The organism is Sphingopyxis sp. Soil_C_28 (assembly GCF_057657055.1).
The window spans coordinates 456,336-513,242 of the sequence record NZ_JBDGJE010000001.1; the positions used below are offsets into that span (position 1 = coordinate 456,336).

The window sequence follows — 56,907 nt, forward strand, 5'->3', positions numbered from 1 at the left end:
GTGAAGCCAGTTGCGCCATAGACGATGATGTCGAATTCGCGGGTCCCCGCCATGGCCATACTCCCTTTACGTAAACGTTAAGTGGAGGCTAGCGCAGGCGAGGAAGCTTGCCAAGCTCGAAGGTCTAGCGGCGCCAGAAGGGGCGCTTTTCGACGACGACGGGTGTGCCGGCTGCTTCGGCGCGACCCTCGGCGCGCGCCGCGCGTAGCTCGGCCTCGGTGGCGCGTTGTTCCGTTTGGTGCGCCGTCAGCTCGTCGCGGCGGCGCTGACGCAGCGCGTCATAGCTCCAGCGGGTATGGCCATAGCCGAACAGGCAGAGCAGGCCGCCGGCGATCGCCAGATTCTTCATCGCTGCCATGGCCTGAACCGGATCGGTGACCTCGCGGTGGAAGAAGAGGATGGTGGCGAGGACAAAGCCCGCGAGCAGGATCGACCACAGCCGCGCTGCGATGCCGAGCGCGATGCAGACCCCGGCGACGAGTTCGAAGATCCCAACCGGAATCGCGAGGCCGCCGGGCAAACCCGCGCTCGCAATCATGGAACTGGTGTCGGACACATGGATCAGCTTGTTGATCCCCGACACGATGAAAATCACGGCGATGAACAGGCGACCGATAAAGACGGCAAGCATGGACATAAACTATTCTCCACAGCAGGCCCCCGTCCGCTTGTGCAGACAGGACGCGCGGGCGGGCGGAGTGGTTCCGCTCTAGCGCGGGGTGAAGATCAGTTCGGCTACCTCGCAATCGCTGCAATCGATCGCGCGCAGCGTTGCAGTGCCGGGCCCGGCGGGCAAGTCGACGTCGGCAAGTTTGATCATCTGCCACGCGGTACCGGACGGAATCGCGACCCCGCGCTCGTCGATGCCGATACGCCCGCCTTTTGCCGATCGCACCCGGGCGGTTACCGTCCAGCGGCCGGATTTTGCGACATCGGCGCTGTAGCGCATCCACTCACCGGTGACGAAATCGTCGACATAGGGGGCGGCGTCGGCGTCGCGTGCGATATCGACCCCGTCGTTGCGATAGGTCGTGCCATTGTTCCATGGCGTCCGCTCGCCGCCCGTCGCGACATGATAATTGGCATCGACCCTGTCGTGATAGGCTTCTTCGGGCGGCCCCAGGTCATAATCGGCGGCGCGGATCGTCAACGGCGTCTTGTCGAGCAGACGGGCGGTGAAGGGGCGGGTGGCGGGGTCGTGCGGCTGACGCAGCATCGCATCGATGACATCGGGCTTCGGAATGTTCCTGTCGAAGCGGCTGTTTTCGGCAAGTTGCATCATTGCGGCAAAGGCCGCATCGGCCTCTGGCTTCGGCCCCTTGCCGGTCATCCATGCGACGATCTGCATCCAGCCGTCGCCGGCGATGATCTCGAGCGGCTGGTTGAAGCCGATTTTCTTGAGCGGCCAGAAATTCCACCCGATGCCGTCGCCCTCGACGCGCGCGATCGCATCGCGATACCAGCCATTGCTGTTCTCGCCCGACTCGCCGAGCCAGATCGGGCGGCCGTAACGGGTGCGCAGCGCCTTGATCTCGGCGATGCTCGCTTCGTCGTTACGGTTCCAATATTTGTGGAAGCTCAGTACCATATTGGCATCCCACGCGGGCGGCAGGCCTTTGTAATTATTGCCCCAGCAATTCCCTTCGATGATCACGATATGCTTTTTGTCGACCGCCCGGATCGCGGCGGTGATCCGCCGTTGCAGGCTCCAGACCGATCTGTTCTCGGTCTCGTCGCAGCCATTGCCCTTGCCGGGGGTCGCAAAGCTCCAATTGGGCTCGTTGATCAGGTCGTAGCCGCCGACCCATGGCTCGCTCTTGTAACGCGCGGCGAGCTTGCTCCACAGTGCGACGGTCTTGCGCTGGTTCTCTTCGCTTTGCCAGAGCGATGGTTCGGCGGGGTCGCGGTCGGAGATGGCAAGGTCGTTGCCCTGACCGCCGGGCGCGGCGTGGAGGTCGAGGATCAGGTAAATGCGGTTCGCCTTGCTCCATTCGAGAAGGCGGTCGATGCGCGTGAAGCCGTCCTCATGCCATGTATCCCGACCGGCCTGGGGCTCCTTGTCGGCGGGCAGGGTGAGCTGGTCGAAATGGATCGGCAGGCGTACCGAATTGAAGCCCCATTTCGCCATCGCGGCGATGTCGGCCTCGGTCGTGTGGTTGTCGAGCCAGGCGCGGTAAAATTCCGCGGTGCGCTTCTCGCCGACGAGCTCGACCAGCTTTGCGCGGATTTTATGCTGCTGCCCGACCTCGCCGAGTTTCAGCATATAGCCTTCCTGGAGCATCCAGCCGCCGAGCCCCATACCGCGCAGAATGACGGGCTTGCCGCTGTCGTCGACGATCTGCGTGCCGTCGACTTTCAGAAAGCCTCTGGCATGAGCGGGGGAGGAAAGCAGCGCGGTGAGCGCCAGTGCTGCGACACGGAATTTCATGACCTCGTCCCCATATTATGATTTCTGGGAACGTTATCAACTCCGGCGACGAGGGCAAGTATTATGGCGTAAGTCGTATCAAAGCTTCGGCAGCGTCACGCCTTTTTGGCCCATATATTTGCCCGCGCGGTCGGCGTAACTGATCTCGCAGGGTTCATTGCCCTGCAGGAAGAGGAACTGGCACGCGCCTTCATTGGCATAGATTTTGGCGGGCAGCGGGGTGGTGTTCGAAAATTCGAGCGTCACATGACCTTCCCAGCCGGGTTCGAGCGGGGTGACATTCACGATGATGCCGCAGCGTGCATAGGTCGATTTGCCGAGGCAGATGACGAGCACGTCGCGCGGGATGCGAAAATATTCGACCGTACGCGCGAGCGCGAAGCTGTTCGGCGGGATGATGCAAACGTCGGTTTCGCGGTCGACGAAATTCTTCGGGTCGAAATCCTTGGGATCGACGATCGTCGAATCGACGTTGGTAAAGATCTTGAACTCGGGCGCGACGCGCGCGTCATAGCCGTAGGAGGAGAGCCCGTAACTGATACAGCCGTCGCGGCGCTGCGCCTCTACGAACGGTTCGATCATGCCCTGCGTCCGGGCGGCTTCGCGAATCCATTTGTCGGAAAGAATGGCCATGGCGCTGTCTTGTCGGGGGGAGCGCGATTGCGCAAGCGGTCAGTCATTAAATAGGGACAGTCCCTATTTAATCAGCCCAAGATCCTTGGGACCGAAGGCGGCGGGCAGCAATTGGCTGAGTCGGTAAGTCCTGACTTCCTTGCCATCGCCCGATGCGCAATGGACGAGGATGTCGGTTTGCGACCGCTCGGCGGCTTCGTTAAGGATCTGGCGGCAGCGACCGCATGGGTTGACCGGATCGCTGCCGAGCAACGCATCGCCGTCGGGGCGCCCGCCGATAATCGCGACCTCGGCGAGTTCGCCGATCCACCCCTCGTTGACGATCTTCGCCACCGCCACGGTTTCGGCGCAGAGCGTCAGGCCATAGCTGGCGTTTTCGACATTGGCGCCGGTGACGACATCGCCATTTTTGAGCAGCAGCGCGGCGCCGACATGGAAACCCGAATAAGGGGCATAGGCGCGGCTCGCGGCGTCGCGCGCGGCTTCGATCAGCGCATCGCGGTCCTCGGTCATGGCATCTCTCCTTGCGGGCGCAAAACGTTCCAGCCGACGGTGCCGTCGGCACCTGACAGGCGGACATAGTCATTCGCCTGCCACATAGCCCAAGGGTGTGCGCCATAATCGGGCTCGAAGAAATCGCGGCGCAGCCAGGTCGTCCGGGCAATACCCCGGGTCACCTTGTAATCGCTCTCGAACGCCGGTCCGGGCGCGATCAGGCTGCGCTTGCCCATATGCGCTTCGATCTGCGCGAGGAAGGTCGCGAGTTCGGACAGCAGCAGCGCGCGTGTCGGCCGGTCAGGGCAGCGATCGTCATAATCGAGCCACACGACCGCGGGCAGCGCGTCGGCGCGGCGCGGGACATGGCGGATGAAGTTCGCGGCCTGATCGGTCGCGAGCTGGCAGAGGCTGTAACGGTGAATCGCGCCGGCCTGCACGCCCGCCTCGCGCGCCGCGGCCATGTTGCGCACGAAGGCCGGGTCGATGCCCGCCGACCCGTCGGTGCCCATGATATAGGCAAAATCGGCGCCCGCGGCCTTAATCGATCCCCAATGGACATCGCCATTGCCCGCGTCGATCGTGACGCCTTGCGTCGGATAGAGCGTGCGGTCGGGGGTCCAGCGCGCCGCCCACCACAAAGCGAGGCCGGCGGCTAGCAGCAACAGCACGATGGAGGCGCCGACCTTGCGCAGCGCGCGCGCGATTGAGGCGCGCCAATCGCCGTCCGGCTTTGCCGGTCGATTGCCCCTGATCACCCCCGTCGCCATGCCTAACCTTTGATGTGAAGCACGCAGATCAGCGTGAACAGCCGCCGCGCCGTATCGAAATCAACTGCGATTTTGCCGTCGAGCCGATCCATCAGCATTTCGGCCGCCTCGTTATGCAGGCCACGCCGCGCCATGTCGACGGTTTCGATCTGCTGCGCAGTCGACGTCTTGATCGCCTGATAATAGCTGTCGCAGATCGCGAAATAGTCGCGGATCGGGCGGCGAAAGCGACCCAGTCCCAAGATGATCGCTTCTAGCGGCGAGCCATCTTCGCGGCTGATTTCAAAGATAAGGCGGCCCTCTTCGACACGCAGCATCAGGCGATAAGGGCCGGCATAGCCGTCGTCATGCCCGCGCTGCGGCACGAACTTATTGTCCTCGATCAGGTCGAAGATCGCGACGCGGCGTTCCTGTTCGACATCGGGATTGCGCCAGACGATCGAACCCTCGTCGAGTTCGACCGAAATGATCCGTTGTTTCGAGGGGTCCGCTTCGCTCATGCTGTTCGTGCTTCTACTTGGCCGGCGCCGAAGGGCAAGGGACGACTTATCCCGAAACAGTCCACAGGTGCATCGGGGGCATGGTGATGACGGTTGCGCCGTTGGCGCCGTCGTCGCATTGTGGCGTCATGTTAGATGTCGTCCGCCTCGCTCCCTCGGCAAATACCGGGGATGACCGCCAATTGCCGCGCAATATCGAGGCTGAGGCCGCGTTTCTCGGCGCGATCCTGATCGACAATCGAGTCGTCGAGGATTTGCCCGTCGCGTTGACCCCCGACCATTTCTTCGAGCCGCTCCATGGCCGCATTTTCCAGCAGACGATGGCGCTGATCGAGCGCAACAGCATCGCGACGCCCGTAACGCTCAAGCCCTTTTTCGAGGCTGACGAGGCGATGAAGGCGGTTGGCGGGGTCGGTTACCTCGCGCAACTCACCGGCAGTGGCGCCGGCCTGATCGGCGCGCGCGATTTCGCGCGGCAGATTTTCGACCTCGCTTTGCTCCGCGAACTTGTCGGCGTCGGACGCGTGCTCGTCGACAATGCGCTCGACACCAGCGAGCGTGTCGATCCGCAATCGCAGATCGAGGAAGCCGAAACCGCGCTGTACCGCGTTGCGGGCGGCGAAGCCGAGATGGGATCGGTCAAGAGCTTCAGCGCGGCGAGCCTCGCCGCGCTGCAAGCGGCCGAACGCGCGCTCAACTCGGGCGGTCATCTGTCGGGTATTACCACCGGCATTGGCAGCATGAATGCCAAGATCGGCGGCATGCACAATTCGGATTTGATGATCCTTGCGGGGCGTCCCGGCATGGGTAAAACCTCGCTGGCGACGAATATCGCGTATAACGCCGCCGAGCGTTTCCGCCGCGATGAGGACGACGGCATTCCGCCCGAGAAGAATATGGGCGCGAAGGTCGCTTTCTTCAGCCTCGAAATGTCGGCGGACCAGCTTGCAACGCGCGTGCTTGCCGAACAATCCGGGGTGTCGGGCGAGGCGCTGCGCATGGGCAAGATCAGCAAGGAGCAGTTCCAGCAGTTGAGCCGCGCGGCGCAGCAGCTCCAGACCTTGCCGCTGTTCATCGACGACACGCCGGGCCTGACGATCGCGGGCCTGCGCACCCGCGCTCGGCGTCTGCAGCGTCGTCATGGTATCGGCTTCATCGTCGTCGATTATTTGCAGCTGCTTCAGGGGACATCGAAGAGCGGCGATAATCGCGTGCAGGAAATTTCGGAAATTTCGCGTGGTTTGAAGACGCTGGCGAAGGAACTTCATGTGCCCGTGATGGCGCTGTCGCAGCTCAGCCGCGCGGTCGAACAGCGCGAAGACAAAAGGCCGATGCTGTCCGATCTGCGCGAATCGGGCTCGATCGAGCAGGACGCGGATATGGTGCTGTTCGTGTTTCGCGAGGATTATTATGTCGGCTCCCGCGAGCCCAAACGTCCGATGGAGGGCGACGATGTCAAAATCCACGCGCAGCACGAAGAATGGGCCGCCGAGATGGAGCGCGTTTTCGGACTCGCTGAAGTGATCATCGCAAAATCACGCCACGGTTCGACCGGCAAGGTGCGCCTGCACTTCGAGGCGAAGACGACGAAGTTCAGCGACCTGGCCGACGACAGTCAGGCGTTCGAGGATTATGAATAGAGCGGTTTAGAATGCCGGATCGTTCGCCGGGTCGTCGTCGATCGGCGTCACCACTTCATGGATGCCGCATTCGGTCTTGTCCCAGCCGCGCCAGCGGCCCGAGCGCGGGTCTTCGCCCGGCTGGACTTTCGATGTGCACGGTGAGCAGCCGATCGAGGGATAGCCTTCGGCCTCGAGCGGATGGCGCGGCAGATCATGCGCTTCGAAATAGGCGTCGAGTTCGGCGCGCGTCCAGTTGGCGAGCGGATTGAACTTCAACCGACCTGTCGTACCGTCGAGTTCGAAGCGCGGCAGGCCTTGGCGGGTGGAAGACTGGAACCCCTTGCGGCCGGTGATCGAGGCGTCGAAATCGGCCATCGCCTTTTCGAGCGGCTTGACCTTGCGGATTTCGCAGCAACCGTCGGGGTCGTACGACCATCGCAGTTCGGTCGCGTCCTTGCTCGCCAGATCGTCCGTATCCGGGGTCAGATTGACGATATTGAGCCCCAGTCGCGCCGCGAGCGTGTCGCGATAGGTGAGCGTTTCGGGGAAATGCTTGCCGGTATCGAGGAACAGCACCGGCATGTCGGGCGCCACCTGCGCCACCAGATGCAGCAGCACCGCGCTCTCGGCGCCAAAGCTCGAGACAATCGCGGTCTCGCCCAGCAGGCCCGCACCGATCACGCTCGCGACCACTTCGGCGGCATCCTGGCCGCGGAACAGGTTGTTCAGGCGAATGACGTCGGCCTGTGTGAAACGCGGCGCCACGTCGATCCGGTCGCGGGTGCGGTCCTCGGATGCGGTCTTGCTAGCCATGACGCAGTTTCCAGATCGGCACCGCGCCGTCGGCGGCGCCCTGATAATGTTCGGGCCAGCGCGACAGCGCAGCCTCGACATCGGCCGAATTAAGCTCTTTTTCGGGTGCGAACGTATCGAAACCGCAGCGCTTCAGATAAGCGATCTGGTCGACGAGCACGTCGCCCTGAGCGCGCAATTCCCCGACATAACCCGCCTCGCGCAGGATACGCGCGGACGAATAGCCGCGGCCGTCGCGAAACTTGGGGAATGCGACTTCGATCAGCGCCAGCCGGTCGAGATGCGGGATCAGCGCGCGCGCGTCCTCATCGGGTTCGAGCCGGACCGCGGTCGCGTTCGATTGCGACAGGAAGGCGTCGAGGGTGACTGCGGGCTCTTCGCCGTCCGTGTGGATATGCTCAACCATAGATCGCCTCCTTGAACGGAGCCATGCCGACGCGGCGGAAGGTATCGACGAAGCGTTCGCCCTCGGTGCGTGTTTCCAGATATTTGTCGGTGACGCGCTCGATCGCGTCGACGACGCCATCCTCGTCGAACCCGGGACCGGTGATCGTGCCGAGGCTCACATCCTCTGCGCCCGATCCACCGAGCGACAGCTGGTAGTTTTCGGTGCCTTTGCGATCGACGCCGAGGATGCCAATGTGGCCGGCATGGTGATGCCCGCATGCATTGATGCAGCCCGAAATCTTGAGCTTGAGCTCGCCCAAGTCGCGCTGGCGCACCGGATCCGCGAAGCGCTGCGCGATCTTCTGCGCGACCGGGATCGAGCGTGCATTCGCGAGGCTGCAATAATCAAGGCCGGGGCAGGCGATGATGTCGCTGATCAGATCGAGGTTCGGCGTCGCGAGCCCGGCCGCATCGAGCGCCTGCCAGACGGCGTAGAGATCGGCCTTGCGGACGTGCGGCAGCACGATGTTCTGCGCATGGGTGACGCGCAGTTCGTCATGGCTGTATTTTTCGGCAAGGTCGGCCATCAGGTCGATCTGCGCCGACGACGCATCGCCGGGGATGCCGCCGACGGGCTTCAGGCTGATGTTGACGATCGCATGACCCGGAACCTTGTGCTTCGCGACATTCTGATCGACCCAGACGGCGAAGTCGGGATCGCTGCGGTCGATGTCATCGGGCGCGGAGGCGTCGAGCGGCGGCGGCGCGAATTGCGCGGCGATGCGGTCGAATTCGGCCTTGGGCGGATCGATACCCAGCGACTTCACATGCTTGAACTCTTCCTCGACCTGGCGACGATATTCGTCGGCGCCCAGTTCGTGGATCAGGATCTTGATGCGTGCCTTGTAGATATTGTCGCGGCGGCCGTAGCGGTTGTAGACGCGCAGGCACGCCTCTGCATAGCTCAGCATGTCGTCGAGCGGTACGAAATCGTTGATCAGGGGTGCGATCATCGGGGTGCGGCCCATACCGCCGCCGACGTAGAAGGCGGCGCCGTGCTGTCCGTCCTTCTCGACGATCTGGATGCCGATATCGTGGAGGCGCATCGCGGCGCGATCTTCCTCCGCCGCGATCACTGCGATCTTGAACTTGCGCGGCAGATAGCTGAATTCGGGGTGGAAGCTCGACCATTGGCGAAGCAGTTCGGCCCATGGGCGCGGATCGGTAATCTCGTCGGCAGCCGCGCCGGCCCACTGGTCCGAGCTGATGTTGCGGATGCAATTTCCGCTCGTCTGGATCGCGTGCATCTCGACCGATGCCAGATCTTCGAGGATCGCGGGCGCATCCTCTAGTTTGATCCAGTTATACTGGATATTCTGGCGCGTGGTGAAATGGCCGTAATCGCGGTCATATTTGCGCGCGATATGTGCCAGCATGCGCATCTGGCGGCCGTCGAGCGTGCCGTAAGGCACCGCGACGCGCAGCATATAGGCGTGAAGCTGGAGATAGAGACCGTTCATCAGGCGCAGCGGCTTGAACTGATCCTCGGTGATCTCGCCCGCGAGGCGGCGGCGTACCTGGTCCGAAAATTCGGCGACGCGGGCATCGACCATCGCATGGTCATATTCGTCATATTTATACATATCAGATCACCCAGTCGCCGGCCGCAGGATCGGCGGGTTTCAAAGTCAGGTCGGGACGCACGGTGGGGCCCAGCGCGCGGATGCGGTCCTTGATGTGCGCGGGGCGCGGGCCATCGGCAGTCGCCTCGCCATTGATGATGTACGGCGCGTTGACGCGGCGCGCGCCTTCCTCGGCGGCGAGGATTGCCTCGCCGGCTTCACCGACGTCGGCGGCGTCCTCGATATGCAGCGACCAGTCGGCGCCGGTCCACCAGGTGACAAATCCTGTTTTCAGGTCATTGCCCGTGAGCAGCTTCATGTGAAATCCCTTATTTGAGCGGCAACACCCGGCGCGCCGAGGCAGTCGAGCGCGTCGGCGCGTGCCGCGACCTTGCCCACGATGATGAGCGAGGGGCTTTGAACCTTCTCGCGTATGACAAGGTCGCCGAGATCGGTGAGCAGGGTACGGAGGACGCGCGCGTCGGCGGTGGTGCCGCGTTCGACTACCGCGACGGGAAGGCCCGGCGAGACGCCATCGGCGATCAGCTTGTCGGCAATGGCGGTTGCGCTGGCGAGGCCCATGTAGATCACCAGCGTGCGGCCGTGTCCCGCGAGGCCCGACCAGTCCTGGTCGGTCAGATCCTTGCACTGGCCAGCGACGAAGCTCACAGCGCTCGCATCCTCGCGGTGGGTGAGGGGGAGGCCAGCCTGTGCGGCGCAGCCAGCGGCAGCGGTGATCCCGGGGACGACTTCGCACGCCACACCTGCGTTGCGCGCGGCCTCAAGCTCCTCGCCACCGCGGCCGAAGATGAACGGGTCGCCGCCCTTCAGGCGCACCACCTGCTTCCCGGCCAGCGTTTCGCGAACCAGCAGTTCGTTGATGAGATCTTGCTTCATCGTGTGGCGGCTGCGCTGCTTGGCGACGCTGATCCGTTCAATATGCGACGGGATCAGCGCGAGCACGCCGTCGCCGACGAGTCCGTCATGAACGACGAGGTCTGCCGTCGTGAGCAAGCGCGCGGCACGCAGCGTCAAGAGGTCGGGATCACCCGGCCCGGCACCGACAAGCCAGAGCTTGCCTTCAAAAGGAATAGTCTTTTCCATGCACTGTAAATGGTCTGGCACCGGCGGAATCGCAAAGCAGGCTTTTTTGGCGCCGATGAAGGTAAAATTGCCGCCCCATCTTCGTCACCCCGGACTTGACCCGGGGGCCACGCTTCCATCGCCGGAATGGGTGCCGGATCAAGTCCGGCATGACGAAAGAGCTTAATTGTAGTTCTTGAGCACCAGTTGCGGACCCTCGGGGTCCCGCAAGCCGACACCGATCGATGCCCGCATTGCGTCGCTTTCGGCCGACGCCACCGGATAGGCGCAATAGTCCGCGGCGTAGAAGGCGCTGGGCCTATGATTGCCCGACAAGCCGATGCCGCCGAAGGGCGCAGCCGACGACGCACCGTTGGTGGGGCGGTTCCAGTTGATCACGCCCGCACGCGCATTGGCCCAGAACTGGTCGTAAAGCTGCGGGGTGCCGCCGATCAGTGACGCCGACAGGCCGAAGGCGGTGTTGTTCGCCTCGGCGATCGCGGCCTCAAAGCTGTCGACGCGGACCACCTGGAGCAGCGGGCCGAACAGCTCGATGTCGGGGCGTTCGGGCATCGCGGTGACATCGATGATACCGGGTGTCAGGAAGGGGCGGTCCGCGAGCGGGCGAGTCATGTGACGGATTACCTTGCCACCATTCGACATCAGGATCAGGAAGCTTTCGGTCAGCCCATCGGCAGCTTCATTGTCGATCACCGGCCCCATATACGGTGCGGGTTCCGCATGCGGATGATCGACGATCAGCCGGTTCGTGAGGCTGCAAACCTCCTGTATCAGCGCGTCGGCGAGACTGTCGCGCACGATCAGCCGGCGCGCGTTGCTGCATCGTTGCCCGGCGCTGAGAAACGCCGACTGGACCACGATGATCGCCGCGGTGCGGATATCGGCGGTGTCCCACACGACGATCGGATTGTTGCCGCCCATTTCGAGGGCGAGCATCTTGCCCGGTTGGCCGGCGAACTGGCGATTGAGCGCAAGGCCGGTGCGCGCCGAGCCGGTGAAGAGGAGACCGTCGATGCCTTCGTGACCGGCGAGCGCCTTGCCGGTTTCGGGACCGCCGATGACGAGGCGGAGCACCTCTTGGGGAACACCCGCGCTATGGAAAAGCTCGACAAGCTTCGCGCCGACCGCGGGCGTCTTTTCGGACGGTTTGAACAGCACCGAATTGCCCGCGATCAGTGCCGGGACAATATGGCCGTTGGGCAGATGCGCCGGAAAATTATACGGGCCAAGCACCGCGAGCGCGCCATGTGGTTTGTGACGCACCGCGTTGCGCAATCCCATCGCGCCCTCGATGCGGCGATTGGGCGTGCGCTCGCCATAGGCTTTGACCGAAATATCCACCTTGTTGGTGACCGACTCGACCTCGGTACGCGCTTCCCATAAAGGTTTGCCGGTTTCGCGCGCGATCAGGTCGGCGAACGGCTCTGCCTCGGCCTTTACGCGGTCGACGAAGCGGCGCAGCGTTTCGGTGCGGAAGGTAACGGGTTTGGAAGCCCATTCGGGCCAGGCGCTGTGGGCGATTTCGACCTCATGGTCGACATCGCTGACCGGTCCGCGCCAGAGCTCTTCGCCGGTTGCGGGTTCGAAGGAAATCAGGGGCTCGCTCATGGTCGCTCGGGTCTTATCGGTGAAAGGCGGCGACGGCAACCTGTGGTGGGTGCATGCGAGGGATTGCTTGCGCCGCGCGGCAGGGTTGGCGATAGACGCGGACGAGTCCCGCGTGCCGGGACATGCTGATACGCGATACAAGGGGACGTGCCATATTGGCCAAACAGGACAGCCGCCGCGACTGGTCGGACCAATATTGGTGGTCGTCCGACGGCGTTCGGTTGCACGCGCGGGTCTATGCGGGGCCCAAAGGGGACGAAGGCGCGCCGCCGATCCTGTGCATGCCGGGGCTGGCGCGCAACGCCCGCGATTTCGAGATGCTGGCGCCGCATGTCGCGCGACATCGCAAAGTGATCGTGATCGAATTTCGCGGGCGAGGCGAAAGTGCCTTCGCCAAGGATCCCATGACCTATGTCCCGCTCACCTATGTGCAGGATGTCGTCGCGATGCTCGACGAACTGGAGGTCGAACGCTTTGCGGTGATCGGCACCTCGCTCGGCGGACTGGTCGCGATGCTGATGGCGGCGACACTGCCTGGGCGACTGGTCGGCGCGGTTCTGAACGATGTCGGGCCCGAACTCCAGGTGACGGGATTGGAGCGGATCCGCGACTATATCGGCGCCGGCGGCAGCCAGCCGACGTGGATGCATGCCGCGCGCGCCTTGGCGGAGCTCAACAGGGCGGTTTATCCGGGCTATGAAATCCATGACTGGCTGCGGCTGACCAAGCGAACCCACCGGCTGACCGCCGAGGGACGGATCGTGGCCGATTACGACAAACAGATCGCGGCGCCCTTGCGCGCGCCGACGAGCGAGACGGCAGTCGACCTCTGGCCGGCGTACCGCGCGCTCGGAGACATTCCGCTGCTGGTCCTACGCGGCGAGTTGTCGGATATATTGGCGCGATCCGCGGGCGAGAAGATGGTCGCCGAACTGCCGCGGGCGCGACTGGTCGAGGTTCCGGGGGTCGGGCATGCACCGACGATGGACGAGCCCGAAGCACGAGCCGCGATCGATGCCTGGGCGGTGGAATTACCCGCCGCGTGACCGGCAATCGTTCCGTCCGCCTGTTGCACCTCCATTCGAGCTTTTCGCTGGGCGGAAAGGAAGCGCGCGCGGTGCGGCTGATGAATCTGATGGGATCGCGCGCGCGCCACGTCATTCTGTCGGCGGTGCCCGATGCGATGGGCGCGCGCGATTCGATCGACCCTGGCATCGATGTTGAATTTCCGGCCGATGCGCCACCGCTGCATGGCAAGCCCGGACCGGCGCGCTACCGCGATCTCGCGCGTTACATGCAGCAGTTCGACCTTGTCCTCAGCTATAATTGGGGATCGATGGACGGGGTGATGGCACATCGCATTTTTGCGCCGTTCCGTCACCTCCCGCCACTGATCCACCATGAGGATGGATTTAACGAGGACGAGAGCGTCAAGCGCAACTGGAAGCGCAACGGCTTTCGCAGGCTGGCGTTGCCGACCGCCGAGGCGCTGATCGTGCCTTCGGCGCTGCTCGAGCGGATCGCGGCCGACGAGTGGAGCGCCGTGCGCCGCACGGTGGTGATCCGCAACGGGATCGACACCGAAGCTTATGAAGCGAGGCCATCGGCCGCGCTTCCGGGACTGGATCGGCGCGAGGGCGACGTGGTGATCGGCACCGTCGCAGGTCTGCGCAAGGTGAAGGATTTGCCGCGCCTCGTCCGCGCGGTCGCCACGTTGCCCGCCAATGTCCGGCTGGTCATCGTCGGCGAGGGCCCCGAACGCGCAGCCATTGCGGCCGAAGCGGCGGCGTGCGGGATGGGCGAGCGGCTGGTGATGCCGGGCTTTATGTCGGAACCCGCGCGCTGGATCGGTCATTTCGATATGCTGGCGCTGTCGTCGCAAAGCGAGCAGGCGCCAATAGCGGTAATTGAGGCGATGGCGGCGGCATTGCCCGTCGTCAGCCCCAATGTCGGCGACGTGTCGTCGATGGTGTCGGACGAAAACCGCCGTTTCATCGCGACCGACGAGGCGGCCTTTCGCGGCGCTCTGGCGGAACTAGCCATGAACGCCGAACTGCGTGTGCAAACGGGCGCGGCCAACCGGTGCGTCGCCGCCGAACGCTTCGCCGAATCTACCATGGTCGCAGCCTATGAAAATCTCTATGGTCGCGCCCTTCGGGGACGCCGCCTTTTCTCCGGGGATTAGGCGGCGCGACCATTGACTTTCATGGCCGTGTTCCGCTTACGGAAACGGCAAAGGGGGCTGGTCAGCGGGACGCGACCGGTGGAGAGAAAGAGATTTAGAATGTTCAAAGGTTTGAAGCCCATCCTTTACGGCGGACGCGAAGTCTGGCCGTTGGTCGAGGGTGGCAAGGGCGTGTCGGCGACGAACCATATGTCGAGCGGCGCCTGGGCGGCTGCCGGCGGCATCGGCACCGTGTCGGCCGTCAACGCCGACAGCTATGACGCCGAGGGCAAGATCGTCCCGCAAATCTACAGCGCGCTGACCCGGCGTGAACGCCACGAAGAGCTGATCCAATATGGCATCGAAGGCGCGGTGGCGCAGGTCGAACGCGCGTATGAGGTGTCGGGCGGCAAGGGCGCAATCAATATCAATGTGCTCTGGGAAATGGGCGGCGCGCAGCAGATTCTCGAAGGTGTGCTCGCGCGCACCAAGGGGATGGTCGCTGGGGTCACCTGTGGCGCGGGGATGCCGTACAAGCTGAGCGAAATCGCCGAGCGGCACAATGTCATGTATTTGCCGATCATCAGTTCGGCGCGTGCGTTTCGCGCGTTGTGGAAGCGCGCTTATCACAAGGTGCCGCATCTTTTGGGCGCGGTGGTTTACGAAGATCCCTGGCTCGCCGGAGGCCACAACGGCCTGTCGAACGCTGAAGATCCGCTGGTCCCGCAGGATCCCTATCCGCGCGTCGCCGCGGTGCGCGAAATGATGCGCGCCGAGGGGATCGCCGACAGCGTGCCGATCGTGATGGCCGGCGGCGTCTGGTATCTGCGCGACTGGGAGAACTGGATCGACAATCCCGAACTCGGCCAGATCGTTTTCCAGTACGGGACGCGGCCGCTGTTGACCGAGGAAAGCCCGATCCCGCAGGCGTGGAAAGATCGCCTTCGCACGCTCGACGATGGCGATGTGCTTTTGCACCGCTTCTCGCCGACGGGCTTTTACTCCAGCGCGGTGCGCACGCCGTTCCTGCGCGATCTCGAAGCACGCTCGGAGCGGCAGATTCCCTATTCTAAGCAGGAAGCCGGCGATCATATCGTCCAGCTCGATGTCGGGGTGAAAGGCAAGAATTTCTGGGTCACCCCGCATGACCGCGCCCGCGCGCGCGATTGGGCGGCCGAAGGCTATACCGAGGCGCTGAAAACCCCCGACAACACCGTCGTCTTCGTCACCGAAGGCGACAAGGCGGTGATCCGCAAGGATCAGACCGATTGCATGGGCTGCCTGTCGCATTGCGGCTTTTCGTCGTGGAAAGACCATGACGACTACACCACCGGCTACCTCGCCGATCCACGTAGCTTCTGTATTCAGAAGACGCTGCAGGACATCGCGCACGGCGGCGATCCCGAGCAAAATCTGATGTTTGCGGGGCATGCCGCATTTAATTTCAAGACCGATCCCTTTTATTCGAACAACTTCACCCCGACGGTGAAGGAACTTGTCGACCGGATTTTGACGGGGGATTGATCGCCAGATGCCCGGCGAACTGCCGGCCTATACCGACGCGCATATCAAGGCAGCTTTGCTCGCTGCCGGCGCGTCGGGTACGATCTATTCGCTGGTGATGCCCGAATCCGAAGCCGTGCTCGCTGCGATCGTCGATGGCGGAGAAAAGCCGCCGACTGCCTTATCGTCGGTCGAGGCGGTCGTCGCGGAACAGGAAATCCGGCGCCGCCGCTATTTCGGCATGTATCGCGAGCCATGGTCCCAAAAGCAGGACGACATGCATGTCTCCTATTTCGACAAATGGGTCGAATGGGCACGGCCGGTCGTAGACTTTCCGGCCGATCTTTTCCCTTTCCGCTATCCGACCGCAGGCGCAAGCGAGGGGATATTCAAGATCATGGCCGAATATCTGGCGGCCTGTGTGGATCGCGGCATCGATCCCTCGATCCATATTTTCGATGGCGAATATGAAGGATTTCCGGCCTACGCTGCTTCGCTGGGTATAGCGGTCGTGCGTCACCAGCGACAGAATTGGCGTGAGGCGCCCTCTGCGATGCCCGACGGCGCTATGTTCTGGATCAGCCAGCCGTCGGCGATCGACGGCATGGTCTGGGACAATTTTCCGGCCTTTATCGACCAGATGGCGAAACAGCGGCCGGGCGTGCCGGTCATTCCCGATCTGACCTATGTCGGAAGTGTCGCGCGCAGCTTTGCCATCGATCTCCACGCGCCCAACATCCCGGCGTTCGTGTTCAGCCACAGCAAACCCTTTGGCGGCTATTATCATCGCGTTGGCGGCGTATTCTCGCGCAGCGAAATGCCGTCGCTTTTCGGCAATAAATGGTTCAAAAATCTCCAGTCGCTCGCCTGGGCGACCGAAATGATGAAGCGGCATGGGGTGTTCGACCTGCCGCGACAATATCGCGCGGTGCAGGAAGAGGCGTCGCGACGCATCGGCAAGGCGCTCGATGTTCCCGGACTGGCACCCGCCGATGTGATGCTGCTGGGGATCGCGCCGGCTGACGCGGGGCAGAGCGACCTTGTAAAAAATGTCTTCCGCGGAAGCGGGGATGAGCGCGTGGTGCGGCTGTGCCTGACGCCGGCTATGACATGCCTGATCGACCCGGCGATGGCGCCGTTCAGTGCGCCATCTTTGCTCGATCTATGGGCGAATGAAGGGGGTGCCCGCGCGTGAAGACCGACACGATCCGCCTGTTGATCCGGCCCGACGATATTCACGACTATGTGAAGGGGCTGTGGTCGGACGGGCCGATCCGCCGGTCGCACGAAAGCGGCGGCGCGGTCTTTCGGCTCATCGAGCGCTTTGCCCGCGTCCCGCGCATTTTCTATGAGGCCTCGGACGAAAAGGTCGAATGGACACATTTCTCGGCATGGTGGGGCGGCATTTTGCTGTGCGACTATGCCAATCCGGCGATCCGCGACCTGCGCTATCTGCATGAAATCTATCACGCCGCGAACATGCCCCATATCGCAGGCATCAATCTCGCGACACTCGAGGCGAAGAATTTCCGGAACGAGCGCGAGGCCAGCACCTATACCGAGATGGCGGTCTATCTCGAATTTCCCGAATTGCGCCCCTTGACCTTCGATCATCCGATCTTTGTCGACCGCTTCCTGTTTCCGGACGGTAATTATAGCAATCCCGACCCGGCGATGCTGGCGCGGTGGAAACGCGAACCCGATCAGCTGTTCCAGGAACTGCTCTATGCGCGGATCAAGGTCGTGCTGGCGGCGGCGGATGAAATCGACCCCGAAGATCCGCAGATCGTCTGGCTGCGTCGCTATGGCGAGCAGGGCGAAAACTGGCTGAAAGTGTGGAGCAAACGCTATCAGCTTGTCGAAGATGCGATGCTGACGCTGAAACGCGATACCGCGGCCGGCGACCGCGAGGGTGCGGCTGCGCGCCATATCGACTGGCTGCTATCGGATGCGATTGCCGAACAGAGCGGTATCCCGTTCGCCCGGGAAGCCATCGCTTTCCGCACCAAGTTCGATGAGTTGATCGCCGCCTATGACGATGCGATGGAAAAAGCCGACCAGACTGCGGTGAAAAACAAGCCCCTCGACTGACAAGTCGCGCTCAGGCCCAGCCCTCCAGCACCTGATCGGGCGGCCTGTGCCCATCGCACCAGGCACGGATATTGGCGATGACTTTTTCGCCCGACGCTTCGCGGCCCTCGATCGTTGCCGAGCCGAGGTGCGGCAGCAGCACGACATTGTCGAGCGCCAGCAGCGCAGGGTCGACCGCGGGCTCGTGCGTATAGACGTCGAGTCCGGCGCCCGCGATGCGGCCCGTCTGAAGCGCGGCAACGAGCGCCTTTTCATCGACGATCTCGCCCCGCGCGGTGTTGATGAGATAGGCCGTGGGTTTCATCGCGCCGATCCGCGCGGCATTGACCATTTCGTGTGTCTCGCTGGTGTGCGGGCAGTGGAGCGTGACGATGTCGCTGATCCGCAGCAGTGTATCGACGCTGGCATGGTAGCTCGCGCCCAATTCCTCCTCGATCGCTTCGGGAAGGCGCCGGCGGTTGTGATAGTGGATCGACAGGCCAAAGGCGCGCGCTCGGCGCGCCACCGCCAGCCCGATGCGCCCCATGCCGATGATGCCGAGCAATTTGCCGCCGACGCGGTGGCCGAGCATTGCGCTGGGCGCCCAGCCGGCCCACAAGCCCGAGCGCATCAGCTTCTCGCCCTCGGCCAGCCGGCGCGGGACGCTGAGGATCAGGGCCATCGTCATGTCGGCGGTGTCTTCGGTAAAGACGCCGGGGGTGTTCGATACCATGATGCCCTTCGCACGGGCGGCCGAAAGGTCGATATGGTCGACGCCCGCGCCGAAATTGGCGATCAGTTTCAGCCGGTCGCCCGCCGCCGCCAGGATATCGGCGTCGATATGGTCGGTCACGGTCGGGACGAACACGTCGCAGTCGGCGACCGCGGCCTTCAATTGCTCGATCGAAAAGGCCTCGTCGCGCGCCGACAGCGACACGTCGAACAATTCGGCCATGCGCGCTTCGACATGCGGCATCAGCTGGCGGGTGACGATGACGCGCGGGCGTTTCGGGCGGGATGAATCGGGCATGGCCGCCGATAGAGCGCGCCGCGCCGCGGTGGTCAAGTGCGCGAATGTCGAAAGAACCGGGAAAAGACTGGGGATGAACGCAGCCTTTTGCGCGGCGAGCGGTTGAATTGCGGACACGAGTTTGACAAGGCAGAGAGATGACCAGCCGCCAGATATTACTATCCGCCGCGTTGATGGCCGTCGTGGGACCGGCCGCAGCGCAATCCGACGTCGAACTGCCCTATTGGGCGTCGATCAACGTCGATGAAGCGCGGATGCGCAAGGGACCGTCGCCCGATGTCCCGGTGATATGGGAATATCGGCGCAAGGATCTGCCGGTAAAGGTCGTCGCGCGCTTTGAAACCTGGCGCAAGATCGAGGATCCTGACGGGACGCAAGGCTGGATGGCGGCGCGGTTATTGAGCCGCACGCGCACCGCGATCGTCACCGGCGAAATCCGGCCGATGCGCGAAGATGCCAGCACGTCAGCGGGAATCGCCTATCGCGCCGAGCCCGGCGTCGTCGGGCGGATAACCGATTGCAAGGACGGTTGGTGCCTGTTCGATGTGAAGGGACGCAAAGGCTGGATCCAGGCCGACCATATCTGGGGCGACTAAGGTCGCCCCGACTATCGGCCGCTCCCAAGTCCCGTCGCTGGATCAGCTCTTCTTTGGCGTAACGGTCACCGCGGTTCCGTCGGGCGCCGTGGCGGTGAAGCTGCCATCGGCCGCGACAGGCGACAGCGCCCAGCATGCCTCGGCTTCGTCGCCGTCGGGATCGAAACAATCCTTGCCGTCCTTGTGCGCGAACTTTCCCTTTTTGACGGTCTTTCCTGTCGGGTCGATATCGACATAGGTGCCGTCGGCGTTGATCGTCGTCGAAGCCGTCGTGCCGTCGGCCATCTTGACGTCATAGCTGCCAGGCGCCGTCCCAGCGTTGGCAGCCGGAGCGAGCGCTGCCGTTTCGGCGGGCGCAGCGGCGGTGTCTTTTGACTCTTCGGTTTTTTGCGAACAGGCCGACAGCGCGGTGAGCGCGGCAAGCAGAACCAGTTTTTTCATCTCGATGTCTCCCCCACAAGAATTCGCGCAGGCTATGCCTTTCGCGGGCGCGCAGCAACGACAATCGCCGCCGCAAAAAAGGGCCGATGGTTGCCCATCGACCCTCTTTGAATCCAAGCGATATTTATCGCTTAGCGGCGCCAGTTGAAGTGGTTGCGATAGATCTTCACGACGCGTCCGTTACGCTCGTTGACGAGCAGCAGGTCGTTGTAATGACGCACGTAGGTCAGGTTGCGACCGGCGCGTGGCACGCCCCAACGGCTGTCCCAAGTCGGACGATAGCTGGGCGCGTAATAGTTCGAGCGCAGCGTCGAACCGACGCGGAACGACTGATATTTGAACGGCGCGCGATAATTCTGGTATCGCGTGTCGCGGCGCCAATCGCGCTTGTCTTCACGCAGTTCCTGACGCGCATCGCGCACGTCACGGCGTTCTTCGCGAACGTCGCTGCGATCGCCGTAACGCTGGGCCTGACGCAATTCGCGCTGCTCTTCGCGCACATTCTGGCGGCTGTCGCGCACTTCGCCGCGCGTCTGGGCCGCGGCAACGCCGGGAACCATCAAAGCTGCGATCAGGCCGACGGTGAGAAATTTGGTCTTCATTGGTTGATCCTTTCAATCCGTCAGGGGGAGGGGACTGCCCGATGACTGAAACAAGGATTAGTCGAGTCGAATTGAACGGCGCCGGAATGCGCCGTTTATTTTCAGGACATTAGTGTCGCAGTTTGTCGCACATAACGACGAAGCGGCGCCGTCTTGCGACGGCGCCGTGCAACCTTCCGAATTTTCGTGTCAGACGAGTTCGATCGCCACCGCGGTCGCTTCGCCGCCGCCGATGCACAGGCTCGCAATACCGCGCGTCTTGCCGTGGCGCTGGAGCGCGGCGATCAGCGTCGTGATGATGCGCGTACCGCTGGCACCGATCGGGTGGCCAAGCGCGGTGGCGCCGCCATGGACGTTGATCTTTTCGTGCGGGATGCCAAGGTCGTGCATCGCGAACATCGCGACGCAGGCAAAGGCTTCATTGACTTCGAACAGGTCGACGTCGCCGATCGACCAGCCGGTCTTGGCAAGCAGCTTGTTGATCGCGCCGACGGGGGCGACGGTGAAATCCTTCGGCTCCTGCGCGTGCGCGGCGTGCGCTACCAGGCGGGCGACAGGCTTCGCGCCCTTGGCATCAGCGACCGACTGGCGGGTTAAAACCACGGCAGCGGCGCCGTCCGAAATCGACGAGCTGGTCGCGGCGGTGATCGTGCCGTCCTTGGCAAAGGCGGGCTTCAGCGTCGGGATCTTGTCGGGCATCGCCTTGCCGGGCGCTTCGTCGGTGTCGACGATGACGTCGCCCTTGCGGCCCGAAATGGTCACGGGCGCGATTTCATTGGCAAAGGCGCCGTCGCTGATGGCGCTCTTGGCGCGGCTCAGCGATTCGAGCGTATAATCGTCCTGTGCCTGACGGCTCAGCTGATAGGCATCGGCGGTATCCTGGGCAAAAGTGCCCATCGCGCGGCCTGCCTCATAGGCGTCTTCCAGTCCGTCGAGGAACATATGGTCATACGCGGTGTCATGACCGATGCGCGCGCCGCCGCGATGCTTCTTTAGCAGGTACGGCGCGTTGGTCATCGATTCCATGCCGCCGGCGACGATCAGGTCGACGCTGCCCGCGGCGAGCGCTTCGGCGCCCATGATCACGGTCTGCATGCCCGAACCGCACACCTTGTTGACGGTCGTGGCCTGCACCGATTTGGGCAGGCCCGCCTTGATCGCGGCCTGACGCGCCGGCGCCTGGCCGAGCCCGGCGGGGAGCACGCAGCCCATATAGATGCGCTCGATATCGTCGCCCGACACACCCGCGCGCTCGACCGCTGCCTTGACCGCAGTCGCGCCGAGATCGGTCGCGCTCGCGTCCGACAGGCTGCCCTGCATGCTGCCCATGGGGGTGCGGGCATAGGAGAGGAAGACGACGGGATCGGTGGCGGTCATATCGAGAGACTCCGTAGGGGAAAGATACGTCGGCGGGTCGCTTAGCGCCTTTGCTGCACTTGCGAAAGGGGCAGGGGCTAGATGGGCAGCCGGTTTCATCTTGCAACCCGACGCGTGGCGTGATCAAACGGCGCCCGCACAGATAAATGGGGGAGATGGGTCATGGCCACCGCAATCAAGCAAGATATTGCCGGCGAAACGGCGCGCATGCACGCGGTGCTCGCGGCGCAAAAGGCGAGCTTCACCGCTGCCATGCCCGAAAGCCTTGGCGTTCGCGGCGACCGCATCGACCGCGCGATTGCCCTGCTCGTCGATAATGCCGAGGATTTCGCCAAGGCGGTGAGCGAGGATTTCGGCCATCGCAGCCGCGAACAGACGCTGATGACCGATATCATGCCGTCGGTCAGCGCGCTGAAGCACGCGAAGAAGCATATGGCGAGCTGGTCAAAGGGCGAAAAGCGCAAACCGACCTTTCCGCTCGGGCTGCTCGGTGCAAAGGCCGAGGTCGTCTTTCAGCCCAAGGGCGTCGTCGGCGTCGTCGCACCGTGGAATTTTCCGGTCGGGATGGTTTTCGTGCCGATGGCGGGCATCCTTGCGGCGGGCAACCGTGCGATGATCAAGCCGAGCGAGTTCACTGAAAATGTATCGGCATTGATGGCGCGGCTGGTCCCGAAATATTTCGACGAAAGCGAAATGGCGGTGTTCACCGGCGATGCCGATGTTGGCGTCGCGTTCTCGAAACTTGCCTTCGACCATATGATTTTCACCGGGGCGACGAGCGTGGGCAGGCATATCATGCGCGCCGCCGCGGATAATCTCGTACCCGTGACGCTTGAGCTTGGCGGCAAGTCGCCAACCCTTATCGGTCGCAGCGCGAACAAGGATCTCGTCGGCCAGCGCGTCGCGCTCGGCAAGATGATGAATGCCGGGCAGATCTGCCTTGCGCCCGACTATCTGCTCGTCGCGGAGGATCAGGAAGGCGCGGTGATCGACAGCGTGACGAAAGGCGCGACCGCGCTCTATCCGACCCTGCTCGCCAATGATGATTACACGTCGGTGGTGAACACGCGCAATTATGACCGGCTGCAGTCCTATCTCGCCGACGCGCGCGAAAAAGGCGCTGAGGTGATCGAGGTCAATCCGGGCGGCGAGGATTTCGCGAGCTCGAACGGCCACAAGATGCCGCTCCACATCGTCCGCAACCCGACCGACGATATGAAAGTCATGCAGGAAGAGATTTTCGGCCCGATCCTGCCGGTAAAGACCTACAAGACGATCGACGACGCGATCGACTATGTGAACGCCAACGACCGCCCGCTTGGCCTCTATTATTTCGGGCACGACAAGAGCGAGGAGGACCGCGTGCTGACGCGGACGATCTCGGGCGGCGTCACGGTCAACGACGTCTTGTTCCACAATGCTATGGAGGATCTGCCGTTCGGCGGCGTCGGGCCTTCGGGCATGGGCAATTATCACGGCGTCGATGGTTTCCGTACCTTCAGCCACGCGCGCGCCGTCTATCGCCAGCCCAAGCTCGACGTCGCGGGACTCGCGGGCTTCAAGCCGCCCTATGGCAAGGCGACCGCGAAGACGCTGGCGAAAGAGCTCAAGAAATAGCTTGGCAAAAGAGGGCGTCCCGGCTTATCGGGGCGGCCTTCCTGATCGTGGCTGGCCACGATACAGAGAAGTCTTCGCACCTGGCTTCGTCAGGTGCGGGGCCCCTGTGGTGAAATTGGTAGACGCGCCGCACTCAAAATGCGGTTCCGCAAGGAGTGCTGGTTCGAGTCCGGCCAGGGGCACCAACAATATGTTGAGGACGATCGCCTCGTCGATCATCCTCTCGATCCGGCAGCATCGCTGATCAGATCAGGGACTTTAACCGGTCGATCCCGGTAGCCTGCCGAACGATCCGGGCCGCGAGCGCATTGCCGTTCGCGGCGTTGGTGAAGACGACGATCGCCCGCCCGTTCCGCGCATCGCCGACACCCAGCGTCTTGAATATCCCGTAATTGCTGCCGCTGTGCTGGAACAGCGGGCCCACCGAGGATTCTTCGAGTTCCCAGCCCAGCCCTCGCGAAATGTCGCGCCCGCGCACGTCGAGCAGGGGGGTGAGCATCGCCTGTCGGGCGGTGCCACTGATCTCCCAGTCCGCCCGTGCCGGCCGGTCCATCATGAGCACCATGAACTTCGCATAGTCGGATGCTGTCATCAGGAGCCCTCCCGCCGAATTGACGAGCAGGTCGTGTGTCGACGGCGGCGTCTCGGGATCCGCCTCGCGCATTGCCGCGACGGAATCTTCATAGGTCCAGAACGCGATCGGCTTGCGCCACTTCGATGCGACCCGAAGCAGCCGGTCGCCCAACTCGCGCGTGGGCTGGGGAGGAAGTTTCTGCTCGCCCTCCGGAGGTTCGGAATGGCCGAAGACTACCGACTTTGCGATCTCCTCGTCCCAGCCGAAGCTGCTGTGCGACATTCCGGCCGGGTCGAACAGCTTTGCCCGCATCACATTGTCGAGGCCCATTCCCATGATGGTCTCGACGACCAGCTGCAGCCAGATGAAGGCTTCGCCGGAATAGGTGTAGATCGATCCCGGCGCGCTACTCGTGACCAGCGGCTCGGAAGCCCAGTTGGGCAAGCCGGTCGAATGCCCCAGCACATGCCGCGCCGTGATGCGCTCGAGATTCGGATCATTACCCAAATTCGCCGGTCGGCGATACGAGACGAGCGGCTTGTCGAGATCGAGGCGCTTCTCATCGACTAGCCGCATCACGACATAGGCGAAGACCGGCTTGGTCATCGATGCGGCTTCGAACAATGTATCCTCCCGCACCGGGTCGCGGGTGAGGATGTTTTTTACGCCGAAGCTCCGGCTCCAGGCGAGCTGCCCGCGGTCCACGACCGCGATGGCGGCGCCAGGCACCCCTGCGATCCGCATGACGCGCGGAAGTTCCCGAACCAGTTCCTCGGACGGGACCCACGTGGCCTTGCCGTCTGCGCATTGGTCTCGCGTACCGGCGCGGGCGGACACTGGGCCGCCGGCGATCAGCGCTGCGGATCCGGCCAGCAAAGCCCGCCGCCCGGGCATCGGTCCGGAGCTCATCCTCGTTCGCCGCTCAGCCGGCTCATCGCGAGAGCCGCCCGGGTCGTCTGTCGCTCAATGCTCCGCTTCCGCTCATGCTCGACGGCCTGTGCTACGCGCCTTTGCCGGGTGGGCAAAGATTGGAAACGCTCTGCTTGCTAGCCAAAACAATCACCCCTGCAAAGGGTCTTCCAGGATGAGACGGCTGGCGGCGAGGAGCACCGACGAGGATTGTTAAATGGCTGGCGGAACGGACAGCGCGCGGGCGTTCGCGCGCGCTGTCCGGCAACGATCCTATTTCACGGTAAAGCGAAATTCGCCTGTCATTCGGTGCGCATCGGTGCCTGCCGCCGACCATTTTACGCTGTAGGTGCCCGGAACCAGCGCCCGCTTGAGTGCCAGGGTCATCGACTTGCCGTCCTTGCCGATCGCCGATGTGAAAGGGATCTTCATCGGCGGATGGTCGGCCATGCCGGGCATGCCAGTCATCACCAGCTCGGTCTTCACCGTCGAGGCAGCGAGCTTTTCATTGAATTTCAGCTGTATTGAGGTCGCTTTTGCGACGACGGCATTGGCCGTGGGCGTCGACCCGACAAGCTTTACGTGCGCGAACGCCGAGGTGGGCGCGAGCATCAGCGCGGCGGCAAGGATGGGGAGAAGCGGCTTGTGCATAAAAAAACTCCAACTGAATGTCCGTCCTGCTAATACGCATGGTAATGGGTGCGCCCTCGGAAAAACGGTCTCCCCGACCTCAGGCGGCCGTTGAGGGGTAAGTGGCCGGGGCGCGTATCATATTTTTGAAAGGACCGGCGAGACAGGCCAATGGACGATGAACTTCGGATTTTGAACGCGGCAGCCATGCCGGCGGAACTCGACACGCTCGACGCACGCGTCCTGAACGCGCTTGCAACGCGGCAGCGCGAGGGCGTCGCGATGCGCCGTACCATCGCGCTCGCGGCGCTGGTGTCGCTCGGCGGCGGGGTTGTCGCCGGCAGTGCCTTTGCTCCGGCTGCGGTGGCCGCAAGTCCGCTTACGCCGCTTGTCCCCGCAAACCCGCTGGCGCCGTCCACGCTATTGGATTCACGCTGATGACGCCGCTGCGCCGCATTCTGATCGTCGGTCTTATCGCCTTTTTTGCGGCGGTGGCGGGGGTGTTCGTCGGACGGATGCTTGTCGATACGCCGCGGGCGAACGAAACCGAATTGCACGCGCTCCTTCATAGCGAGGCCAAGCTGTCGGCGGTTCAGGAACGGAAGCTTCACCTGATCGAAGCGCGGTTCTCGGCACGCCGCGAGGCGCTGGAACTGGAGATGCGCGCCGCGAATATCCGGCTGGCGCAGGCGATCGAGGCCGAGCATGGCTATGGCCCCCGCGTCACCAAAGCGATCGACGAGACCCATGAAGTGATGGGCGAGTTGCAGAAGGAGACGCTGCAGCATCTGTTCGCGATGCGCGCCGTGCTCGACCGCGATCAGGCCGCGATGTTCGACAAAACCGTGGTCAAGGCACTGACCGCCGATGCAAGGTGAGCCTAGACCTATCGCAATGTAGCGACCGCGAGCTCGCCGCGCTCGCCGGCACCGGACGGGACGAGATTTATCGCGAACTCCTCGCGCGTTACAAGGCGCCGGTCTTCCGCCTCATCCGCCACCATGTTGGCGATGCAGACGAAGCGATGGATCTGTCGCAGGAAACTTTCGTCGCCGCATTCGCTGCAATCGAACGGTATGACGGCGAGAGGTCGTTCCGGATCTGGATCTCGCGCATTGCGCTCAACAAATGTCGCGACTGGGCGCGGCGGCGGGCGGTGCGGTCCTTTTTCACGCGCGCCTTGCCGCTTGAAAACGCGTTCGATGTGGCGATCGACGGTCCGGCGCCCGACGTCGAAGCCAGCGACCGCGCGGAACTGGCCCGCGTGCGAAAGGCGATGTCCGGATTGCCCCACAATTTGCGCGAGGTGCTGGTGCTGCGCGGCGTCGAGGAACTCAGCCAGTCGGAAACGGCGGACCTTCTGAAGGTCAGCGAAAAGACCGTGGAAACCCGCCTTTATCGGGCCCGCACCAAGTTGCGGGCGATACTCGACGAAAAATGAGGTGAGGGGCGGGGTTCCGCTTCGCGTATGGACCTAGAGAGAAACAATAGCAGCCGGGATTTTTATGCAGATTGACAGGCGTGGGTTCGTGAATGGGGCGTTGGGCGGCGGGGCACTGGCGGCGCTGGCTTCATGGTATCCCGCCTGGGCGCAGCCGGTCTCGGCCGGCATCGTCTCGACGCTTCCGACGGTATCGGGGAACGACATTCGACTTCGCATTGCGCGGCAGACGATGCGCGTCGACGGCAAGGTCAGCCGTGCGATCGGGATCAACGGCACCATCCCGGGCCCGCTCGTGCGGTTGAGGGAAGGGCAGACGGCGCGGCTCACCGTCATCAACGATCTCGACGAGGACAGCTCGATCCATTGGCACGGGCTGATCCTCCCCTTCCAGATGGACGGTGTTCCAGGTGTCAGCTTTCCGGGGATCAAGCCGCGTTCGACCTTCGTCTATGAATTCCCTGTCCAGCAGTCGGGCACTTACTGGTATCACAGCCATTCGGGACTGCAGGAACAGCTCGGTCATTATGGTCCGATCGTCATCGATCCGGCGGGCACCGATCCCATCGGGTACGACCGCGAGCATGTCGTGGTTCTGTCGGATCACAGCCAGCTGTCGCCCGAGGCTATCTTTCGCAAGCTCAAGGTCAATCCCGGACATTTCAACATGCAACGCCAGACGCTTTCGGGTCTGCTTGGCGGCAAGGATCAGCCGCTGAACGAGCGCGTCGAATGGGGCGCCATGCGCATGGACCCGACCGATGTCGCCGACGTCAATGGCTCGACATACCAGTTTCTCGTCAACGGGTACGGGCCGCGCGACAATTGGACCGCGCTGTTCGCGCCGGGCGAGCGGGTCCGGCTGCGGATCGTCAACGCGTCCGCCATGTCGATCTTCAACGTCCGCATTCCGGGCCTTCGCCTCACGGTGGTGCAGGCCGACGGGCTGAACGTCGTGCCGACCGAGATCGACGAATTCCAGATCGGCGTCGCCGAAACCTATGACGTCATCGTCACGCCGGTCGAAGACCGCGCCTATAGTTTCGTGGCCGAGGTCAACGACCGGTCGGGGATGGCGCGGGCGACGCTGGCGCCGCGTGCGGGAATGACCGCCGAGGTGCCGCCCCTGCGCAAGCGTCCGCTCGCCACGATGAAAGACATGGGTATGGGTGCGATGGCCGACGGCGCGGTCGGCGGCGATGCATCGTGCACGGCCGAGCATGCCGCGATGGGGCATTGCACGCCCCCCGGCGCTGCCGCCGTCGGCGGTGCGCCGGATCATGCCGCAATGGGCCACGGTGCGGGCGGCATGGACCACAGCATGCGCGACTTCGACGTCGCGCCGCAGGTCAAACGCGACCCGAGCGTCCAGTCGATCTCGCCGATGCCCGTCGACCGGATGGGCGAGCCGGGACAGGGGCTGGAGGATGTCGGGCACAAGGTGCTCACCTATCGCGATCTGGTTGCGCTGGAACGAAATCCGGATGTCCGCGCGCCCGAACGCTCGCTCGACATCCACCTGACGGGTAATATGGAACGCTTCATGTGGTCGTTCGACGGCGTGAAGATGTCCGATCACCACGAACCCATTCCCTTCATCGAGGGCGAGCGGGTGCGCGTGAACCTGATCAATGATTCCATGATGAGCCACCCCATCCACCTGCACGGACATTTCTTCGAACTGGTAACGGGCAAGGGCGACCGCGCCCCGCGCAAGCACACTGTGATCGTGCAACCCGGCGGGATCGCGACTTTCGACTTCACCGCCGACGCGCTCGGCGACTGGGCGTTTCATTGCCATCTTCTGTATCATATGCACGCCGGGATGATGCGCGTCGTCAGCGTCCGTCCGCGCGGAGAAGCAGCATGATCCGCGCCTCGATTCTGCTCGCCGGTCTCTCCACGGTCACCGTTGCCACTCCGGCGCTTGGGCAGTCGCATCATGGCGCGCATCAGGCCGCTCCGCCCGTCGTTCCGCCGACGGTGGATCCCGATTGCGCCCCGGAACATGCGGCGATGGGTCATTGTACGCCGAAATCCGACAAGCCTGCGCCGCCGCCGGTCGCCGATTCCGATTGTCTGCCCGAACATGCGGCGATGGGGCACTGCATGCCCAAATCCGGGGCCAGCGCACAGCCGTCCGCAAGCCCGTCTGCTATGACGGGAACCGACCTGCCGGCGGGGGACGCGCCGGCTCCCGCGCCGCCCGGCGACTGGTATGCAGACCGCTATTTTTCAAAGGCGGATATGGAGCATTCGCGCCATGCGATGATGATCGAGAATGGCGGACAGAAGACCGCGTTCATCGCCATCAACCTGGCCGAATATCAGGCGCGCGAAGGGCATGATGGATTCCGGTGGGAAGGCGAAGGCTGGTACGGCGGCGACATCAACCGGCTTACGGTCAAAAGCGAAGGCGAAGCGGTCTTCGGCGAGGGCGTCGAAAGCGCGGAACTGCAATTTCTCTATAGCCGCGCCATCGGACCCTATTTCAACGCGCAGGTCGGGATCCGGCAGGATCTGGGTCAGGGGCCCGACCGTACCTATGCCGCGATCGGCTTCGAGGGGCTGGCGCCCTATTGGTTCGAGACCGAGGGCGCGCTATTCCTTTCGGACAAGGGCGATCTGCTCGGCCGGATCGAAGGCTCGTACGACCAGCGCATCACCCAGAAACTGATCCTCCAGCCGATGGCCGAGGTCAATTTCGCGCAGCAGGATATCCCCGAAAACGGGATCGGATCGGGCCTGTCCGACGTCGAGCTCGGCCTTCGGTTGCGCTACGAGATCGTCAGGGAATTCGCGCCCTACATCGGCGTCGAATGGGCGCGCAAGATTGGCGACACGGCCCGCTTTGCGCGCGCCGACGGCGAGGATGCGGACAGCTTCAGCCTGGTCGCCGGGGTGAAGGCCTGGTTCTAACCTCGCGGCGCAGGGCGCGCCAGTCCAGCGAACCCCGCGTCGTCGATCCGCCCAACGGTCGAATGAACATGTGCCGTGGTGCGGGGTCTCGCGCGGCTTTGTAATTTTATTACGCAGATATGGGGCTGAGGGCGGTTTGTGATGGCCCGCCGATGCAGGGGAGCAAGAAAATGCGCGCGGCGTGAGGGGTGGGGTTGCGCCGCACGTATATGCAGAGTGCCTGTATATACAATCGCTGCTGTCTGCGGTGACGCATGCAGCCAAAATAGGGGGTTTCGCCATGACGATCAGAACAATGTTGCTAGCCGGCGCCGCAGCCGTCGCTTGCCTCGCCACGCCGGCTTTTGCGCAGGATGAACCCGCGCCGGACACTGGGGCCGAGAGTGCGGGGAACGGTAATGATATCGTCGTGACGGGATCGCGCATCCGACGCACCGACCTTGCCGGCGTCGGTCCCGCGACGGTCGTGTCGGCCGAGCAGATCGAAAATACCGGGGTCGTGAATATCGAGACGGTGTTGCAGCGGCTCCCCGCCAACGCGGGCTTTGCCGGAAACCAGACCTCGGCCTATTGGACGGGCAACGGCTATGGCACGGCGCAGGTCAATCTGCGCGGGCTTGGCATCAAACGCACGCTTGTGCTGCTCAACGGCCGTCGTCTTGTCGCTGGCGGCACCGGCGCGAACTCGTCGCCCGACCTCAACATGATCCCGGTCGTCGCGCTCGCGCGCACCGATGTGCTGAAGGACGGGGCATCGGCGATCTATGGCGCCGATGCGATGGCGGGCGTTGTCAATCTCGTCACCCGGAGCGACTATGAAGGTCTCGGGCTCAGCGTGCGGCAGGGCCTGACCGAAAAGGGCGACGGGTCCGATTTCACCGCCGACCTGATCTGGGGAATCCGGAACGACCGCGGCGGCTTCATGGCCGCGGTGACGTACCAGAAGACCAAAGCGGTCAATATGGCAACCCGCGCGCCGTGCTCGCTTGCCGAAACCACCCCCGGCTCGCTCGGCTGCGTCAACAGCGCGTCGACGATCGGCGGCCGTGCGGTGCTGCCGAACGGTCAGCAGATCAACTTCAACCAGGTTCTGGGCGGTAACGGCAACTTCTTCGAGCCTTACAGCGCCGGCAAGCATAATTTCAATTCGGCGCCGTTCCTCAATGCCGTCAGCCCGGTCGAGCGCATCAGCGCGGCGTTCTTCGCCGACTATGATTTGACCGATAGCATCGAGGCTTTCGGCGAGTTCCTTTATACCTTCCGCAAATCGAACCAGATCGCGACCCCGGGAACGCTGCGCAACCTGTCGATCGCGGCGGGCAACCCGACCAACCCGACCGGCCAGAATATCGTTCTTGTCCAGCGGCGCCTTGCCGAGCCCGGCGCCCGCCAGTTCTTCCAGGAGACGAATACCTGGCAGGGCACATTCGGCCTGCGCGGCAAACTGTCGAACGATTGGGGATGGGAAGTCGCCGGCGCTTTCGGACGCAACACCGCGGTCGACGGTTCGACCAACGTGGCCAATCTCGAGCGTGTCCGCAACTCGCTCGATACGACGAAGTGCAGCCTAGCTGCAGGCGCCGCGATCCCCTGCGGTGACTATCTCGGGTTCGGTGACCTGACGCCGCAGGTTCTTGACTATATCCTCTTCACCTCGCGCGATCGCGGCGGAAACCAGCTGGCGACGGTCACCGCCGACCTCAACGGCGATCTGTTCAAGCTGCCCGCCGGGCCGGTCTCCTTCGCGGCGGGTGTCGTGTATCGCAAGGAAAAGGGCTGGCGCGATCCCGATCCGCTGACTGTGCTGGGCATCGCCAACACCAACCAGCAGAGCCCGATTTCGGGGACCAGCACCGCGAAGGAAGCCTATCTCGAGCTTTCGGTGCCGATCCTCGCCGATACGCCGTTTTTCCAGGCGCTGACCGCAGGCGGTGCGGTGCGCTATTCGAACTACGACCTGTTCGGCAGCGACTGGAATTACAAGGCCAGTATCGACTGGGTCATCAACGATAGTGTCCGCTTGCGCGGAACCTATGGCACCGGATTCCGCATCCCGAACGTCCCCGAGCTGTTCGGCGGGGTGTCCGAAGGCAATCTCACGACGACCGACCCGTGTTCGCGCTATTCGACGAGCGGCAATGCGACGCTGATCGCCAATTGTCAGGCGTCGCGCGTTCCGGCGAATTACGTCCAGCTGGGCACGACGATCCTGACCACCGTTGGCGGCAACGAGAATCTCCAGCCGGAAAGCTCGACCAGCTGGACGGTCGGGACGGTGATTTCGCCGCGCGGGCTCGTTCCGGGGCTTTCGCTGACCGCCGATTGGTTCGACATCAAGATCAAGGACGCGATCCGGGCCATTCCGGGCTCGACCAAGCTCGCGATCTGTTATGCGAGCCCCAATCTGGCGCATCCGTTTTGCGACGATTTCACGCGCAGCACACTGACCGGCGAGGTCACGTTCCTGTCCGCGCAGCCGATAAACACCGGCCGCGAGGAAATGAACGGCCTCGACCTTGGCCTTGTCTATAATAACGACATTGGCGGCGTGAACATCTCGTTCGACGTCAACCTGACCTACCTCAACAAATATGTCGTTTATCCGTTTCCGGGCGGCGCGCCGATCGACTTCGACGGCTTCATCGGCGGCGGCAATGGCGGTTATCCCAAGTGGCGCGGCTATGGTGTGCTGACCGCCGAAAAGGATGGTGTCAGCGCGACCTGGTCGACCCAGTGGATCGGCAAGGCGACCGACTTCAACGCCGATCCCGGCGAAATAGGCTACAGCACGCCGAACGTCTTTTACCACAATCTCCAGGTCGCTTACGAGATCGACGAGAAGACGCGGTTCCAGCTTGGTGTCGACAATTTGTTCGATCGCAAGGCGCCGTATATCCAGAGCTTTACCGATGCCAACACCGACACGATGACGTACGACTTGCTCGGTCGGCGCTTCTATGTCGGTTTCCGCACCGCGTTCTAAGGGGAGGGGCGACATGGCGATCCGCTGGCCGCTGCTTGTTCGGCGAACGCACAAATGGCTGGCCCTGGTGGTCGGCGTCCAGGCACTGCTCTGGACGCTGACCGGCTTCTATATGGTCGTCGTCCATATCGACACGATCCACGGCGACCATCTGGTGCGCGCGCCGTCGGCCGAAGCCTTCGACCTGAGCGGGCTTGCCCCGCCGTCGCGGATCGTCGCGGCGGCGCCCGGGGTGTCCGAACTGCGGCTGCATCGCTTTTTCGGGTCGCCGGTCTGGCGCGCCGAAACGCCGGAGGGGCCAAGATTATATGATGCCCGCTCGGGCGCGCCGCTGCCTGCGCTCACCGAGTCCCAGGTCCGGGCGCAGGCGCGGCGCATCTATACCGGCGATGGCAAGATTGTGTCGGTGCGGCTGCTTACCAAGGCGCCGCAGGAAATGCAGTCGCGCAAGCCGCCCTATTGGCAGGTCGAGTTCGAAGGCTGGAACCGTCCGACGCTGTATCTGTCGCCGCAGACGGGCGAACTGATCTCGCGCCGCCACGCCCTGTGGCGCGTCTTCGACTTCGCGTGGATGCTTCATATCATGGATTATGACGAGCGGACCGACGTCAACAACCCGCTGCTCCGCGTCGCGACCTGGAGCGCCTTTGCCATGGCACTGACGGGCGCGTGGCTGCTGATCTGGTCATTCCAGCGCCGCAAGAGGAAGAAAGCATGAAACGTATCCGCCTGACGCCGCTATTCTTCCGGCGTATCCATAAATGGGTCGGGCTGATCCTTGGTCTCCAGTTTCTTCTCTGGGCGCTGAGCGGTTCGGTGATGGCGCTTCTCGATAAGGATAAGGTCGGTGGTCACGGCGGCGGCATGTCGCATGCGCATCCCTTGCCGGCAGGGGAATATTTCGACGTCGCCGCCCTGCCGCGCGGCGAGCCCGTCACCGGGGTGATCATGCGCGATCTCGGCACCCGGCCGGTGTATGAACTTCACACCGCTAAGGGCACCCGCCTGATCGACGCGACGAGCGGTGAAGATGTTCGCGTTGATGGACCGCTCGCCCGCGAGATCGCGGCGATGATGAACGACGCACCGATCCGACAGGTGAGCGTGCTGGCAAAACCGAACCTCGAGGCGCGCGATCATGAAGGCGCGATGTGGCGGGTCGATTTTGCCGATGCCGAGAACAGCAGCGCCTATGTCTCGCTCGACACCGCACGTTTCCTCGTCATGCGCGGCGATACTTGGCGGACGTGGGACTTTTTCTGGATGCTTCACAATATGGACTATCTGAACCGGAAGAGCTTCAATCACCCGCTCATCATCTTCGTCGCATTTGGGACATTGTGGCTTTCGGGGACCGGATTCTATCTGTTGTTCAAAAGCTTCAGCCGCGCCGATTTCCGTTGGCTGCGCCGTCGGCGCAAGCCCGTCGTGACGCGAAACGCGGCCTGACGCGTCAGTCGTCGATCGAAAAGGCGGCCGACAACTCGAACCGGCTGCCGGGGTGCGTGAGCGATGCGTGCGAGACGAGGCGCGCGCGGCTCCATGTGCGCCGCGTCATTCGCAGCACCGGTTCGCCGGGGGCCAATCCGAGCATATGGTGTGTTCGTTCGTCGGGGATGACCGCGCACACACGGTGCTCGACGCGTTCGAGAGGAGCGATACGCGTCAGATACTCGTTCGGGGTCATCTGCGTGAAGTCGATCTTGCCATAATCCGGCGCTGCGGACGCGAGCACGAAACGATCCTCAAGCTGGATCGGGAATTCGGCTTCATGATGCACGATGACCGAATGGAATATCCGTGTCCCCGGCAGCACCTCTAGCAGCGCCGCCGTTTCTGTACTGGCGCGTTCTTCGCGGTTCTGGATGACGCGGGCACGATAGTCATGTCCCCGCTCGCGAATTTCGTCCGCGATATTCCGGATCTCGATCATCTGGCCGATCGGCCGGGGTTCGGCGATGAACGAACCGACGCCGGCGCGGCGAACGACAATCCCCGACGCCTGCAATTCGCGCAGCGCGCGGTTCGCCGTCATCCGCGATACATTGAATTGTTCGACCAGTTCGGCTTCGGACGGAACGCGGTCACCCGGCTTCAGACGGCCTTCGCGCACGGCGTCCGATATGCTCAGCTTGATCGCAATGTAGCGCGGAGAAGGGCGGTCATCGGTTGGCCGGGTAGGCGATTCAGGATCCATCACCCGTATATACAACCGGGCGCGCGCAAATTCCAACCACACTCCATTTGAACTTTGATGATCGGACGATCGAGATCGCGCGTATCGGCCAGGCTAGCGGATTAAAATTAGAAGAAAAATAGCTTCGGTCCGGTTCGATTTGATATTGTCTCATACCAAAATCTTGCCCATTCACCCGATATAGTCCCGCGGTTTGCATTCACGGATGTGTCGGGCGGCGGGGACTATTGAGGGGGCGCATGCAAAAAAAGGGAAAGCGCTGGCTGTTTGTTGCTGTTTGGGCTGGCGGACTTGGCGCCTGCGCACCGATTGCGACGCAGACCGCTCCGCAGCCGGCCATCTCCTTACCAGAGCACTGGTCGGACAATGCGGACGTCCAGCCCGCTATCTCCGCAACCTATTGGACCCGGCTGAACGATCCGCTGGTCGATCAATATGTCGACCGCGCCCTCGCCAATAACCGCGACATCGCGCAGGCCGCGGCGCGGGTGGCGCAGGCGCGGGCTGGCGTGCGGGCCGCGCGCGCCAGCTTCCTGCCGCAGATCGATGGTTCGGGCGGCATCCGTCGCAATGTCGGCGACCTCGCCGACGACCGTCTGCAATTCTCGCTCGGTGCCGATGCGCAGTGGGAAATCGACCTGTTCGGCCGGATCGGCAATAATATCGCGGCCTCGCGCGCTGACCTCGCTGCGGTGGGTTATGGCCTCGCGGACCTGCGACGGCTGATTGCCGGTCAGGTGGCACAGGCGACCGTCTCGGCACGGACGCTGGCGGTGCAGCGCGCGATCGCGCGCGGAACCCTGTCTATTCAGGATGAAAATCTGCAGATCGCGCGCTGGCGGTTGCAGGCGGGCCTTGTGTCCAGCCTCGATGTCGAACAGGCAGCGGCGCAGCGTGCGCAGACGGCGGCGAGCATTCCCGCGCTCGAACGCGATTTCGCACAGGCGGCCAATACGATCTCCACACTGATCGGCGAGCCGCCCGGCGCGGTACGGGGCGCGTTGGAAGCCGATGTGCGTGCCATCCCGGTTCCGCCCGAGGCGGCGAATCTCGACACGCCCGCGGCGATCCTGCGCATCCGTCCCGACGTGCGTCAGGCCGAAGCCGCGTTGCTCGCCGATACGGCGCGTATCGGCGTCGCACGCGCGCAGTTGCTGCCGCTGGTGCGGCTGACCGGAAACATCGGCACATCGTCGTTCGGCATCGGTAATCTGTTCGATGTCGTTACCGGCGGACTGTTTGCCGGGGTGAGCCAGCTGATTTTCGACGGCGGCCGCGCCCGGGCGCAGGTGGCCGGTGCCGAAGCGGCAGCGCAGGGCTCGCTCGCGGCATGGGAACAAACGATACTCGCTGCGCTCGAGGATGTGGAGAGCGCAGCGGTGGCGATGCGGTCTGCGCGCGAGCGCGTCCAGCTCAACGGCGCGGCGCTTGAGGCGGCCAACAATGCCGCACTGCTTGCGCGTAGCCAGTATCAGGCGGGCCTGATCGATTTCCAGACGCTGCTCACCACCGAAAATCAGCTGCTCGGCGCGCGCAACGCGCTGGCCGCGAGCGAGGCCGAGCGCGCCAATGCCTTCATCGCCCTCAACCAGGCTCTCGGTGGTGGATGGAATGAAGAAAATTCGGGTCCGGACGGCTCCGATCCGAGCGGGGGAACACCAGAATGACCGATGCCGAACCGCAGCAGCTCGATGAATTTCTGGGGGCCAAACCGCAACCGCGCTGGCGGCGCTGGATAAAATACTGGCTGCCGGCGCTGCTGGCGCTCGTCCTGCTGCTAGGGGTCGCGACCTGCTCGCGCGGCGGCGACGAGCCGGAATATATCACCGAAGCCGTGGCGCAGCGATCGCTGGTGCTCAGCGTAACGGCGACGGGCAATCTGCGTCCGACCAATCAGGTCGAGGTGGGTTCCGAAGTGTCGGGCAAGCTCGACGACGTCTTTGTCGATGTGAACGACCGCGTGACGCGCGGGCAGGTGCTGGCACAGATCAACACCGATGTGATCGAGGACCAGATCACGCAGGCGCAGGCCAATCTGAACGCCGCGCGCGCGCAGGTGGCGCAGGCGCAGGCAACGCTCGATGTCGACCGGGCGCAGCTCGCGCGGCTGGAGAATGTCTTTCGTATTTCGGGAGGGAAGGTGCCGTCGCAGGTCGAGTTCGATCAGGCCAAGGGCGCCGTCAAGCGCGACACCGCGGCGGTCGCGGCGGCAAACGCGAACGTCCGCGCGGTCGAGGCGCAGCTGTCGTCTGCGGTGACCAACCGGAACCGCGCGGTGATCCGCTCGCCCGTTTCAGGCGTCGTGCTGGCGCGGCAGGTCGAGCCGGGGCAGACCGTGGCGGCGAGTTTCAATACGCCGACGCTGTTCATTATCGCCGAAGACCTGTCGGCGATGCAGCTCCGCGTCGAAATCGACGAGGCCGATGTCGGCCAAGTGCGTGAGGGACAGGGCGCTAGTTTCACGGTCGACGCCTATCCGGGCCGCCGGTTCCCCGCGCGCGTCGAGCGCGTCGATCAGGCATCGAGCAACACCGCGTCGCAGGCGAGCCAGCAGTCGGCCGCGGCGACCGCCGGGAGCAATGCTGTCGTCAGCTATGAAGCGCGGCTCGCCGTGTCGAATGCCGAGGGGGTGCTGCGGCCGGGGATGACCGCCACCGCGACGATCGCCACCGGCAGCACGGGCAAACAGCTTCTCGTGCCCAATGGCGCCCTGCGCTTTCAACCCGATGCGAAGGAGAAGGATGCCGCGAGCGTGCTCAATCCCGAAATCGGGCTCGAAAAGAACGAGCAGCGCGCGACGATCGGCGCCGGGAGCCGCCAGCGCGTCTGGGTCTTGCAGGCCGATGGAAAGCTGGACCCGATCGACGTCGTAACCGGCGAGAGCGACGGTCGGCTGACGGCGGTCACCTCGAAGAAACTGCGAACCGGGATGAAAGTGGTGACAGGCAAGGCGGCTACGGCTCAGTGACCGCTGTCGCATCCTCGAACGCGCCGTTGATCGAGCTGGAGGCTATCACCAAGACCTTCGGAAGGGGGCCGGCTGCCTTCCAGGCGCTCAAGGGCGTCGACATGCGGATCGAGCGCGGGGATTTCGTCGCGGTGATGGGGCCGTCGGGTTCGGGCAAGTCGACGACGATGAACATCCTCGGCTGCCTCGACGTCCCGACGAGCGGGATATTCCGATTTCGCGGGGTCGAGGTGCAGGCGCTTGATCGTGACCAGCGCAGCTTGTTGCGGCGCCGCTATCTCGGCTTTGTCTTTCAGGGCTTCAACCTGCTCGCGCGGACGTCGGCGGTCGAAAATGTCGAGCTGCCGCTGCTCTATCGCGGCGAGAAAAAGAGCGTTCGCCACGCGGCCGCGATGCGTGCGCTCGATCAGGTGGGCCTCGGTCCGTGGGCCCACCACACCCCCGCCGAGCTATCGGGCGGCCAGCAGCAGCGCGTCGCGATCGCGCGTGCGCTCGTCACTGAACCCGCCGTCCTCCTCGCCGACGAGCCGACGGGTAACCTCGATACCGAGCGCTCGCTTGAGATCATGCAATTGCTGACCCGTCTCAACGGGGAAGGCATCACCATCTTGATGGTGACGCATGAGCAGGAAATGGCGGCTTTCGCGCGCACCATCTTCCATTTCCGCGACGGGCTGGTCGAGCGTGTCGAACGCGGGGCGCGGGCGCCGGCCGGGGAGACAGGCTGATGTTTGGCGCGACCCTTCTGCTCGCATTCCGCGAAATCCGGCGGCATCTGCTGCGATCCTTCCTGACGACGCTCGGGATCATCATCGGCGTTGCCGCGGTCATCACGATGGTGACGCTGGGCAACGGGGTTACGGCGTCGGTCAAGAGCCAGATATCATCGCTGGGGTCGAATGTGCTGATCGTCTTCCCCGTCCGGGGCGACCGCGGCGCGCCGCGGCCGTTCAAGCAGGATGATATCGAAGCGGCGCGGAGCCAGATCGCCGGGGTCGAGGATGTGTCGGGCAGCGTCTCCGCTTCGGCGACCGCCTTTCACAACGGGCAAAGCTGGCAGACCAGCGTTCAGGGGGTGGAGAAAGAGTTTTTGCGCGCCCGGTCGGTGGAGGTGGCGGAAGGCCGGGCATTTTCGAACGAGGAAGTGACCGCAGGCAAGAGCGTTTGCCTGGTCGGTCCGAAGGTCCGGCAGGCGATATTCGTCGCCGGGGCGAGCCCGCTTGGCGCGAAGATCCGGCTCGACAATGTTTCTTGCACCGTGGTCGGCATGCTGAAGGAACGCGGCGAGGGCGGCGGTCCCGATCAGGACAGCGACAATGTCGTCATGATGCCGCTGAAAACCGTCCAGCGGCGCTTTACCGGAAACGACAATTTGCAATATTTCGTGATCAAATATGACAGCGCCTATGCGAGCACGACGATCCAGGCTTCGCTCGTGGCGCTGCTGCGGGAGCGCCGATTGTTACAGGGAACCGCCGCCAACGATTTCAACGTCGTCGACACGGCGCAGGTCAATCAGGCGCTGGGCGCCGCGACCGGGGCGCTGACCGCGATGGTGGCGGTGATCGCGGGGATCAGCCTGCTGGTCGGCGGGATCGGCATAATGAACATCATGCTCGTGTCGGTCACCGAACGCACGCGCGAGATCGGCATCCGCCTCGCGATCGGCGCGCTCGCGCGAGAGGTGCAGCTTCAGTTCCTGACGGAGGCCGTCGTCCTGTGTTGCTTTGGCGGCGTCGTCGGCATCGCGCTCGCCTTCCTCCTTTCGTGGAGCATGGCCGGGGTGATCGATGTGCCCTTTTTGTTCGATCCGCTGGTCAACGCGCTGAGCTTTCTCTTTTCGGCCCTGATGGGGATCACGTTCGGATTTTATCCGGCGCGCCGCGCGTCGAAACTCGACCCCATCGACGCGCTTCGCCACGAATAGCTGCGTATCGCGTGACGTCAGCCGCGCCGTGCCAGCCATCTGCTCGCCGCCAGCGCCAGAAAGCCGACGACCAGCCCCCAGAAGGCCGACCCAAGCCCGAACAGCGTCAACCCCGATCCGGTGGCAAGGAAGGTCAGGATCGCCGGGTCGCGATCGGATCTGTCCGCCAGCATAGTCTCCATCGCGCCGAGCAGTGCGGGGATCAACGCAACGCCGGTCAGCGCTGCGATCACCGTGGGTGGCAGCGCGAGAAACACCCGCACCAGCAAAGGGGAGAAGATCGCGAGCAGCAGATAGAATGCGGCATACAGAATGCCCACGGTCCAGCGTTTCGCGCGGTCGGGGTGCGCCTCGTCGGCGGTACAGATCGCGGCGGTGATCGCCGCGAGGTTCAGGCCATGCGCGCCGAACGGCACCGCCGCAAGCCACGCGATGCCACTGCCGACGAGCAGCGGGCGCGGCTTCGGATCATAGCCCGCGCTGCGCAGCACGACGAGGCCGGGCAGGTTTTGCGACACCAGGGTGACGAGGAACAGCGGCAGGCCGACACTGAGGATCGCACCTGCGTCGAAGACCGGGGCGACGGGCATGAGCGTGCCAAAGGTTGCGCCCCGCGGCAGCGACCCCATATCGCCGCGGAGCAGTGTGAGCGCCATGCCTGCCGCGAGCGCGAAGAGCAGCGCATAAAGTGGCAGCCGCTGGCGAGCGACGACGAAAACCGCAACGAGCAAGGCGATCAGCAACGGATCGGCTACGCCGAGCCCGAACAGCTTGAGGCAGAAGGGCAGAAGCACGCCCGCGAGCATCGCCGAAGCGATCGACGAGGGAATGCGCTCCGCAAGCCGCCCGAGCAGCGGCACGATGCCGAGCAGGATCATCATCAGTGCTGCCGACAGGAAGATGCCGACGGCGACCGGCCAGGACAGGCCGGGGGGCGCAACCGCGAGCAGAGCCGCGCCCGGGGTCGACCATGCGAGCACGACCGGGATGCGCAGCCGCCACGATAGCGCCGCGCCGGCGAGCGCGATGCCGAGGCACAGCGCGGTGACCGCCGAACCCGTCTGGGCGTGTGAGGCGCCGAGGTTGCGCATCGCCTGGACGACGAGCGCGATCGTACCGCCAAAGCCGACAAGCGCGGCAATCAGCGCCGAGGACCAGGCGGGAATGGGGGGAAGGTGACGCAGCATCGATTCGCAGTTCCGGTTTCGCAGGCCTCATGCCATGGCGGCGCACGGTGCCGATGGGAAGGGGCAGGCCGAATTGGAGGCTCGCTACCCGGCCGGCACCACTTCGCAAAGCTCCAGAATATCCTGAGCCAACTAGTCTACCGTCGCGACATCGGCGTTCCACGCGAACATGAATCGGGCGCTGCCGCCGATGAAGGTGTAGAAAAGCCAGCCGCGTGCGCGCAGCCCGTCGAGAAAAATATCGGGCCGCTCACGAAGACCGAATTGGGCCGCCGCTATCGACGCGATCGTGTCGTTCGGTCAGCTGACGCCGGGCGGAGCCGGTTCGGTGCCCCGATCGGGCGCAAGCTGGCGGCTATAGAGCCAGCCGATCCCGATCAGGCTGAACCCGAGCGCGACGAACGATCCGATCCGCGCAAGCCCCTCGAGCCCCGAGGTGTCGAATAGGAACACCTTGCCCGCCGCGCCGATCATCAGCACCAGCGACGCGATCCGCCAGTCGTGACGCTTTGTCCGGATACCCCACAAGAGGAAGCCGAGCGCCAGCGCGAGGAGCAGGATCGAGCGCAGGATATTCTCCGCGTCGGTGACGCCCGGTGTGGCGAGCAAGGTGCCGTGGAAAAGCTGGCGAAGTGTCGCCCACGCACAGCCCGCGACGAGCAACATTGTCGCGATCTGGACGATGCGGTCGAGAGGTGCCGCTCGCTGGGCAAACATCACTGGCGTCTGTGACAGGCCGAACCACGGCAGCAGGAAAAGCGGGATCAGCAGGCTGATGAGCGGCCAGCCGCCAACCGCCTGCATTGACCACAGGGGATTGTGGAGTAGCAGACCATAGAAGAGCGCGTGGGCGGTGCCCGCGACGATCAGTGGGCGCGCCGCCCCCGTCAGCCCGCGGGTCAGCGCGAACCATCCGCTCCCGATCAGCAACGCTTCCCAGATCAGCCGCTGCAACACGCCCGTCGCGACAAAATCGTCACCCGCCATCGCAGCGAACCCGAGACGATAGAGCGAATGGACGGCGACGCTTCCAACGATCGCGGCGAGGCTGAGCGCGGTGATCCAGAGCCAGCGGGGCAAGGCATCACGGATCAGCCAGAGCGAGATTGCGAACATCAGCGCCGGAACGAGCAGCCGCAACAACAGCGGCTGGGCGGTGAGAAGCAGCAGGTCGAATTGCATTGGCATGCCGACCAGCGATAGCAGCGCTTTCGTGGACCAGAGGAAAATCGGCAGCGCGGCCCAGCCGAGGCTGAGCGCCGCAAGGCTGGTGACGGCACCGTCTACACGATCGAAACCGGTTCGGCGCACCGCAAGAAGCATTGCCGCTCCGCCCAGCGCGGGAACGAGCATCAAACTGGAGGCGGGAACGAATTGCGCAAAGGCTCCATACGCAAATAGCGCTGCAGCGATCTGCCCGATCCGGCGCACGATGGCGCCTTCGCCGCGGACTGCGAACAGGACCGCGACGAGCGCGAGGCCAGCCCAGCGGACAACCGCCATACTGTCCATGCCGCCTGCGCCCGCGGCCAGCCGGGGCAGTTCGTCGAACGCGCGCGGCGTCGCGACGAGGGCGACGAGCGCGGCGCCGACGAAACCTGTTGCGACCCGTTCGATGCGTGCGTCCTGCGCCGCCTTTCCGAAGGACAGTAGCGCGACCGCGACCGCTGCGATGCTGAGCGGTGACAGCCAAGCAGGCAAGATAAGGAGCATGGCGAGCGCAAGCAGCGCGCCGCTCGTTGCCGTCAGCCAGGCAAAGCGGCTGTCGCGCGTTCGTCCTTCGACGTTCCAGCCGCGCGCGATGCCAACCCCGGTCAGCAAGCCGCCGCCGAGCACTACCATGGCCAGCGACGTATCGCCGATATCCCCGAAATGCCATTTGGTGAGCGGTGCGCCGGCCAGCGCGATGGTGCAAAGCTCCAGCGTCGCGCGCAGGTTTTTGGGCGGCGCCCACAACAGCGCCAGGAGCGGCAGCGCGTGGATCGCGAGCAATGACAGCCCGATCAGGGCAAACCAGAACGGTGTCGGATCGGGCCAGGCGACGAGCAGCGCGAGCGAGAGCAGCAGGCTGATCGACGGAACGATAGCGAAGTCACGGTTGCGCCAGGCGAGCCATTGCCCGGCGGCGGCGATCAGCGCGAACAGGCCCCAATGAAGCGGAGCAAAGCCGCCATAGCCGACGAGCAGCGCCAGCTGGAAGGCCCCGACCGCCGCCGATGCCGTGCGCAACAGCGTCGAGCGCGGACCGTCGAACGCCATCATCGGCAGCGCGATGGCGAGAAGGAGGACGAAGCCACCGATCGAGAGCGAAGCGACGACGTCGAGCGCCGTGCTGGCGAGGACCATCCACAAGCCCCAGCCGATCCCGCCGATCAGTGCCGCGAGCGCCAGCCACGGCCAGCGGCGCGCGCGCGACACCCCAGCAAGGCCTGCGATCGTGAGCGCCAGATAGACCGCCAGCAGCGGTACATTGGGCTCGACCGCGCCGACCATCGCCGGCGCCGCAAGTCCGCCCGCAAGGCCGAGCAGCGCGCTGGGCGGACCGAACCGGAGCGACAGGCCGAGCGCCGCGGCAGTGACGAGCGCGAGCGCGAAAAAGGCGAGCAGCGGCCCGATCAACTGATAGACGTTCGCGGCGACCATGATTGCGGCATAGAGCGTGGCGATGCCCGCGCCGGAGAGCGCCTGCGGCACGCGCACGTCGCGCAATTTTTCCTCGTTCCGCCAGGCATATTCGGCCCCGCCGATCAGCGCGAAGCCGAACAGAAGCCCGGCGACGATCTGCACCCCCGGCGTGAAGACACGCGCGAAAAAGCCGGCATCGATCGCATAGCGCACAATCAATACGCCCGCGATCGCGAGGGTCAGGCCGCCGGCCCAGATCGGCAGCGTCTTTCCGAACAGATTCTCGAAACGCGAAGCAAGGCTGGCAGGCGGTCCGGACGGATGGGACGCCCCGGATGGCTTAGGAGCAGATGCGGTTGTAACTGCCGGCGCGGGTTGCCCGCCTGCGCGGACAGCGGCTTCGACGGGCCGGGATACCTGCGCGGCGGGCGGCGCTGCTGCGGTGGCGGCAACAGCTGGCTTGGCCCGCGCTGGCGCGGCGATTTCGCGATCGTCGGTCGCGGTCTTCGCGGCGGCCTCATCCTCGTTCGGGGTAGGCGCGGCGCCGCGCTGCAATGTTCCGATTCGCCTGGCCGCTTCCACCAGCGTGGCCTCGGCCCGCTTCAATCGGCCGCGCGTGTCCATCAACAGGACGAACAAAATGACGATGGCAAGAAATGCTAGGAAGTCGAACACGTTGATCCCTTCAGGCCGCCTTCCTAGCAGGCCGCTGGCGCAATATCGATGCGCTTGATGGGATCAGTTTCGGTCCGGACGGGACGATATATTCACTCGGCTTGCGCCTCGGCGGGTTTCGAAGCGCTTGCCGGGGCTTCGGTGAGCGGCTCGGGTGTCGGCGCGAAAGGTGTCGTCGCTTTGCAAATGGATGAGGACCGCGGCGATCGTCCGCGCGGCTCGCGGTGGCGGAGGCGGCCGGATCGAACCCGCCCTTCCTGCGCAGCGGCCGGCGTTGCGGCCAGCGGCAGGATCGCGAGCGACAGGGCGACGAGGTGAACGGCGGTGCTGCGACGGATCATCGGCTGGGATCCAGCAGGATAAGTATGCCGCCGCCGGGAGGGGTGTGGCGGCGGCATACAGAGGCGGATCAGAATTTCGCTTCGAACCCGACGTATAGATAACGGCCGATCACGTCATAATCGCCCGACAAATTTTGCGAGCTCCCCGACGCCGTTCCCGACGACAGGTACGGGCTGACGCTGTTGAAGGCGTTGTTGACGCCGGCATAGGTAAGGAAATCATTGCCCGCCGAAGGCAGGTCGACGCTGGCGTAGAAATCGTGGCGCACGCGGTCGCCGATGCGCAGGAAGGGCGGGTTCGATCCGGCCGCCTCCGCCATCGCGAGCCGCAGATTGCTGTCGACCGCCTTGCCCGTGTAAACGAACCTTCCAGCGCAACCGCAACCCGCCATCGCGATATCCAAGTCGCGCCTGGCCGGTGTTGATCCACGATCCGATCTGACCCTTTTCATCGATTTGCGTGACGCCGTTCACGCCATCGAAAACGGTGTAGAAATCGATGACGCGCAAATAGAGCAGCCGGAGGGGCCGCTCTTCATCCTTCCGGCACTTCAGGGTGGTAAAAAAGGGAGGGCTGCGAGAGCCCTCCCTTTTCTTTCATCTGCCTGCGCTCACTTTGTCTTGAAGCGGACGCCCACGCGGAAGGTGCGGCCGAGCAGGTCTGAAAAGGTGCTGTTCGCGGCCAAACCGGTTTCGGGCAGCAGCAACGGATCGGCATCGAACAGATTGGTGACGTTGAAGAAGAACTCCGCCTCCGAGCCGCTCTTGACGCTGACCTTCTGGGTCAGGTTGAGATCGACGTAAAACGTGCCTTTGACATGATTGTTATCATAGGTCGGGAACTGGCTGGTCGAGGTCGGGCATCCCGAAGTACATTCGATCGCATTCGCCAGATATTTACCCGAGCTGACGCCCCGGCCCGTGACGGTACCGGAGAAGGTCGGGGTCGAATAGTTGACGTTGGCGCGGAAAATCCACTTCGGCGTGCTTGCCTGACCACCGTTTGTACCCACCGTGTTCACCGGCGTCGTCCCCGCGATGCCGGTGTCCGCGAGATTTTCGATATAGCGCGTCGCGGTCCCCTTCAGCGTGATCGAGCTATCTTCTCCCACCGGCAGACGATAGGCCGCGTCGAAGTCGATACCGCGCACCAGCCGGCTTACATAGTTGAAAGGCTGGGTGCGGATCAGCAGATAGGGTGTGGTCGGCGTCGATCGGGTCGGGTCGGTGGTGATCGCGTCGCAGAAGGCCTGAACACCTTCATCGCAACGATTGACGACTTCCTGCGCACTGATCGTGTCGATCGCATCTCCCAGGTCGATACGGAAATAATCGACCGATGCCGAGAAGCCGGGCAGGAAGCGCGGCGTAATCACGCCGCCGATGTTCCACGAGTCGGCCTTTTCGGGCTGGAGCCCCGGATTCCCCGTCGTCAGGCCGGAATAGGGGAAGAATTGCGGACCATTGGCCGGGTTGTTGGCGTCGAAGTTCGGGTTGCGGACCGAATCGCTGTTCGCGGTGCCGGCTTGGAACAGCTCGTTCAGGTTCGGCGCGCGAATGTCGCGCGACCGCGTCACGCGGAACCGGATATCCTCGATCGGCGCCCAGGTCGCACCGAGCTTCCAGGTGGTGACATAGCCCGAGGTCGAATAATCGGTCGCGCGCACCGCGCCGTTGAATTCGAGACCAAAGCCAAGCGGCACCACGGTCTCGAGATAGGCTTCCTTCACATTGTAGCTGCCCTTGAACGGCAGGTAGTTGCCGACCGACCATGCGTTGCGGAATCCGGGGCGCCCGTTGGCGTCCACCGTCGCAATTGGCTGGAACTCGGTCGGCACACTGCCGCGAATTTTTTCTTCGCGATATTCGCCGCCGATCGCGACGCTGACGTCGCCCGCCCATGTGGCGAAGGGGGTCAGCGACAGGTTGGCGCCGGTGACATATTGTTCGAGGACCTGTTTGCGGTACGGGTCGCCGAGCACATAATCGATTGCCGCCGGATTGGCGACGCCGATGCCGAGGCGGTTGAGCGGCACGCAGCCTGCATCATTGTTGGTGGCGTCGGCATCGACGTTGATCAGACACTGGATCGAGCCGTCGGGTGCAAAGGCCGCATTCGAAGCGTTCGCCATGCGCGTGACATGCATGATATTGCGCAGCTGTTCGCGGACATCGGACCGGCCATATTGGCCAAAGATGTCCCAGCGCGCGGGTTTGCCAAAGGCGTCGAACTGACCCTCGGCGCCGACGACATAGCGCTGAACCTGGCGCTTGTTGTTGATGCCGCGAAAGGGAAGGTCGGCCGCCGTGGTCGTGATGCTGACACTGGTGACACCGGCAAGCCGAGCGGCGCCCAGCGTTTGCAGGGCAAAGGCGTTACAGGTGGTGGGCACCGGAATGGTCGTGCAGCCGGTTGTGTTGAGCACCGCCGAACCGAGGTTGGGGCCCGCGTTGAAGAAGACTTCCTGTTTGTTGAACGACCCTTCGGCGAACAGCGTGACATTGTCCGACACGTCGAAGCTGGTGCGGCCATAGACGCCCCAGCGATCGTCCTTCGGCGCAAGACCGATGCGGCGGCCCGAATCGTTGACGCGCCAGTCGCCGCCGACGGTGCGGGTGACCGGGGAACTGCCGCCCAGCGCCGGCGAATTGAACGAGCCATAGTTGAACTGATTGACCTGACCATTCTCGCCGAAATAGGTGCCGCGAAGCCCGTTATTGTTGCCAGCCGAGGCCGTGATGAAGCCGCCCGGCGCCTGGTTGGTCTGGCCCGCGTTTTCGCGGAAGGTGATGAAGGCGGGCTGGCCGTTGCCGACGCCGTTGGTCACCACATAGGCCGGGTTGGCAAAGGCAAGATAGCCCTTGTGGTTCCACGGCCGGTCGCTCGGGTCGATTTCGTAAATGCCGTCCTGGTGCGCGATCTCGGCGTTGAATACGGCATGGCCGCGCCCATCGGCAAAGGACAGGCCGCCCGCGACGCTGCCTGAATAGTTGAAGCCGTCGCCCTTGTCGGTAAGCCCGATGTCGCCGCTAATCCGCAGCCCCTCCATCTTCTTGTTGAGGACGAAGTTGACCACGCCGGTAACGGCGTCCGACCCATAGGCCGATGAGGCGCCGCCGGTCACCACCTCTACGCGCTCGACCAGCGCCTGCGGGATCGTGTTGATGTCGACCCAGCCGAAGATCGTGGAACCGACCGATCGGCGGCCATCGACGAGGACCAGCACCCGGCTTTCGCCCAGATTGCGCATATTGAGCGCGTTGATGCCCGCCGAACCGTTGGATATGTTCAGACGCGAGTTGCCCGGCTTTGTCGACCCGGCAAGTTGCGGCAACTGGTTGACGAAGTCGGCGATATTGTTCGACGGCGAGGTGTTCTGGATATCTTGCTGTGTCAGCACGACCAGCGGGGTCGGGGCCTGGAAACCGTCACGCGCAACGCGCGAGCCGGTAACGATGATCTGGTCGCCGGGCGCAGCTTCGTTGCTGGCTGCGGCTGCCGATGTCTCCTGCGCATAGGCCGGCGCTCCATGCACCAGCGCCAGTGCGGTCATCGCCACGCCAAAACGGCTTTTGCCGCCCAGCGGCCCGCGAACTCGTCCAAAATCACGCATTCTAACAGTCCCCTTTTTGCCCGAGGGCCTAGCCATGTTGACGTCCGATGCGTGCCCCGCATTCGATACGCCAACCCTGGCTCGCCCTATTGTCCCACCTGTTCGTCCGACGGATGCCTTGGCCCGTCTTCTTATGGTTTTTCCGTGATATTTCGCCATACCGTTCCACCATCGCCACGCAATAAAGGCGCGCGAGCAGCCGGTTTCGTGACACGGAGGTTACAGGGTGGTCGCGGGGGGTCAACAGCTTCGCTGCTAACCCGGCGATATGGACATATAGCCTCAGGGAATGGCGTGGCCGAAATCCGCGAGGGCCGGTGCGGATAGCTTGTAGTTATAGGGCGCAGCCCGCTTGCTATGGCCGTGCGGCGCCATGCTGCGATAGGGTCGCGTTTCGTCATCTTCATTCCTGATCGGGGAGGACCTGTTGATCCAGCGCCGCGCGTTCCTGCTGGCTTCTGTTGCGCTTGTCGCAATGCCCGGAAGCCTTTTGGCGAAACCCCGGGTCAAGGGCGCCACGCAAACCCTCAGATTGTCGGGCTCGCGCGCGCCGGTTGAGGTGGTCGAAGACGAACTCGGCGTGCCGCACGTCCGCGCCGCGTCGTTGCACGATGCGTTCTTTGGGCAGGGCTATCTGGTTGCGCGCGACCGGCTGTTCCAGATCGACATGGAGCATCGCCGCGACATGGGGCGAATGGCCGAGGCCTTCGGGCCGCGCTTCGTCGCGGCCGACAAGGCGGCGCGGCTCTTCCTCTATCGCGGAGACATCGAAGCCGAGCTGGCGGCACTGCCCCCCGACGTGCTCGAATGCGCGCGCGGCTATGTCGCCGGGGTCAACGCGCGGATCTCGGAACTGGTGGCCGATCCGGCGCAATTGCCGCTAGAATATGGCATATTGGGGATCAGGCCGCTGCAATGGGACATCGGCGATCTGGTGCGGAACCGCGGCATCGGCATGGGCGACGCCGACGATGAGGTGCGCCGGGCGCAGCTTCAGGCGCGCGGCCTGCTCGATGCCGATCAGTTGATGGCGCCGCTGCGCCCCGCCTGGTCTTTCACCGTGCCTGAAGGGCTCGACTGCGCCGTGGTGAGCGACGCCGACCTCGGCATACTCGATCCGGCGAACCGGCCGATGGATTTCGACCCGGTTCAGGAGGCGCAGTTCGACCCCGAAGCGCGCTGGACCGATCGCTTTGCGCTGGGCAGCAATGCGTGGACGATCGCGCCTTCGCGCAGCGCGACCGGGCGGCCGATCCTCGCCAATGATCCGCATCTTGGCATCGGGCGCGCCAGCCCGCGGCATATGTGCCACCTGTCGGCGCCGGGGCTCGATGTCATTGGCGCGGGCGCGCCGGGGCTGCCCGGCATCATGCAGGGGCATACCGACCGTTTTGCTTTCGGGCGCACCAATTTTCACATCGACCAGACTGACCTGTTCATCCTGCGCACCAAAGAGGGCGATCCGGGCCGCTATTGGCACAAGGGCAAGTGGAAGCCGTTCGAGATCTTCGAGGACGAGATTGCGGTCAAAGGCGCGCCGCCGGAGCGCGTGACTTTGCGTTATGCCGCGGGCCGCCCGGTCGTGTCGCAGGACGCTGTGCGGAACCGCGCGGTCGCTTTTGCCACGGTCAGTATGCTGCCGGGTGCCAATCAGCGTTTCGCGATCATCGCGATCAATCTGTCAAAGGACTGGGTGTCGCTGCGGCAGGCATTCAAGCTGCATGTGTCGCCGACCAATCTCCATTATGCCGACATCGACGGCAACACCGGCTGGCAGACGATCGGTTTCACCCCGCGCCGGCCAAAGCATGACGGGCTGTTTCCCGCGCCGGGCGACGGCGATTTCGACTGGACGGGCATCTTGCCGGTCGAGGATATGCCCCACGTCTATAACCCGCGCGAAGGCTGGTTCGCCTCGGCCAACCAGATGAACCTGCCGGTGGGCTATCCCTATCGCGAACGGATCATCAGCTTCAGCTGGAGCGACCCGTTCCGCTACAATCGCATCGCCGAAGTGCTGCGCGCGCAGCCGAAGCACCGGATCGAGGACAGCATCGCGCTGCAGCACGACGTGCAGTCGCTTCCGGCGCGCGCGCTGTTGAAGCTGCTTCCCGCCAATCCGTCGGCGGATGCCGCGCCCGCCGCCGCATTGCTCCGGCGATGGGATTGCGGGATCGAGGCCGATAGCGCTGCCGCGCTGCTCTATGAAATGGTGATGCCGGCGCTGTCGACGGACTTCTACGACCGGATCATGCCCGCGGCGGCACGCGATCTGGTCCCGTCGGTCAATTTGTCAGAAATGCTGCGCATCCTTGCGTCGCCCGACAAGCGTCTGGGCGACGATCCTGCCGCGGCGCGCGACGCGATCGTCGACCGCGCGCTGGCGGCGGGATGGAAAAAGGCGGTCGAACTCGGCGGGCCCGATCCGGCACGCTGGAAGTGGGGCGACCTACACCGCGTCGTGATTGCGCATTCGCTGGCGTCGAACCCGGCGATCGCGGCCGCGTTTCCTAAGATCGAGGGCGGCCGGTCGGGCGGCGACGGGACAACGCCGATGGCGCGCGGCTTCAACCCCAAGCGCAGTTTCAACGTGTCACATGGCGCAAGCTATTTGTTCGTCGCCGACGTCGGTGCGTGGGATAACAGCCGCTTCCTGCTGCTTCCCGGCCAGTCCGCCGATCCGCGCTCGCCGCGTTATCGCGACTTTTATCCCTATTGGCTCGCTGGCGCGATGCAGCCCCTGTGGTTCAGCAAGGCGGCGGTCGACCGGCATGCCGCGGGGCGGCTGGTTCTGACGCCCGCCTAAAGCGTCTCGGCGATAGCCACCAGCGCGCGGTCGACTGCGGCGGTGGCCTGGCTGTCGGTCCCATCGGGCATATCGTTCGCCAGCGCCGAGAAGATCAGCGTCTTGCCGCTGCGCGTCGTCAGATAACCCGACAGCGCGCGCGACGCGTTGAGCGACCCGGTCTTGGCGAAGAGTTTGCCTTCGAGCAGCGTTCCTTTGAAGCGGCTCGCCAACGTGCCGTCGCGCCCCGCGATCGGCAGCGTGCCCCGCCACGCCATGCCCCAGGGTTGGCGCGCGATCCAGCTGAGCAGGTCGACGGCGGCGCGCGGGCTGATGCGGTTGTAGCTCGACATGCCCGACCCGTCGGCAAAGTGATAGCCGGCCTCGGGTAGCCCCGCCTGCGTCATTACGTTGCGCATCACTGCCTGTCCGTCGGCGATTGAACCGCTGCCTGCCTGCCGCGACACGCGTCGCAGCATCAGTTCGGTGTGGAGATTCTGGCTCTCCTTGTTGATCCGCACCATATTTTCGGCGAGCGAGGGTGCGGGCAATTCGGCGAGCATTGCCGGTTCGACCGGCAGGGTAGCGGGAACGCCTTTGCGGTTCTCGGGATCGTCGGCCGGCGTCAGCGGCCGGTGGCGCGCTTCGATTTGACCATCGACGCGCACTCCGCGCGCGCGCAGCAGTTCGCCGAGGCGCCACGCTGCGTAATGCGCCGGATCGTCGATGCCATAGCGCAGCGTCAGCGGCCCCGCCTCGGCACCAACCGTACCAGTCAGGCGCAGGATACGGCTGTTCGGCATGCGGTCGGCCTCGATCGCTTCCTCCTTGCCCGCGACGGTCGTGACCCGATTTTCGATGATGTAATAACCAGACGCCTCTACGCCCGGCGCTACGCCGACCGCCCTTGGCGCCAGCTTCACCACCAGCTCATTGTCGTCGAGCGTCAACGCGGACGTGCCGGTGCCATAGCGCGACGAGATATTGTTCCAGCTCATCCCGGGGCTCCAGCGTTCGTCGGGGAACCAGCTATCGTCGCCGGTGATATTGCGCACATGGCGGGTCTTCGCCGCGACCGCGTCGGCCAGCACCTGCAGGCAATCGGCCTTGCAGTCGTCGGCGCTCGACAGCAGCGCGTCGCCGCGGCCGTGCAGCACCACATCGATCGCGCCATCGCTACCCGTTTCGAGCCGCACGCCGGTGCCTTTCGCGGTCCGCTGCAGCAGCGGCAGCTCGGCATAGGCGATCGCGGTCGTGAACATCTTCGTGTTGGACGCGGGGATGAAGCGCTGGTCAGGGGCGATCGACACCAAAACCTCGCCTTCAAGTGTCGTGACGAGCATGCCGAACCGCGAACCCGCGGGGCCTTCGGCGAGTTTCTGCTCGACCGTGGTCAGCAGCGGCGTGGGCGTAGGGCTCGTCTGCGCGTTCGCCGAGCTCAGCGACAGGGATAGCGCGAGGGCCGATGCGAGTGCGAAGCGTCTTGTCGATGGTCTCATATTATGTCCGTTCGTCCCAGGCAGTGATGACCCCGTCGCCCACCGCGGGGCGCAGGGCGGCGATGCCGCTGTCGGCGTGGCGGGTCGGATGGACCCGGTTGGTGAGCAGGGTCCAGGCGAGGCCGCGCTCGAAATCGATCCAAAGCCCGGTACCGGTGAAGCCGGTGTGCCCGACCGTGTCTGACGAGCAGGTGTCGCCGCCATGCCAGCCGGCAAAGGCGCGTTCCCAGCCGCAGGTGCGATGGCGCTCGTCGGCGGTGCGCATCTCGGCCAGCATCGCGGGCGACAGCATTGATCCGTCGAGCATCGCGCGGGCAAAACCCAGCACGCCGTCGATGGTGCCGAACAGCCCGGCATGGCCCGGCGCGCCGCCAAGCGCGAAGGCGTTCTCGTCATGCACCTCGCCCTTCATCACGCGGCCGCGCCAGCTGCAATCTTCTGTCGCGACGGCAGGGCCGGGGGGCGGGCCGAAGCTCAGCGCTGCGCCGAGCGGCCAATCCGAGAGCCGCGCGCCGGTGATGCGCTCGATCGCGATACCTAGCAGGATGAAATTGATGTCCGAATAGACGGGCGGCCCATGGCGCCATTCGCGTTGCAAGACAAAGGCGCGAAGCCGTGCCGGATCGCCGTCATAGGTGTAGATCGGCTCGACCGCGGGCAGGAAGCTGCGGTGCATCAGGCAGTCGCGGAAGGTCAGCTTGCGCTCGGCGGCGTTCGCGACGTCATATTGGCGCAGGTCCGGTATTGCGTCGGTCAACGGCCGGTCAAGGTCGACGCGCCCCTGATCGGCGAGCTTCAGGATCATCGTGGTGGTCGCAATGACCTTGCTGAGCGAGGCGAGGTCGAACCAATGGTCGCGGGTCAGTTCCTCGCGTTCGGGCACGAGCGCGGCCATCCCGGCGAAACGCACCGCGCTCTGGCCACTGGCTGAAACGATGCCCAGCGCCGCGCCGGGAATCCGCCCGGCCTCGACCGCCGCAGCCACCGGCGCAAAGGCGGCGTCGATCATGGCCGGTCGTCCGCCCGTGCCTTGACCCGCCCGATCAGCGGCAGGAACAAGATCGCCGCCAGGCTGATCACGCCCGAGGCCAGAAAGAACAGGTCGAAGCCATTATATCCTGCCGCGTCGAGCTGCCCGACGACTGTGCCACCCGCCCCCGACAATAGCCGCGGCAACAGGAAGGCGAAGCCCGACAGAAAGGCATATTGCGCGCCCGGATAGCGCGGATTTACCAGCATCGACAGGTAAACGACAAAGATGGCGCCGGCCATGCCATTGCCGAACTGGTCGGCGGCGGTCGCGATATAGAGCATATTCTGGTCGTGCGGCTGGTGCGCGAGCCAGACGAAGCCGAAATTGCCGAGCGCCGCAAAGAGTGCGCCGATCGTCAGGGTGACGCCGAAACGCCAGCGGGTCGTCATCCATCCGCCCAGCCCGACGCCGACGATGCTGGCGGCCAACGCCACGACGCCGTCGGCCCAGCCGATCTCGGTCTTGGTATAGCCGATGCCAAGGATCATCGGCTTTGACAGGTTGAGCGCCAGCACGTCGCCCATGCGATAGATGGAAACAAATGCCATCAATGCGATTGCGAGACCGCCGTAGCGCCAGAAAAAATCCACATAGGGGCCAATCGCCGCCGAAGCGCGTAGCGGAGAATCGGGCGCGGCGCCCCGGATGCGCGGCAGCATCGCGGCCATCGTCAGGAACGGCAGCATCGCAATGCCGAGTACCCAGGGCGTGACGTTCGTCTTGGCGCTGATGCCGATCCCTGCGGCTGCGCCGAGCAATAGCCAGCCGACCGCCGCGACCAAGGCTGCAAGCGCGAGCAGGATTGCCGCGCTCGTCACCAGTCCGCCCGCCAGCGCGGCGGAGCGACCACGGTCGCCGCGCCGTTCGGGCGGGAGAGCCATGAGGATCGGCAGGGGTACGAATGCTCCTGCTGCGATCAACAGATAAGCGGCGGTCCAGCCGGGTACGAAGCCCAGCGAATGGAGCGTCGGCGCCAGGCTGCCGCCGACGTCCGCGAACAGCAGTGCTCCGCTGCCCGCCGCGACCATTGCGGTGCGATATCCCCACAGATTCGCGGCTGCGAGCGGCCCCTGCAACTCAGGCGTTGGTCCAAGTTCGACCCGCCACGCGTCGGCGGCGACCTCCAGCGTCGTGGTCCAGAACGCGAGCAGCACGGCGAACAAGGCGGTCAGCGCCAGACTGTCGTCGGCTGATGTGAACGCCATCGCCACCATCGCGGTCACGATGCCGAGCTGCGACAGCATGATCCAGCCGCGCCTTTTTCCCCAGAAGCGCGTAAAGCCCGGCACCGCATAGCGGTCGAGCAAGGGTGCCCAAAGGAATTTGAAGGTCGGCAACAACTGGACCCAGGCGAAAAAGCCGATGATCGCCAGCGCGACGCCATGATCGGTCAGCCGCACCGCCAGCACGGTCGAGAACATGTAAAAGGGCAGCCCGGCGGAAAAGCCGAGCAGCAGATAGAGGGCGCGGACGCGTCGCTGCGCCGACCTGGCGTCATTATCGCTCGAAAACGCCGCTGCCACGGCATTGGCATCCAATGCCGTGGCGGTCATTTGCCGGCCTCTGGCTCAATCGCCTTCTCCCAGCGTGCCACCGTGGTCGTCACCGTCAGATTGGCGCTGGCGCTCGCTACCGTGCGGGTCATGTCGAGCAGGCGGTCAAAGGGCAGGACGAAGCCGATAACAAGCGCCGTCTGTTCGGGGGTGATGCCGACCGAAGACAGGACTGCGGCGAGCATGAACAGTGACGCCGACGGGATCGGTGCGGTGCCGAACGCGGCGAGCGCACCGGTCAACAGGATGATTGCCAGCATCTGGAGGTCGGGTTGGATGCCGACAGCCTGCAACGCAAAGATGCTGAGCAGACCGACATACATGGCGGTGCCGTCCTTGCCGATGCTCGCGCCGATCGGTAGCACGGTCGATGCGACGCCGGGGGCGATGCGGAGGTCTTCGAGCGCGATGCGCAGCGCGACGGGCAGGGTGGCGGCCGACGATGCGGTCGAAAAGGCGACCGCCAGCGCGTCGATAATGGTGCGGTAGAAGCGCAAGACCGGCTGCCGCGCGGCAAAGGCAAGGAGCGGCACATGGACGAGCAATATTTGCAGGACCACGCCCACCGCGACACCGACCGCCAGCCAGCCGATATTGGCAAACACTGCAACGCCGTTATCGGCGACCGCCTTGGCGATCAGCGAGAGGACGCCGAACGGTGTTACTTCCATGATGATCCGCACCAGATGAAACATCACCTGGCTTGCCGATTGCAGCAAATTGGCCATCGGGCGGCCTTGTTCACCGGCCAGGATGACGCCGAAACCGAACAGCATCGAAAAGAAGATGATCGCCAGCATATCGCCATCGACGAGCGCCTGGACGATATTGACCGGCACGATCCCCATCAGCTGGTCGTGCAGCGACTTGGCCTCGCCGAGCGCGTGCGGGACAGCGTTGCCCAGCGCTGCGCCGGCACCCGGCTCGATCAGCAGGCCGACGGCGATGCCGATCGATACGGCGCAAAAGGTGGTCGCCGCGAACATCCCGACCGTGCGCGCGCCGACCGACCCCAGCTTGCGAGGGTCGGCCAGCGCAGTGACACCCGACGCGATGCTGATGAAGACGATTGGGACGACGAGCATCCGTATCAGCCGGACGAACAACTCGCCGACGAAGGCGATGGCGGCTGTGGCGGCGGGCCAGGCGAGCCCCAGCAGCATGCCGATTATCATCGCGCCCAATACGCGCTGCCACAGCGGGACGGCGAACCAGCCGCGAAGAAACCCTGTCATCGCCCCATATGCCCCGATCGTATCAAATGCCGCCCCAAAAGCCGGACCGTGGCGGTGACAACAGGCCATTCGCGCCGCCGACCCCGCCTGCGCGATCCTCTGCAAGCCAGAGCGGTCCGTCAAGGTCGGCAAATTCGCTCTTCGCCGCAATGGCCCATGCTGGCGCGATCGATAATGACGAACAGATCATGCAGCCGGTCATCACTCCCAACCCGCGCTGCCGCGCAGCATGCGCAAGGTCGAGCGCGGCGGTCAGCCCGCCCGCCTTGTCGAGCTTGATGTTCACGACCCTGTAGCCGTCGGGCAGGGCATCGAGATCGGCCGCGACATGGACCGATTCATCTGCCGCAATCGGGATCGCCGACTGAAAGCCGGCGAGATCGCCGTCGGCATCGGCTGGCAGCGGCTGTTCGAGCAGGTCGATGCGCAA

At 64.2% G+C, this 56,907-nt stretch carries 51 protein-coding genes, 1 tRNA gene and 1 pseudogene (2 of these 53 running past the window's edge); 22 read left to right on the plus strand and 31 right to left on the minus strand.

The features are described 5' to 3' along the window. The 7 genes from AC3A43_RS02090 to AC3A43_RS02120 all read right to left on the minus strand — a co-directional run. A protein-coding gene (locus tag AC3A43_RS02090; protein WP_487790887.1) for a saccharopine dehydrogenase family protein crosses the window boundary here: on the minus strand, positions 1 to 53 show its 5' portion. 1,120 nt of this gene lie to the left of the window's left edge; only the first 53 of its 1,173 coding nucleotides appear in the window; its start codon is at positions 51 to 53; its stop codon lies beyond the left edge, outside the window. Between the two features lie 71 nt (positions 54 to 124). Beyond that, positions 125 to 637 carry a DoxX family protein gene (locus AC3A43_RS02095; RefSeq protein ID WP_487790888.1) on the minus strand — a complete coding sequence of 171 codons (513 nt, stop codon included), beginning with the start codon at positions 635 to 637 and terminating at the stop codon, positions 125 to 127. A gap of 72 nt (positions 638 to 709) precedes the next feature. Further along, positions 710 to 2,428 carry a cellulase family glycosylhydrolase gene (locus tag AC3A43_RS02100; protein WP_487790889.1) on the minus strand — a complete coding sequence of 573 codons (1,719 nt, stop codon included), beginning with the start codon at positions 2,426 to 2,428 and terminating at the stop codon, positions 710 to 712. A 78-nt stretch (positions 2,429 to 2,506) separates the two neighbouring features. Then, positions 2,507 to 3,061: a dCTP deaminase gene (gene dcd / locus AC3A43_RS02105; RefSeq protein ID WP_487790890.1), complete on the minus strand. Its 555-nt coding sequence runs from the start codon at positions 3,059 to 3,061 to the stop codon at positions 2,507 to 2,509. 63 nt (positions 3,062 to 3,124) lie between these two features. Beyond that, the gene (locus AC3A43_RS02110; RefSeq protein WP_487790891.1) at positions 3,125 to 3,574 is read right to left on the minus strand and encodes a cytidine deaminase; all 450 of its coding nucleotides are present in this window, start codon (positions 3,572 to 3,574) and stop codon (positions 3,125 to 3,127) included. Next, positions 3,571 to 4,326 carry a glycoside hydrolase family 25 protein gene (locus tag AC3A43_RS02115; RefSeq protein ID WP_487790892.1) on the minus strand — a complete coding sequence of 252 codons (756 nt, stop codon included), beginning with the start codon at positions 4,324 to 4,326 and terminating at the stop codon, positions 3,571 to 3,573. The genes AC3A43_RS02110 and AC3A43_RS02115 overlap by 4 nt, the downstream gene beginning before the upstream one ends. 2 nt (positions 4,327 to 4,328) lie before the next feature. Then, the gene (locus AC3A43_RS02120; protein ID WP_487790893.1) at positions 4,329 to 4,826 is read right to left on the minus strand and encodes a UPF0262 family protein; all 498 of its coding nucleotides are present in this window, start codon (positions 4,824 to 4,826) and stop codon (positions 4,329 to 4,331) included. Between the two features lie 128 nt (positions 4,827 to 4,954). Here AC3A43_RS02120 and AC3A43_RS02125 point away from each other — a divergent pair, with 128 nt between their 5' ends. Next, complete coding sequence (locus AC3A43_RS02125) at positions 4,955 to 6,466, plus strand: replicative DNA helicase (protein ID WP_487790894.1); 1,512 nt, start codon at positions 4,955 to 4,957, stop codon at positions 6,464 to 6,466. 6 nt (positions 6,467 to 6,472) lie between these two features. Here AC3A43_RS02125 and AC3A43_RS02130 read toward each other — a convergent pair whose 3' ends face one another. The 6 genes from AC3A43_RS02130 to astD form a co-directional block, all read right to left on the minus strand. Beyond that, the gene (locus AC3A43_RS02130) at positions 6,473 to 7,261 is read right to left on the minus strand and encodes a phosphoadenylyl-sulfate reductase (protein WP_487790895.1); all 789 of its coding nucleotides are present in this window, start codon (positions 7,259 to 7,261) and stop codon (positions 6,473 to 6,475) included. Then, positions 7,254 to 7,667: a DUF934 domain-containing protein gene (locus AC3A43_RS02135; RefSeq protein ID WP_487790896.1), complete on the minus strand. Its 414-nt coding sequence runs from the start codon at positions 7,665 to 7,667 to the stop codon at positions 7,254 to 7,256. Before AC3A43_RS02135 ends, AC3A43_RS02130 begins: the two co-directional genes overlap by 8 nt. Then, entirely contained in the window at positions 7,660 to 9,291 is a 1,632-nt protein-coding gene (locus AC3A43_RS02140) for a nitrite/sulfite reductase (protein WP_487790897.1), read from the minus strand. The genes AC3A43_RS02135 and AC3A43_RS02140 overlap by 8 nt, the downstream gene beginning before the upstream one ends. A 1-nt stretch (position 9,292) precedes the next feature. Continuing rightward, entirely contained in the window at positions 9,293 to 9,589 is a 297-nt protein-coding gene (locus AC3A43_RS02145) for a DUF2849 domain-containing protein (RefSeq protein WP_248454487.1), read from the minus strand. Further along, complete coding sequence (gene cobA, locus AC3A43_RS02150; RefSeq protein ID WP_487790898.1) at positions 9,586 to 10,374, minus strand: uroporphyrinogen-III C-methyltransferase; 789 nt, start codon at positions 10,372 to 10,374, stop codon at positions 9,586 to 9,588. Before cobA ends, AC3A43_RS02145 begins: the two co-directional genes overlap by 4 nt. Before the next feature lie 162 nt (positions 10,375 to 10,536). Further along, positions 10,537 to 11,982, minus strand: coding sequence for a succinylglutamate-semialdehyde dehydrogenase (gene astD / locus AC3A43_RS02155; protein ID WP_487790899.1), 1,446 nt, complete (start codon positions 11,980 to 11,982; stop codon positions 10,537 to 10,539). Between the two features lie 122 nt (positions 11,983 to 12,104). Between astD and AC3A43_RS02160 the strand changes: the two genes are divergently transcribed. From AC3A43_RS02160 to AC3A43_RS02180, 5 genes are all read left to right on the plus strand, one after another. Continuing rightward, positions 12,105 to 13,028: an alpha/beta fold hydrolase gene (locus tag AC3A43_RS02160; protein ID WP_487790900.1), complete on the plus strand. Its 924-nt coding sequence runs from the start codon at positions 12,105 to 12,107 to the stop codon at positions 13,026 to 13,028. Next, the gene (locus AC3A43_RS02165; protein ID WP_487790901.1) at positions 13,025 to 14,167 is read left to right on the plus strand and encodes a glycosyltransferase family 4 protein; all 1,143 of its coding nucleotides are present in this window, start codon (positions 13,025 to 13,027) and stop codon (positions 14,165 to 14,167) included. The genes AC3A43_RS02160 and AC3A43_RS02165 overlap by 4 nt, the downstream gene beginning before the upstream one ends. A gap of 99 nt (positions 14,168 to 14,266) precedes the next feature. Then, a complete protein-coding gene (locus AC3A43_RS02170; protein WP_487790902.1) occupies positions 14,267 to 15,670 on the plus strand; it encodes an NAD(P)H-dependent flavin oxidoreductase in 1,404 nt (467 codons plus the stop codon). 7 nt (positions 15,671 to 15,677) lie between these two features. Next, positions 15,678 to 16,844: a hypothetical protein gene (locus tag AC3A43_RS02175; RefSeq protein ID WP_487790903.1), complete on the plus strand. Its 1,167-nt coding sequence runs from the start codon at positions 15,678 to 15,680 to the stop codon at positions 16,842 to 16,844. Beyond that, on the plus strand, positions 16,841 to 17,740 hold the full coding sequence (locus AC3A43_RS02180) for a hypothetical protein (RefSeq protein WP_487790904.1): 900 nt from the start codon (positions 16,841 to 16,843) through the stop codon (positions 17,738 to 17,740). The genes AC3A43_RS02175 and AC3A43_RS02180 overlap by 4 nt, the downstream gene beginning before the upstream one ends. 10 nt (positions 17,741 to 17,750) lie before the next feature. Here the strand turns inward: AC3A43_RS02180 and AC3A43_RS02185 are convergent, their stop codons facing one another. Beyond that, entirely contained in the window at positions 17,751 to 18,749 is a 999-nt protein-coding gene (locus AC3A43_RS02185; protein WP_487790905.1) for a 2-hydroxyacid dehydrogenase, read from the minus strand. A 137-nt stretch (positions 18,750 to 18,886) separates the two neighbouring features. Between AC3A43_RS02185 and AC3A43_RS02190 the strand changes: the two genes are divergently transcribed. Continuing rightward, positions 18,887 to 19,345 (plus strand): SH3 domain-containing protein, encoded by a 459-nt coding sequence (locus tag AC3A43_RS02190; RefSeq protein ID WP_487790906.1) that lies wholly within the window; start codon positions 18,887 to 18,889, stop codon positions 19,343 to 19,345. A gap of 42 nt (positions 19,346 to 19,387) precedes the next feature. Here AC3A43_RS02190 and AC3A43_RS02195 read toward each other — a convergent pair whose 3' ends face one another. The 3 genes from AC3A43_RS02195 to AC3A43_RS02205 all read right to left on the minus strand — a co-directional run bounded on the left by AC3A43_RS02195 (position 19,388) and on the right by AC3A43_RS02205 (position 21,765). Further along, positions 19,388 to 19,786, minus strand: a complete 399-nt coding sequence (locus tag AC3A43_RS02195) for a hypothetical protein (protein WP_487790907.1) — start codon at positions 19,784 to 19,786, stop codon at positions 19,388 to 19,390. Between the two features lie 131 nt (positions 19,787 to 19,917). Then, positions 19,918 to 20,388 (minus strand): DUF1090 family protein, encoded by a 471-nt coding sequence (locus tag AC3A43_RS02200; RefSeq protein WP_487790908.1) that lies wholly within the window; start codon positions 20,386 to 20,388, stop codon positions 19,918 to 19,920. A gap of 189 nt (positions 20,389 to 20,577) precedes the next feature. Continuing rightward, on the minus strand, positions 20,578 to 21,765 hold the full coding sequence (locus AC3A43_RS02205) for an acetyl-CoA C-acyltransferase (RefSeq protein WP_487790909.1): 1,188 nt from the start codon (positions 21,763 to 21,765) through the stop codon (positions 20,578 to 20,580). 162 nt (positions 21,766 to 21,927) lie between these two features. On the opposite strand from AC3A43_RS02205, the gene AC3A43_RS02210 reads away from it, so the two are divergent. After that, positions 21,928 to 23,382: a coniferyl aldehyde dehydrogenase gene (locus AC3A43_RS02210; RefSeq protein WP_487790910.1), complete on the plus strand. Its 1,455-nt coding sequence runs from the start codon at positions 21,928 to 21,930 to the stop codon at positions 23,380 to 23,382. Positions 23,383 to 23,482: 100 nt separating this feature from the next. Continuing rightward, a tRNA-Leu gene (locus AC3A43_RS02215) sits at positions 23,483 to 23,567 on the plus strand. Between the two features lie 59 nt (positions 23,568 to 23,626). Here AC3A43_RS02215 and AC3A43_RS02220 read toward each other — a convergent pair. Both AC3A43_RS02220 and copC read right to left on the minus strand, forming a co-directional pair. Next, positions 23,627 to 24,832: a serine hydrolase domain-containing protein gene (locus AC3A43_RS02220; RefSeq protein WP_487790911.1), complete on the minus strand. Its 1,206-nt coding sequence runs from the start codon at positions 24,830 to 24,832 to the stop codon at positions 23,627 to 23,629. Positions 24,833 to 25,138: 306 nt separating this feature from the next. Beyond that, on the minus strand, positions 25,139 to 25,516 hold the full coding sequence (copC, locus tag AC3A43_RS02225; protein ID WP_487790912.1) for a copper homeostasis periplasmic binding protein CopC: 378 nt from the start codon (positions 25,514 to 25,516) through the stop codon (positions 25,139 to 25,141). A 150-nt stretch (positions 25,517 to 25,666) separates the two neighbouring features. Between copC and AC3A43_RS02230 the strand changes: the two genes are divergently transcribed. The 8 genes from AC3A43_RS02230 to AC3A43_RS02265 all read left to right on the plus strand — a co-directional run bounded on the left by AC3A43_RS02230 (position 25,667) and on the right by AC3A43_RS02265 (position 34,287). Next, entirely contained in the window at positions 25,667 to 25,933 is a 267-nt protein-coding gene (locus AC3A43_RS02230) for a hypothetical protein (RefSeq protein ID WP_487790913.1), read from the plus strand. After that, complete coding sequence (locus tag AC3A43_RS02235) at positions 25,933 to 26,373, plus strand: periplasmic heavy metal sensor (protein WP_487790914.1); 441 nt, start codon at positions 25,933 to 25,935, stop codon at positions 26,371 to 26,373. Before AC3A43_RS02230 ends, AC3A43_RS02235 begins: the two co-directional genes overlap by 1 nt. Continuing rightward, entirely contained in the window at positions 26,370 to 26,936 is a 567-nt protein-coding gene (locus AC3A43_RS02240; protein WP_487790915.1) for an RNA polymerase sigma factor, read from the plus strand. The genes AC3A43_RS02235 and AC3A43_RS02240 overlap by 4 nt, the downstream gene beginning before the upstream one ends. Positions 26,937 to 26,994: 58 nt before the next feature. Then, positions 26,995 to 28,806: a copper resistance system multicopper oxidase gene (locus AC3A43_RS02245; protein WP_487792008.1), complete on the plus strand. Its 1,812-nt coding sequence runs from the start codon at positions 26,995 to 26,997 to the stop codon at positions 28,804 to 28,806. Beyond that, positions 28,803 to 29,855 (plus strand): copper resistance protein B, encoded by a 1,053-nt coding sequence (locus AC3A43_RS02250; protein WP_487790916.1) that lies wholly within the window; start codon positions 28,803 to 28,805, stop codon positions 29,853 to 29,855. The genes AC3A43_RS02245 and AC3A43_RS02250 overlap by 4 nt, the downstream gene beginning before the upstream one ends. A gap of 280 nt (positions 29,856 to 30,135) precedes the next feature. Next, a complete protein-coding gene (locus AC3A43_RS02255; RefSeq protein WP_487790917.1) occupies positions 30,136 to 32,838 on the plus strand; it encodes a TonB-dependent receptor domain-containing protein in 2,703 nt (900 codons plus the stop codon). A 13-nt stretch (positions 32,839 to 32,851) separates the two neighbouring features. Continuing rightward, the gene (locus AC3A43_RS02260; protein WP_487790918.1) at positions 32,852 to 33,556 is read left to right on the plus strand and encodes a PepSY domain-containing protein; all 705 of its coding nucleotides are present in this window, start codon (positions 32,852 to 32,854) and stop codon (positions 33,554 to 33,556) included. Next, positions 33,553 to 34,287, plus strand: coding sequence for a PepSY domain-containing protein (locus AC3A43_RS02265; RefSeq protein WP_487790919.1), 735 nt, complete (start codon positions 33,553 to 33,555; stop codon positions 34,285 to 34,287). Before AC3A43_RS02260 ends, AC3A43_RS02265 begins: the two co-directional genes overlap by 4 nt. Before the next feature lie 4 nt (positions 34,288 to 34,291). Here the strand turns inward: AC3A43_RS02265 and hutC are convergent, their stop codons facing one another. Then, complete coding sequence (hutC, locus tag AC3A43_RS02270; protein WP_487792009.1) at positions 34,292 to 35,035, minus strand: histidine utilization transcriptional repressor HutC; 744 nt, start codon at positions 35,033 to 35,035, stop codon at positions 34,292 to 34,294. A 239-nt stretch (positions 35,036 to 35,274) separates the two neighbouring features. Here hutC and AC3A43_RS02275 point away from each other — a divergent pair, with 239 nt between their 5' ends. Genes AC3A43_RS02275 through AC3A43_RS02290 form a run of 4 tightly spaced genes read left to right on the plus strand, consistent with a single transcriptional unit; the run spans position 35,275 to position 39,930 of the window. Then, complete coding sequence (locus AC3A43_RS02275) at positions 35,275 to 36,702, plus strand: efflux transporter outer membrane subunit (RefSeq protein WP_487790920.1); 1,428 nt, start codon at positions 35,275 to 35,277, stop codon at positions 36,700 to 36,702. Then, the gene (locus tag AC3A43_RS02280; protein ID WP_487790921.1) at positions 36,699 to 38,003 is read left to right on the plus strand and encodes an efflux RND transporter periplasmic adaptor subunit; all 1,305 of its coding nucleotides are present in this window, start codon (positions 36,699 to 36,701) and stop codon (positions 38,001 to 38,003) included. Before AC3A43_RS02275 ends, AC3A43_RS02280 begins: the two co-directional genes overlap by 4 nt. Next, complete coding sequence (locus AC3A43_RS02285) at positions 38,000 to 38,731, plus strand: ABC transporter ATP-binding protein (protein WP_487790922.1); 732 nt, start codon at positions 38,000 to 38,002, stop codon at positions 38,729 to 38,731. Before AC3A43_RS02280 ends, AC3A43_RS02285 begins: the two co-directional genes overlap by 4 nt. Further along, entirely contained in the window at positions 38,731 to 39,930 is a 1,200-nt protein-coding gene (locus AC3A43_RS02290) for an ABC transporter permease (protein ID WP_487790923.1), read from the plus strand. The genes AC3A43_RS02285 and AC3A43_RS02290 overlap by 1 nt, the downstream gene beginning before the upstream one ends. Before the next feature lie 17 nt (positions 39,931 to 39,947). Here AC3A43_RS02290 and AC3A43_RS02295 read toward each other — a convergent pair whose 3' ends face one another. The 6 genes and pseudogenes from AC3A43_RS02295 to AC3A43_RS02320 form a co-directional block, all read right to left on the minus strand. Further along, positions 39,948 to 41,117 carry a benzoate/H(+) symporter BenE family transporter gene (locus tag AC3A43_RS02295; protein WP_487790924.1) on the minus strand — a complete coding sequence of 390 codons (1,170 nt, stop codon included), beginning with the start codon at positions 41,115 to 41,117 and terminating at the stop codon, positions 39,948 to 39,950. 132 nt (positions 41,118 to 41,249) lie between these two features. After that, positions 41,250 to 41,363: pseudogene (locus AC3A43_RS02300) on the minus strand (threonine aldolase); the annotation flags it as partial. A 54-nt stretch (positions 41,364 to 41,417) separates the two neighbouring features. Then, positions 41,418 to 44,417, minus strand: coding sequence for a DUF2339 domain-containing protein (locus AC3A43_RS02305; protein WP_487790925.1), 3,000 nt, complete (start codon positions 44,415 to 44,417; stop codon positions 41,418 to 41,420). A 92-nt stretch (positions 44,418 to 44,509) separates the two neighbouring features. Further along, positions 44,510 to 44,758: a hypothetical protein gene (locus AC3A43_RS02310; RefSeq protein ID WP_487790926.1), complete on the minus strand. Its 249-nt coding sequence runs from the start codon at positions 44,756 to 44,758 to the stop codon at positions 44,510 to 44,512. A 68-nt stretch (positions 44,759 to 44,826) separates the two neighbouring features. After that, positions 44,827 to 45,162: a hypothetical protein gene (locus AC3A43_RS02315; protein ID WP_487790927.1), complete on the minus strand. Its 336-nt coding sequence runs from the start codon at positions 45,160 to 45,162 to the stop codon at positions 44,827 to 44,829. A gap of 207 nt (positions 45,163 to 45,369) precedes the next feature. Further along, complete coding sequence (locus AC3A43_RS02320) at positions 45,370 to 48,372, minus strand: TonB-dependent receptor domain-containing protein (RefSeq protein ID WP_487790928.1); 3,003 nt, start codon at positions 48,370 to 48,372, stop codon at positions 45,370 to 45,372. A 427-nt stretch (positions 48,373 to 48,799) separates the two neighbouring features. On the opposite strand from AC3A43_RS02320, the gene AC3A43_RS02325 reads away from it, so the two are divergent. Further along, positions 48,800 to 51,178, plus strand: coding sequence for a penicillin acylase family protein (locus AC3A43_RS02325; protein ID WP_487790929.1), 2,379 nt, complete (start codon positions 48,800 to 48,802; stop codon positions 51,176 to 51,178). Here the strand turns inward: AC3A43_RS02325 and dacB are convergent. The 5 genes in view from dacB to dgcA are tightly spaced (at most 22 nt apart) and all read right to left on the minus strand, a layout consistent with a single transcriptional unit that may run on beyond the window. Next, a complete protein-coding gene (dacB, locus tag AC3A43_RS02330) occupies positions 51,175 to 52,656 on the minus strand; it encodes a D-alanyl-D-alanine carboxypeptidase/D-alanyl-D-alanine endopeptidase (RefSeq protein ID WP_487790930.1) in 1,482 nt (493 codons plus the stop codon). The two genes, AC3A43_RS02325 and dacB, sit on opposite strands and share 4 nt — an antisense overlap. Position 52,657: 1 nt before the next feature. Then, positions 52,658 to 53,665, minus strand: a complete 1,008-nt coding sequence (locus AC3A43_RS02335; protein WP_487790931.1) for a serine hydrolase domain-containing protein — start codon at positions 53,663 to 53,665, stop codon at positions 52,658 to 52,660. After that, positions 53,662 to 55,242, minus strand: coding sequence for an MFS transporter (locus tag AC3A43_RS02340; protein WP_487790932.1), 1,581 nt, complete (start codon positions 55,240 to 55,242; stop codon positions 53,662 to 53,664). The genes AC3A43_RS02335 and AC3A43_RS02340 overlap by 4 nt, the downstream gene beginning before the upstream one ends. Next, positions 55,239 to 56,477: a dicarboxylate/amino acid:cation symporter gene (locus AC3A43_RS02345; protein ID WP_487790933.1), complete on the minus strand. Its 1,239-nt coding sequence runs from the start codon at positions 56,475 to 56,477 to the stop codon at positions 55,239 to 55,241. Before AC3A43_RS02345 ends, AC3A43_RS02340 begins: the two co-directional genes overlap by 4 nt. A gap of 22 nt (positions 56,478 to 56,499) precedes the next feature. After that, positions 56,500 to 56,907, minus strand: partial view of an N-acetyl-D-Glu racemase DgcA gene (gene dgcA, locus AC3A43_RS02350; protein ID WP_487790934.1) — the 3' portion only. 585 nt of this gene lie beyond the right edge of the window; 408 of the gene's 993 nt are visible here — the last part of the coding sequence; the start codon falls outside the window, past its right edge; its stop codon occupies positions 56,500 to 56,502.

Excerpts from the sequence above, each read along its gene's own strand:
- AC3A43_RS02280 (WP_487790921.1), top strand. The coding sequence starts at position 36,699 with ATGACCGATGCCGAACCGCAGCAGCTCGATGAATTTCTGGGGGCCAAA.
- AC3A43_RS02310 (WP_487790926.1), bottom strand. The coding sequence starts at position 44,758 with ATGATCCGTCGCAGCACCGCCGTTCACCTCGTCGCCCTGTCGCTCGCG.
- AC3A43_RS02205 (WP_487790909.1), bottom strand. The coding sequence starts at position 21,765 with ATGACCGCCACCGATCCCGTCGTCTTCCTCTCCTATGCCCGCACCCCC.
- AC3A43_RS02115 (WP_487790892.1), bottom strand. The coding sequence starts at position 4,326 with ATGGCGACGGGGGTGATCAGGGGCAATCGACCGGCAAAGCCGGACGGC.
- AC3A43_RS02120 (WP_487790893.1), bottom strand. The coding sequence starts at position 4,826 with ATGAGCGAAGCGGACCCCTCGAAACAACGGATCATTTCGGTCGAACTC.
- AC3A43_RS02130 (WP_487790895.1), bottom strand. The coding sequence starts at position 7,261 with ATGGCTAGCAAGACCGCATCCGAGGACCGCACCCGCGACCGGATCGAC.
- dcd (WP_487790890.1), bottom strand. The coding sequence starts at position 3,061 with ATGGCCATTCTTTCCGACAAATGGATTCGCGAAGCCGCCCGGACGCAG.
- AC3A43_RS02345 (WP_487790933.1), bottom strand. The coding sequence starts at position 56,477 with ATGACAGGGTTTCTTCGCGGCTGGTTCGCCGTCCCGCTGTGGCAGCGC.
- AC3A43_RS02290 (WP_487790923.1), top strand. The coding sequence starts at position 38,731 with ATGTTTGGCGCGACCCTTCTGCTCGCATTCCGCGAAATCCGGCGGCAT.
- AC3A43_RS02340 (WP_487790932.1), bottom strand. The coding sequence starts at position 55,242 with ATGACCGCCACGGCATTGGATGCCAATGCCGTGGCAGCGGCGTTTTCG.
- AC3A43_RS02320 (WP_487790928.1), bottom strand. The coding sequence starts at position 48,372 with ATGCGTGATTTTGGACGAGTTCGCGGGCCGCTGGGCGGCAAAAGCCGT.
- copC (WP_487790912.1), bottom strand. The coding sequence starts at position 25,516 with ATGCACAAGCCGCTTCTCCCCATCCTTGCCGCCGCGCTGATGCTCGCG.
- AC3A43_RS02235 (WP_487790914.1), top strand. The coding sequence starts at position 25,933 with ATGACGCCGCTGCGCCGCATTCTGATCGTCGGTCTTATCGCCTTTTTT.
- AC3A43_RS02210 (WP_487790910.1), top strand. The coding sequence starts at position 21,928 with ATGGCCACCGCAATCAAGCAAGATATTGCCGGCGAAACGGCGCGCATG.
- AC3A43_RS02145 (WP_248454487.1), bottom strand. The coding sequence starts at position 9,589 with ATGAAGCTGCTCACGGGCAATGACCTGAAAACAGGATTTGTCACCTGG.
- AC3A43_RS02250 (WP_487790916.1), top strand. The coding sequence starts at position 28,803 with ATGATCCGCGCCTCGATTCTGCTCGCCGGTCTCTCCACGGTCACCGTT.
- AC3A43_RS02160 (WP_487790900.1), top strand. The coding sequence starts at position 12,105 with ATGCTGATACGCGATACAAGGGGACGTGCCATATTGGCCAAACAGGAC.
- AC3A43_RS02255 (WP_487790917.1), top strand. The coding sequence starts at position 30,136 with ATGACGATCAGAACAATGTTGCTAGCCGGCGCCGCAGCCGTCGCTTGC.
- cobA (WP_487790898.1), bottom strand. The coding sequence starts at position 10,374 with ATGGAAAAGACTATTCCTTTTGAAGGCAAGCTCTGGCTTGTCGGTGCC.
- hutC (WP_487792009.1), bottom strand. The coding sequence starts at position 35,035 with ATGGATCCTGAATCGCCTACCCGGCCAACCGATGACCGCCCTTCTCCG.
- AC3A43_RS02135 (WP_487790896.1), bottom strand. The coding sequence starts at position 7,667 with ATGGTTGAGCATATCCACACGGACGGCGAAGAGCCCGCAGTCACCCTC.
- AC3A43_RS02125 (WP_487790894.1), top strand. The coding sequence starts at position 4,955 with ATGTTAGATGTCGTCCGCCTCGCTCCCTCGGCAAATACCGGGGATGAC.
- AC3A43_RS02110 (WP_487790891.1), bottom strand. The coding sequence starts at position 3,574 with ATGACCGAGGACCGCGATGCGCTGATCGAAGCCGCGCGCGACGCCGCG.
- dacB (WP_487790930.1), bottom strand. The coding sequence starts at position 52,656 with ATGAGACCATCGACAAGACGCTTCGCACTCGCATCGGCCCTCGCGCTA.
- AC3A43_RS02275 (WP_487790920.1), top strand. The coding sequence starts at position 35,275 with ATGCAAAAAAAGGGAAAGCGCTGGCTGTTTGTTGCTGTTTGGGCTGGC.
- AC3A43_RS02195 (WP_487790907.1), bottom strand. The coding sequence starts at position 19,786 with ATGAAAAAACTGGTTCTGCTTGCCGCGCTCACCGCGCTGTCGGCCTGT.
- AC3A43_RS02185 (WP_487790905.1), bottom strand. The coding sequence starts at position 18,749 with ATGCCCGATTCATCCCGCCCGAAACGCCCGCGCGTCATCGTCACCCGC.
- AC3A43_RS02230 (WP_487790913.1), top strand. The coding sequence starts at position 25,667 with ATGGACGATGAACTTCGGATTTTGAACGCGGCAGCCATGCCGGCGGAA.
- AC3A43_RS02335 (WP_487790931.1), bottom strand. The coding sequence starts at position 53,665 with ATGATCGACGCCGCCTTTGCGCCGGTGGCTGCGGCGGTCGAGGCCGGG.
- AC3A43_RS02260 (WP_487790918.1), top strand. The coding sequence starts at position 32,852 with ATGGCGATCCGCTGGCCGCTGCTTGTTCGGCGAACGCACAAATGGCTG.
- AC3A43_RS02295 (WP_487790924.1), bottom strand. The coding sequence starts at position 41,117 with ATGCTGCGTCACCTTCCCCCCATTCCCGCCTGGTCCTCGGCGCTGATT.
- AC3A43_RS02095 (WP_487790888.1), bottom strand. The coding sequence starts at position 637 with ATGTCCATGCTTGCCGTCTTTATCGGTCGCCTGTTCATCGCCGTGATT.
- AC3A43_RS02170 (WP_487790902.1), top strand. The coding sequence starts at position 14,267 with ATGTTCAAAGGTTTGAAGCCCATCCTTTACGGCGGACGCGAAGTCTGG.
- AC3A43_RS02265 (WP_487790919.1), top strand. The coding sequence starts at position 33,553 with ATGAAACGTATCCGCCTGACGCCGCTATTCTTCCGGCGTATCCATAAA.
- AC3A43_RS02175 (WP_487790903.1), top strand. The coding sequence starts at position 15,678 with ATGCCCGGCGAACTGCCGGCCTATACCGACGCGCATATCAAGGCAGCT.
- AC3A43_RS02140 (WP_487790897.1), bottom strand. The coding sequence starts at position 9,291 with ATGTATAAATATGACGAATATGACCATGCGATGGTCGATGCCCGCGTC.
- AC3A43_RS02190 (WP_487790906.1), top strand. The coding sequence starts at position 18,887 with ATGACCAGCCGCCAGATATTACTATCCGCCGCGTTGATGGCCGTCGTG.
- astD (WP_487790899.1), bottom strand. The coding sequence starts at position 11,982 with ATGAGCGAGCCCCTGATTTCCTTCGAACCCGCAACCGGCGAAGAGCTC.
- AC3A43_RS02200 (WP_487790908.1), bottom strand. The coding sequence starts at position 20,388 with ATGAAGACCAAATTTCTCACCGTCGGCCTGATCGCAGCTTTGATGGTT.
- AC3A43_RS02100 (WP_487790889.1), bottom strand. The coding sequence starts at position 2,428 with ATGAAATTCCGTGTCGCAGCACTGGCGCTCACCGCGCTGCTTTCCTCC.